Annotated in this window: 55 protein-coding genes and 1 other RNA gene; 27 read left to right on the top strand and 29 right to left on the bottom strand. The window is 55.9% G+C overall.

Features of this window, described 5'->3' with window-relative positions; genetic code table 11:
* Positions 1 to 157: 157 nt before the first annotated feature.
* Positions 158 to 691, bottom strand: a complete 534-nt coding sequence (locus tag CHR62_RS14900) for a 2,4'-dihydroxyacetophenone dioxygenase family protein (protein WP_093969641.1) — start codon at positions 689 to 691, stop codon at positions 158 to 160.
* A gap of 157 nt (positions 692 to 848) precedes the next feature.
* On the opposite strand from CHR62_RS14900, the gene CHR62_RS14895 reads away from it, so the two are divergent.
* Positions 849 to 1,817, top strand: coding sequence for a helix-turn-helix domain-containing protein (locus CHR62_RS14895; protein WP_158609138.1), 969 nt, complete (start codon positions 849 to 851; stop codon positions 1,815 to 1,817).
* Between the two features lie 25 nt (positions 1,818 to 1,842).
* Positions 1,843 to 2,775: a complex I NDUFA9 subunit family protein gene (locus tag CHR62_RS14890; protein ID WP_123661450.1), complete on the top strand. Its 933-nt coding sequence runs from the start codon at positions 1,843 to 1,845 to the stop codon at positions 2,773 to 2,775.
* 5 nt (positions 2,776 to 2,780) lie between these two features.
* Here the strand turns inward: CHR62_RS14890 and CHR62_RS14885 are convergent, their stop codons facing one another.
* Positions 2,781 to 4,058 (bottom strand): bifunctional O-acetylhomoserine aminocarboxypropyltransferase/cysteine synthase, encoded by a 1,278-nt coding sequence (locus tag CHR62_RS14885; protein ID WP_093969638.1) that lies wholly within the window; start codon positions 4,056 to 4,058, stop codon positions 2,781 to 2,783.
* Positions 4,059 to 4,259: 201 nt separating this feature from the next.
* Between CHR62_RS14885 and CHR62_RS14880 the strand changes: the two genes are divergently transcribed.
* Both CHR62_RS14880 and CHR62_RS14875 read left to right on the top strand, forming a co-directional pair.
* Positions 4,260 to 6,860, top strand: a complete 2,601-nt coding sequence (locus CHR62_RS14880) for an AsmA family protein (RefSeq protein WP_123661449.1) — start codon at positions 4,260 to 4,262, stop codon at positions 6,858 to 6,860.
* The gene (locus tag CHR62_RS14875; RefSeq protein ID WP_093969636.1) at positions 6,857 to 7,246 is read left to right on the top strand and encodes an MOSC N-terminal beta barrel domain-containing protein; all 390 of its coding nucleotides are present in this window, start codon (positions 6,857 to 6,859) and stop codon (positions 7,244 to 7,246) included. The genes CHR62_RS14880 and CHR62_RS14875 overlap by 4 nt, the downstream gene beginning before the upstream one ends.
* Positions 7,247 to 7,290: 44 nt before the next feature.
* Here CHR62_RS14875 and CHR62_RS14870 read toward each other — a convergent pair whose 3' ends face one another.
* The 3 genes from CHR62_RS14870 to rsmD all read right to left on the bottom strand — a co-directional run bounded on the left by CHR62_RS14870 (position 7,291) and on the right by rsmD (position 8,783).
* Complete coding sequence (locus CHR62_RS14870) at positions 7,291 to 7,653, bottom strand: YfhL family 4Fe-4S dicluster ferredoxin (protein ID WP_233575031.1); 363 nt, start codon at positions 7,651 to 7,653, stop codon at positions 7,291 to 7,293.
* Complete coding sequence (coaD, locus tag CHR62_RS14865) at positions 7,575 to 8,105, bottom strand: pantetheine-phosphate adenylyltransferase (protein ID WP_093969634.1); 531 nt, start codon at positions 8,103 to 8,105, stop codon at positions 7,575 to 7,577. Before coaD ends, CHR62_RS14870 begins: the two co-directional genes overlap by 79 nt.
* Before the next feature lie 96 nt (positions 8,106 to 8,201).
* Positions 8,202 to 8,783: a 16S rRNA (guanine(966)-N(2))-methyltransferase RsmD gene (rsmD, locus tag CHR62_RS14860; protein ID WP_123661448.1), complete on the bottom strand. Its 582-nt coding sequence runs from the start codon at positions 8,781 to 8,783 to the stop codon at positions 8,202 to 8,204.
* A 62-nt stretch (positions 8,784 to 8,845) separates the two neighbouring features.
* Between rsmD and ftsY the strand changes: the two genes are divergently transcribed.
* Complete coding sequence (gene ftsY, locus CHR62_RS14855) at positions 8,846 to 10,102, top strand: signal recognition particle-docking protein FtsY (protein ID WP_093969632.1); 1,257 nt, start codon at positions 8,846 to 8,848, stop codon at positions 10,100 to 10,102.
* 71 nt (positions 10,103 to 10,173) lie between these two features.
* On the opposite strand, the gene CHR62_RS14850 is transcribed toward ftsY, so the two are convergent.
* A complete protein-coding gene (locus tag CHR62_RS14850; RefSeq protein ID WP_123661447.1) occupies positions 10,174 to 11,721 on the bottom strand; it encodes a CYTH and CHAD domain-containing protein in 1,548 nt (515 codons plus the stop codon).
* Positions 11,722 to 11,888: 167 nt separating this feature from the next.
* On the opposite strand from CHR62_RS14850, the gene ribBA reads away from it, so the two are divergent.
* The 6 genes from ribBA to CHR62_RS14820 all read left to right on the top strand — a co-directional run bounded on the left by ribBA (position 11,889) and on the right by CHR62_RS14820 (position 16,202).
* Complete coding sequence (gene ribBA, locus CHR62_RS14845) at positions 11,889 to 13,049, top strand: bifunctional 3,4-dihydroxy-2-butanone-4-phosphate synthase/GTP cyclohydrolase II (RefSeq protein WP_123661446.1); 1,161 nt, start codon at positions 11,889 to 11,891, stop codon at positions 13,047 to 13,049.
* 13 nt (positions 13,050 to 13,062) lie between these two features.
* Positions 13,063 to 13,569, top strand: coding sequence for a 6,7-dimethyl-8-ribityllumazine synthase (gene ribH, locus CHR62_RS14840; protein ID WP_093969629.1), 507 nt, complete (start codon positions 13,063 to 13,065; stop codon positions 13,567 to 13,569).
* On the top strand, positions 13,547 to 14,053 hold the full coding sequence (nusB, locus tag CHR62_RS14835) for a transcription antitermination factor NusB (protein WP_123661445.1): 507 nt from the start codon (positions 13,547 to 13,549) through the stop codon (positions 14,051 to 14,053). The genes ribH and nusB overlap by 23 nt, the downstream gene beginning before the upstream one ends.
* 27 nt (positions 14,054 to 14,080) lie before the next feature.
* Entirely contained in the window at positions 14,081 to 15,049 is a 969-nt protein-coding gene (gene thiL / locus CHR62_RS14830; RefSeq protein WP_123661444.1) for a thiamine-phosphate kinase, read from the top strand.
* Between the two features lie 140 nt (positions 15,050 to 15,189).
* On the top strand, positions 15,190 to 15,660 hold the full coding sequence (locus CHR62_RS14825; protein WP_233575030.1) for a phosphatidylglycerophosphatase A: 471 nt from the start codon (positions 15,190 to 15,192) through the stop codon (positions 15,658 to 15,660).
* Positions 15,657 to 16,202, top strand: a complete 546-nt coding sequence (locus CHR62_RS14820) for a CinA family protein (protein ID WP_093969626.1) — start codon at positions 15,657 to 15,659, stop codon at positions 16,200 to 16,202. The genes CHR62_RS14825 and CHR62_RS14820 overlap by 4 nt, the downstream gene beginning before the upstream one ends.
* On the opposite strand, the gene pyrF is transcribed toward CHR62_RS14820, so the two are convergent.
* From pyrF to CHR62_RS14790, 6 genes are all read right to left on the bottom strand, one after another.
* A complete protein-coding gene (gene pyrF / locus CHR62_RS14815) occupies positions 16,186 to 17,001 on the bottom strand; it encodes an orotidine-5'-phosphate decarboxylase (protein ID WP_123661442.1) in 816 nt (271 codons plus the stop codon). The two genes, CHR62_RS14820 and pyrF, sit on opposite strands and share 17 nt — an antisense overlap.
* Positions 17,002 to 17,021: 20 nt before the next feature.
* Positions 17,022 to 17,411 carry a diacylglycerol kinase gene (locus CHR62_RS14810; RefSeq protein ID WP_093969624.1) on the bottom strand — a complete coding sequence of 130 codons (390 nt, stop codon included), beginning with the start codon at positions 17,409 to 17,411 and terminating at the stop codon, positions 17,022 to 17,024.
* Between the two features lie 88 nt (positions 17,412 to 17,499).
* Positions 17,500 to 19,146, bottom strand: a complete 1,647-nt coding sequence (groL, locus tag CHR62_RS14805; RefSeq protein ID WP_123661441.1) for a chaperonin GroEL — start codon at positions 19,144 to 19,146, stop codon at positions 17,500 to 17,502.
* A 34-nt stretch (positions 19,147 to 19,180) separates the two neighbouring features.
* Positions 19,181 to 19,468 (bottom strand): co-chaperone GroES, encoded by a 288-nt coding sequence (groES, locus tag CHR62_RS14800; protein ID WP_123661440.1) that lies wholly within the window; start codon positions 19,466 to 19,468, stop codon positions 19,181 to 19,183.
* A gap of 158 nt (positions 19,469 to 19,626) precedes the next feature.
* Complete coding sequence (locus CHR62_RS14795) at positions 19,627 to 20,940, bottom strand: ferric reductase-like transmembrane domain-containing protein (RefSeq protein ID WP_123661439.1); 1,314 nt, start codon at positions 20,938 to 20,940, stop codon at positions 19,627 to 19,629.
* 42 nt (positions 20,941 to 20,982) lie between these two features.
* Complete coding sequence (locus CHR62_RS14790) at positions 20,983 to 21,672, bottom strand: VIT family protein (protein ID WP_093969620.1); 690 nt, start codon at positions 21,670 to 21,672, stop codon at positions 20,983 to 20,985.
* A gap of 118 nt (positions 21,673 to 21,790) precedes the next feature.
* Here CHR62_RS14790 and CHR62_RS14785 point away from each other — a divergent pair, with 118 nt between their 5' ends.
* Positions 21,791 to 22,288 carry a DUF2165 family protein gene (locus CHR62_RS14785; RefSeq protein ID WP_123661438.1) on the top strand — a complete coding sequence of 166 codons (498 nt, stop codon included), beginning with the start codon at positions 21,791 to 21,793 and terminating at the stop codon, positions 22,286 to 22,288.
* Between the two features lie 60 nt (positions 22,289 to 22,348).
* On the opposite strand, the gene CHR62_RS14780 is transcribed toward CHR62_RS14785, so the two are convergent.
* Positions 22,349 to 22,732, bottom strand: coding sequence for an RNA-binding S4 domain-containing protein (locus CHR62_RS14780; RefSeq protein WP_093970047.1), 384 nt, complete (start codon positions 22,730 to 22,732; stop codon positions 22,349 to 22,351).
* A 249-nt stretch (positions 22,733 to 22,981) separates the two neighbouring features.
* Here CHR62_RS14780 and CHR62_RS14775 point away from each other — a divergent pair, with 249 nt between their 5' ends.
* The 3 genes from CHR62_RS14775 (at position 22,982) to CHR62_RS14765 (ending at position 29,085) form a co-directional block, all read left to right on the top strand.
* Positions 22,982 to 24,205, top strand: a complete 1,224-nt coding sequence (locus tag CHR62_RS14775; protein WP_123661437.1) for an MFS transporter — start codon at positions 22,982 to 22,984, stop codon at positions 24,203 to 24,205.
* Between the two features lie 213 nt (positions 24,206 to 24,418).
* Positions 24,419 to 26,587, top strand: coding sequence for a TonB-dependent receptor domain-containing protein (locus tag CHR62_RS14770; RefSeq protein ID WP_123661436.1), 2,169 nt, complete (start codon positions 24,419 to 24,421; stop codon positions 26,585 to 26,587).
* Between the two features lie 143 nt (positions 26,588 to 26,730).
* On the top strand, positions 26,731 to 29,085 hold the full coding sequence (locus CHR62_RS14765) for a transporter substrate-binding domain-containing protein (protein WP_123661435.1): 2,355 nt from the start codon (positions 26,731 to 26,733) through the stop codon (positions 29,083 to 29,085).
* A gap of 63 nt (positions 29,086 to 29,148) precedes the next feature.
* On the opposite strand, the gene CHR62_RS14760 is transcribed toward CHR62_RS14765, so the two are convergent.
* Entirely contained in the window at positions 29,149 to 30,300 is a 1,152-nt protein-coding gene (locus CHR62_RS14760) for a mechanosensitive ion channel family protein (protein ID WP_199722965.1), read from the bottom strand.
* Positions 30,301 to 30,369: 69 nt separating this feature from the next.
* Positions 30,370 to 31,575, bottom strand: a complete 1,206-nt coding sequence (gene purT, locus CHR62_RS14755; RefSeq protein WP_093969616.1) for a formate-dependent phosphoribosylglycinamide formyltransferase — start codon at positions 31,573 to 31,575, stop codon at positions 30,370 to 30,372.
* Between the two features lie 189 nt (positions 31,576 to 31,764).
* Between purT and CHR62_RS14750 the strand changes: the two genes are divergently transcribed.
* The 4 genes from CHR62_RS14750 to CHR62_RS14735 all read left to right on the top strand — a co-directional run bounded on the left by CHR62_RS14750 (position 31,765) and on the right by CHR62_RS14735 (position 35,205).
* Positions 31,765 to 32,217, top strand: coding sequence for an Rrf2 family transcriptional regulator (locus tag CHR62_RS14750; RefSeq protein WP_123661434.1), 453 nt, complete (start codon positions 31,765 to 31,767; stop codon positions 32,215 to 32,217).
* Positions 32,218 to 32,278: 61 nt separating this feature from the next.
* Complete coding sequence (gene hmpA / locus CHR62_RS14745) at positions 32,279 to 33,484, top strand: NO-inducible flavohemoprotein (protein ID WP_123661433.1); 1,206 nt, start codon at positions 32,279 to 32,281, stop codon at positions 33,482 to 33,484.
* Between the two features lie 134 nt (positions 33,485 to 33,618).
* The gene (gene alkB, locus CHR62_RS14740; protein ID WP_123661452.1) at positions 33,619 to 34,278 is read left to right on the top strand and encodes a DNA oxidative demethylase AlkB; all 660 of its coding nucleotides are present in this window, start codon (positions 33,619 to 33,621) and stop codon (positions 34,276 to 34,278) included.
* A 153-nt stretch (positions 34,279 to 34,431) separates the two neighbouring features.
* Positions 34,432 to 35,205 (top strand): TorF family putative porin, encoded by a 774-nt coding sequence (locus tag CHR62_RS14735; RefSeq protein ID WP_233575029.1) that lies wholly within the window; start codon positions 34,432 to 34,434, stop codon positions 35,203 to 35,205.
* Between the two features lie 95 nt (positions 35,206 to 35,300).
* On the opposite strand, the gene epsC is transcribed toward CHR62_RS14735, so the two are convergent.
* The 3 genes from epsC to CHR62_RS15960 all read right to left on the bottom strand — a co-directional run bounded on the left by epsC (position 35,301) and on the right by CHR62_RS15960 (position 38,692).
* Entirely contained in the window at positions 35,301 to 36,227 is a 927-nt protein-coding gene (gene epsC / locus CHR62_RS14730; RefSeq protein WP_093970042.1) for a serine O-acetyltransferase EpsC, read from the bottom strand.
* Positions 36,228 to 36,308: 81 nt separating this feature from the next.
* The gene (locus tag CHR62_RS14725; RefSeq protein WP_123661432.1) at positions 36,309 to 36,524 is read right to left on the bottom strand and encodes a DUF2061 domain-containing protein; all 216 of its coding nucleotides are present in this window, start codon (positions 36,522 to 36,524) and stop codon (positions 36,309 to 36,311) included.
* Positions 36,525 to 36,730: 206 nt separating this feature from the next.
* On the bottom strand, positions 36,731 to 38,692 hold the full coding sequence (locus CHR62_RS15960; RefSeq protein ID WP_123661431.1) for a methyl-accepting chemotaxis protein: 1,962 nt from the start codon (positions 38,690 to 38,692) through the stop codon (positions 36,731 to 36,733).
* 282 nt (positions 38,693 to 38,974) lie between these two features.
* On the opposite strand from CHR62_RS15960, the gene CHR62_RS14715 reads away from it, so the two are divergent.
* Positions 38,975 to 39,490 (top strand): copper chaperone PCu(A)C, encoded by a 516-nt coding sequence (locus CHR62_RS14715; RefSeq protein ID WP_158609137.1) that lies wholly within the window; start codon positions 38,975 to 38,977, stop codon positions 39,488 to 39,490.
* A gap of 15 nt (positions 39,491 to 39,505) precedes the next feature.
* On the opposite strand, the gene CHR62_RS14710 is transcribed toward CHR62_RS14715, so the two are convergent.
* The 9 genes from CHR62_RS14710 to CHR62_RS14670 all read right to left on the bottom strand — a co-directional run bounded on the left by CHR62_RS14710 (position 39,506) and on the right by CHR62_RS14670 (position 47,444).
* Complete coding sequence (locus CHR62_RS14710; protein WP_093969610.1) at positions 39,506 to 40,336, bottom strand: alpha/beta fold hydrolase; 831 nt, start codon at positions 40,334 to 40,336, stop codon at positions 39,506 to 39,508.
* Between the two features lie 13 nt (positions 40,337 to 40,349).
* The gene (gene ybgF / locus CHR62_RS14705) at positions 40,350 to 41,033 is read right to left on the bottom strand and encodes a tol-pal system protein YbgF (RefSeq protein WP_123661429.1); all 684 of its coding nucleotides are present in this window, start codon (positions 41,031 to 41,033) and stop codon (positions 40,350 to 40,352) included.
* A gap of 79 nt (positions 41,034 to 41,112) precedes the next feature.
* Positions 41,113 to 41,607 (bottom strand): peptidoglycan-associated lipoprotein Pal, encoded by a 495-nt coding sequence (pal, locus tag CHR62_RS14700; RefSeq protein ID WP_093969608.1) that lies wholly within the window; start codon positions 41,605 to 41,607, stop codon positions 41,113 to 41,115.
* Positions 41,608 to 41,641: 34 nt separating this feature from the next.
* Positions 41,642 to 42,949, bottom strand: a complete 1,308-nt coding sequence (gene tolB / locus CHR62_RS14695) for a Tol-Pal system beta propeller repeat protein TolB (protein WP_093969607.1) — start codon at positions 42,947 to 42,949, stop codon at positions 41,642 to 41,644.
* Between the two features lie 24 nt (positions 42,950 to 42,973).
* Entirely contained in the window at positions 42,974 to 44,140 is a 1,167-nt protein-coding gene (tolA, locus tag CHR62_RS14690; RefSeq protein WP_123661428.1) for a cell envelope integrity protein TolA, read from the bottom strand.
* Between the two features lie 14 nt (positions 44,141 to 44,154).
* Positions 44,155 to 44,604: a protein TolR gene (tolR, locus tag CHR62_RS14685; RefSeq protein WP_093969605.1), complete on the bottom strand. Its 450-nt coding sequence runs from the start codon at positions 44,602 to 44,604 to the stop codon at positions 44,155 to 44,157.
* Positions 44,604 to 45,278: a protein TolQ gene (gene tolQ, locus CHR62_RS14680; protein WP_093969604.1), complete on the bottom strand. Its 675-nt coding sequence runs from the start codon at positions 45,276 to 45,278 to the stop codon at positions 44,604 to 44,606. The genes tolR and tolQ overlap by 1 nt, the downstream gene beginning before the upstream one ends.
* Positions 45,279 to 45,280: 2 nt before the next feature.
* Positions 45,281 to 45,706, bottom strand: coding sequence for a tol-pal system-associated acyl-CoA thioesterase (ybgC, locus tag CHR62_RS14675; protein WP_123661427.1), 426 nt, complete (start codon positions 45,704 to 45,706; stop codon positions 45,281 to 45,283).
* Positions 45,696 to 47,444 carry a proline--tRNA ligase gene (locus tag CHR62_RS14670; RefSeq protein WP_093969602.1) on the bottom strand — a complete coding sequence of 583 codons (1,749 nt, stop codon included), beginning with the start codon at positions 47,442 to 47,444 and terminating at the stop codon, positions 45,696 to 45,698. Before CHR62_RS14670 ends, ybgC begins: the two co-directional genes overlap by 11 nt.
* Before the next feature lie 66 nt (positions 47,445 to 47,510).
* Between CHR62_RS14670 and CHR62_RS14665 the strand changes: the two genes are divergently transcribed.
* Entirely contained in the window at positions 47,511 to 48,089 is a 579-nt protein-coding gene (locus CHR62_RS14665) for an RNA pyrophosphohydrolase (RefSeq protein ID WP_093969601.1), read from the top strand.
* Here CHR62_RS14665 and CHR62_RS14660 read toward each other — a convergent pair.
* On the bottom strand, positions 48,086 to 49,009 hold the full coding sequence (locus tag CHR62_RS14660; RefSeq protein ID WP_123661426.1) for an NAD(P)-dependent oxidoreductase: 924 nt from the start codon (positions 49,007 to 49,009) through the stop codon (positions 48,086 to 48,088). The two genes, CHR62_RS14665 and CHR62_RS14660, sit on opposite strands and share 4 nt — an antisense overlap.
* Before the next feature lie 112 nt (positions 49,010 to 49,121).
* Between CHR62_RS14660 and CHR62_RS14655 the strand changes: the two genes are divergently transcribed.
* The 4 genes from CHR62_RS14655 (at position 49,122) to CHR62_RS14640 (ending at position 50,989) form a co-directional block, all read left to right on the top strand.
* A complete protein-coding gene (locus CHR62_RS14655; protein WP_123661425.1) occupies positions 49,122 to 49,592 on the top strand; it encodes a hypothetical protein in 471 nt (156 codons plus the stop codon).
* A gap of 6 nt (positions 49,593 to 49,598) precedes the next feature.
* Positions 49,599 to 49,913: a cell division protein ZapA gene (locus tag CHR62_RS14650; protein WP_093969598.1), complete on the top strand. Its 315-nt coding sequence runs from the start codon at positions 49,599 to 49,601 to the stop codon at positions 49,911 to 49,913.
* 88 nt (positions 49,914 to 50,001) lie between these two features.
* Positions 50,002 to 50,183: non-coding RNA, 6S RNA (gene ssrS / locus CHR62_RS14645), on the top strand.
* Positions 50,184 to 50,233: 50 nt separating this feature from the next.
* Positions 50,234 to 50,989, top strand: a complete 756-nt coding sequence (locus CHR62_RS14640; protein ID WP_093969597.1) for an SIMPL domain-containing protein — start codon at positions 50,234 to 50,236, stop codon at positions 50,987 to 50,989.
* On the opposite strand, the gene lgt is transcribed toward CHR62_RS14640, so the two are convergent.
* Positions 50,943 to 51,737 (bottom strand): prolipoprotein diacylglyceryl transferase, encoded by a 795-nt coding sequence (lgt, locus tag CHR62_RS14635; protein ID WP_093969596.1) that lies wholly within the window; start codon positions 51,735 to 51,737, stop codon positions 50,943 to 50,945. The two genes, CHR62_RS14640 and lgt, sit on opposite strands and share 47 nt — an antisense overlap.
* A gap of 107 nt (positions 51,738 to 51,844) precedes the next feature.
* On the opposite strand from lgt, the gene CHR62_RS14630 reads away from it, so the two are divergent.
* Both CHR62_RS14630 and msrA read left to right on the top strand, forming a co-directional pair.
* Positions 51,845 to 52,237: a c-type cytochrome gene (locus CHR62_RS14630; protein WP_093969595.1), complete on the top strand. Its 393-nt coding sequence runs from the start codon at positions 51,845 to 51,847 to the stop codon at positions 52,235 to 52,237.
* 109 nt (positions 52,238 to 52,346) lie between these two features.
* Entirely contained in the window at positions 52,347 to 52,925 is a 579-nt protein-coding gene (gene msrA, locus CHR62_RS14625) for a peptide-methionine (S)-S-oxide reductase MsrA (protein ID WP_123661424.1), read from the top strand.
* Positions 52,926 to 53,378: the final 453 nt, after the last annotated feature.

The raw sequence follows: 53,378 nt of genomic DNA, 5'->3' as shown, positions 1-53,378 counted from the left end.
CAGGCCCGAAAACGGGCCTGATCGGGGTGCAAACAACCCGAAAGTGGCGATGATTTGAGCAGTTTTTAACCATTTTTGAATACTTTGGTCATGAGGTCGATTTTTGGATGTTTGAAATCGAGTTCTTCAGACCTTCCCTAGGCAACCCGGCTGGGTTTTAACGGTACAGGCTTTCGACATAGTCGGCACCAATGCCGACTTTCTCGTAGTGGGCCTTACACATGGCAATGTAGTCGTGCACGTCAAAGTGCCCGGTCGAATTGCCTTCTTCATCCAGCCAAATCAGTGGCCCTTTCACAATAAAGAACACACGCATTGGGTCTTCGTGTTCGTGAGCAACCAGGGTATGGCTTTCGCCGGGGGTTTCGTATACAAAGTCGCCGGCACGGGCCACCCAGTCATGCTCCAGGTAGCTCCATTGCCCCGAAATGGTGTAGGCAAACACTTCGTGCGGATGGTAATGGCGGTTAATCAGCCCCGGTGCGTCGGCACGTAATATATCTGCCCACTTGTTTTCCGAGGGTGAAATCCAGAGCGGGCGCGAAGACACTGTTTCGCTGAACGGGACGTAATAGCGCATGTCGTCTGTCGGGGCGTTCTGGATGTACGCTTCGGGTTTTGCATCTGGCTTGAAAACGTCTTTGATGGGGGGGATGGAGCGCCAGAATTCGTTGCCGCCGAGTTTGCTCATAAAAGTCTCCTGAGTTGTAAGTTATGGATAAAGGTCCAAAGACATTCTAGTCATGGGTGTCCCGCTTTGGCTTTCGTCATTGCGACGAGGTGTTTTCTTGTGCCGGACAACAAGGTATGCTGATGTCCAGTTCGCGATATTTTTTCAGGCAGATGCCATGGATACCGCTTTTGTTCCTGTTTCTCATGCCAGTACCGAAGCCGTTCCGCCCGATCAACGCATTGAGTACTGGGAAGCCCACAACGCGGCCGAATTAGTGGGGTTGCGTTGCTCCGACTACAGCCCGGATGGCTTGTTTGTGGGCGAACGCAATTTCGATTTGGGCGTCTTGCGCCTTAGTGATATTCGTGGCGCCGAGCACGTCATCGAGCGCCCGCGTCAAATGATTAAAACGCATCCTAAAGATGCCCTGTTTGCCAGTGTATTGCTCGATGGCGCCGCATTCTTTTATCAGTCGGGCGCCTGTATTACGTTAAAGCCGGGCGATGTCGTGGTGTATCCCACGGTTAGTCCGTATTTGTTCGGGTTTTCGCAGCCTGGTACACGGCAAATTCTGGTCGATATCAGCTTCGATGAAGGTGGCGCAGCTGGGCTGTTTAAACGCCCCGCCGAGCCGCTCAAAATCGACGCGCAACGTTCGCGATTGTCCGGGGTCAGTCAGTCATTGCGCACTACCCTGGCGGGTTTTGTGCAGCAGCCCCTGGCCGGGCAGGCGCAGCAAGTGGCGCAACGCATTCAGTTCTTGTTGGGCCAGTTAATGGGGGTGTCGCCGTGCGATGCGCAGGTTGATTCATCCGCAGCGCGTTTCCACAAAGCCGAAGCCTTCATATTGCAGAATCTATGTGATCCGCAACTGGATGCGGCAGCGGTTGCCGCACATTTGCATATGTCGGTGCGTACACTCAACCGCGTTTTTTTGGCGCACGACACTACCGTTGCCCAATTGATCTGGTCGTTACGGTTGCAACTGGCGTGTACGCAATTGCAGGCTAATCCGGCCGCCGGCATTGGGCAGGTGGCGTTGGGCTGCGGGTTCAGCACCCAGGCGCATTTCGCCAGCAGCTTTAAGTCGGCATTTGGCATGACGCCCTCCGAGTATCGGCGTCAGTTTTCGGTTGAATCGTAATTTTTAAACGGCGAGGGCCTTTTGTATGCGTGTCTTGGTGACTGGGGGTACAGGTTTCATTGGGCAGCATCTGGTGGCGCGGCTGGTTGCCGAAGGGCACGAGGTCGTTGTCCCCACGCGTCGTTATGCGCATGGCCGTGACTTACTGCCCATGCCAACCGTCAATGTGCTGCAGGCCGACATCTACGATGATGCCGTTCTGGGGCGTCTGGTGTCTGGTTGCGACGCTGCGGTTAATTTGGTGGGTATCTTGCACAGCCGCCGCGGTCAGCCTTATGGCCCCGACTTTCGTCGTGCGCATGTCGATTTGCCTGAAAAAATTGCAAAGGCTTGCGTGGCCGCTCGCGTGCGCCATTTTGTGCACGTCAGCGCGCTCGGAGCCAGTTCCTCTGGCACCAGCGGGTACGCCCGCTCGAAAGCAGATGGCGAAAAGGTCATCCGTGACGCTTATACAGGTCAGTCTGATCTTTATTTCAGTATCTTGCAGCCTTCGGTCGTGTTTGGTCCCGAAGACCAGTTCATGAATTTGTTTGCACGGTTGGCGCGTTGTATGCCGGTGTTGGCATTGGCTGGGGCGCATGCCAGGCTTCAACCGGTGTATGTCGGTGATGTCGTCAAAGCGGTTTTGGCTTGCCTTACCCACCCCAAGTGTCGTAACAATACATACGAGCTGGGTGGGCCGCAGGCCTACACCCTGGCCGAACTGGTGGGTTTTGCCGCGCGTTGGTCGGGGCATCCCAGGCCGGTGGTTTCGCTGCCTTGGGCTGTGGGCTATTTGCAGGCAAGTCTGTTCGAGTGTTTGCCCGGGCAGCCCATCATGTCGCGCGACAACCTCGATTCGCTTAAAGCCGACAATGTACTTCGGGCGCCATTGGCGCCCGAGCTGGGGGTTGTGCCTACGCCGCTCGAAGCTGTGGTGCCCGGTTACCTGGGCACACAGCGGCGACGTTGGGCGTAACGGGTTTAGGCCTTGCTGGCGTCAAGGGCCTGAGCAATGTCGGCCAAAATGTCGTCGATGTGTTCGATACCAATCGACAACCTGATCATGTCGGTGCTGACGCCCGCCGACTTCAGCTCTTGCTCGTTCAATTGACGATGCGTTGTCGAGGCCGGGTGGCAGGCCAACGATTTGGCGTCGCCAATGTTGACCAAGCGCAGCACCAGTTTAAGGGCGTCAATAAACCGCGCGCCAGCTTCGCTGCCGCCCTTGATGCCAAACGACATAATGCTGGCGGGTTTGCCGCCAAAATATTTTTTGGCCAGGTCGTGCTCGGGGTGGTCGGGCAGGCCGCCGTACTGCACCCAAGATACCTGCGGATGATTTTTCAAGAACTCCGCAACCTTCTGGGCGTTCTCGACGTGGCGCTCCATGCGCAACGTTAGTGTTTCGATGCCTTGCAGAATCAGGAAGGCGTTAAAGGGCGAGAGCGCTGCGCCGGTGTTTCGTAGAGGCACAACCCGGCAGCGGCCAATAAACGCGGCGGGGCCGAAGGCTTCGGTGTAAACCACGCCGTGATACGACGGATCTGGCTCGTTCAGCATCGGGAAGCGGTCTTTGTGTTCGGCCCATGGGAACTTGCCCGAGTCGACAACGCACCCTGCAATGGTGGTGCCGTGCCCACCCATGTATTTGGTTAGCGCATGGACAACAATGTCGGCGCCGTACTCGATAGGCCGGCATAGCGCCGGCGAGGCCACTGTATTGTCAACAATAAGCGGCACGCCGTGGCGGTGCGCCGCATCGGCTAAAGCCTGAAGGTCGACGATGTTACCAGCGGGGTTACCGATGGTTTCACAAAATACCGCCTTGGTCTTATCGTCGATTAATGCTTCGAGTGCGGCAATATCGTTGTGCGGCGCAAACTTTACCGTAATGCCCTGGCGCGGGAATGTATGCGCAAACAGGTTGTATGTACCGCCATACAGCTTGCTGACCGAAACGATGTTGTCGCCTGCTTGGGCAATGGTTTGTATGGCATAGGTTACCGCGGCCATACCCGACGCCAGCGCCAAGGCAGCGACGCCGCCTTCCATGGCCGCAACGCGCTCTTCGAGGACCGCGTTGGTGGGATTCATGATGCGGGTGTAAATGTTGCCGGGCACCTTCAGGTCGAACAGGTCGGCACCGTGTTGGGTGCTGTCAAAGGCGTAAGACGTGGTCTGATAGATAGGGACGGCGACCGATTTTGTGGTTGGGTCGGGGCTGTAGCCAGCGTGAATGGCCAGAGTTTCAAGTTTCATGGGTGCTTGTCTCGTGGTTGGATGTTGAAAATAGTTCTTTTAGACGGCCAAGCATATCAAAACATTGGTAATGCTTGGGCCTACGCGGCAAAATTCCGCCATTGAGCTGGCCTAGCGTGAAATACGGTTGGACTTGGGTTAGCATTGAGCGTATTTGTCTATTTGCAGTGTCGGGCCATGCCCGGGTTCCGAAGGCCTTAAATGAAAGTCTGGTTCAAACGTATTGTGGTTGGCGCTGTGGCAGTGTTTATTCTGGCACTGTTAGGGCTGGCTATTTTCCTGCTCACGTTCGACCCCAACGCATACAAAAGCAAAGTTCAGGAACTGGTCTCAGAGCGCTACCAACGCACGCTCGTGATCAATGGCGACATTTCTTTGTCGTTGTTTCCGCGTATTGGGCTCACGGTTCAAGACGTTTCGGTTTCCGATCGCAATAGCACCACCGTTTTCGCTTCGGTTCAGCAGGCCCGCGTTGCCGTCGCTATCTGGCCGTTGTTGTCCAATAATCTCGTGGTCGACCACATCACCGTCGAGGGTTTTCGTGCCTGGGTAACGCGCTCGCCGCAGGGCATATTTAATTTTCAGGATCTTATCGACGGGGTCGACAACGCCGCCCCGGCTCTGGCAGTGGTGCCCGCCGTGGCCACCGTCGGGGTGTCGACGCCCTCGGCGACCGACGGCCGTAAAGTTGCCCTCGACCCCCGACTCACGCCCGAAAGTGCGCAATTGCAAATCGATATTGCCGGGCTCGACCTGAAAGACGGCGAAGTCCATTTCAATGATGCCCAAAAAGGCTATATGGGTCGGTTGTCAGGTGTTCAACTCAGCACCGGTCGGGTCACGTTCGATCAACCCTTCGATGTTACGTTGCGCGGGAAACTGGTCGGTGACAATCCGGTCGCCGATGCCAATATTCAGGGTCAGGCATTGCTGCGCCTCGATCCATTAAAAAAACAATATTCGGCACAGAAGCTTAATGTTCAAGTGACGGGCTTACTTGCCAAGCTCCAGGCCCAGTCCATTACATTGCAGGGTAATGTGGCCTACAGTGCCGTCAACAAGCATTTCGACGCCACGGGTTTGTCGGTGGCGTTGCAGGGCAAAGTGCAAGGCATGACCCCCGAACAGCCTGCGGTCGACGGGTTGCAGGTGTCTCTGACAGCACCGCAACTAAGAGTTGATCCCAGCCGTTCGTTATTGCAGGTTCAACGTCTTGCGGTCAGGGCTTCTGGCAAAATGCCAGCCGAATCCTTCGAAGTTGCTTTCGACGCGCCCGATCTGTCTGTTTCGCCCGAAGCCGCAACCGGCGAGACCGTTGCGGGCACATTAAAGTTGTCCGGCGAATCCGTGGCAGGGCTGGCCTTCGAGATGTCCGGTTTGGGCGGTAACTCGCAAGACCTCAATCTAAAAGAGCTGAAAGTTGACGGCACGGTCAAAAAGGCCGACCGCCTGATTCGTGTCAATTTGTCTTCGCCTGTGCGGTGGCGCGCTGCCGAGCAACTGCTGGGGCTCACAGCCATCAAGGGTGATGTGAAAATCAATGCCGAGGCGTTGGGTGCGGCCGGTTTCGAGTTTCCGCTTATTGGCAGCCTTCAGGCCAACCTTCAGAAGCAAGAAATCAACAGCGACCTGAATGCTGTCTTGAACGGCAACCCGCTAAGTTTTTCGACGCGTGTGGCGGGTTTCGACGCCCCTTCGGTACGACTCAATTTGCAGGCTGACGAACTCGATTTCGACAAGCTTTTCCCTGTGGTGCAGGCCGCGCCAAAAGCAGCGCCAGATGCGGCTGAAACGACAGAGAAGCCGGCATCTGATACTGCAGCGTCACCTGCGGCCGATGCGGCCGCACCGGCCGCTTCCCCCAAGCTGGACTTAAGCGTGCTCGACGCGATCGATCTTGTGGCCAATGCCAAAGTGGGTAAGTTGGTAGGGCGCGGCATCGAAGCCGACAATGTTGTCCTCGATGCCAAAGCACAAAAAGGCCGTCTCGACATCAGCCAGATGTCGGCCAACTTATATGGCGGCACCGCCACCGGCAAATTCAGTGTGACATCAAAAAATGTGTTTGGCGCGCAGCTGAATCTGGCTGGGGTGTCGGTAGGGCCATTGGTGGCGGCTGCCACGGGCCAAGATCGCCTGACCGGCACAGGCACGCTTAAACTCAACCTGACAACCCGCGGCGATACCGTCGATGACCTGCCAGCCGGCCTGGGGGGCTCGGTGCAACTGGCGTTACGCGATGGCGCCGTCAAGGGCTTTAACGTTCAGCAAACACTGGTGCAAATTTCCGAGGCATTAAGCCGTATCAGCAGTGGTCAAATCCCCGATTTAGGTGCGCAGTACGATCTTTCTCGTGAAACTCAGTTCACTTCGCTTGAAGCTAACCTTAATTTTGATAAAGGGGTGGGTACGCTGCGTAAACTGGCCGTCGAGGCCCCGTTGTTGCGCGTTTCGCAAGGGTCGCCTGCGACCATCAACCTAGTTACAAAAACGCTTGATGTCGTCTCGAACGTACGGGTGGTCAACACCGCGCGTGGGCAGGGTGGGCCTGATCTCAGTCAATTGCAGGGGGTCACCGTTCCCGTGCGTGTTCATGGGCCGTTTACCGACATGAAATACGCGGTCGAATGGAAAGAAATTGGTGGCCGCGTTGCCAAGCAATTGCTCGAACGCGGGCTAATGAATCTGCTCGATAAAAAAGCACCGGCCCCGTCAGGGGGCGCTGCGGCGTCATCGGCGCCCAAGCCCGCCGATACGGTCAAAGATCTGGGGAACACACTGAAGGGGTTGTTGGGCCGATGAGCACCATCAATGAATATTATCCGGTGGCCGGATGCGCGCCACTGAACGATGTCGATGCCGCTCCGTATCATTTACGGTGGGCAATTACCGATGATGCCGGCCAAATTTTGCTGGCTGACCAGTGCAAGCTGCTGACCGACATTTCGGTCACGCTCAGTTTCGGATACCTGGTAATGCGCGCGCCCGGCATGCTACGTATGGATATCCCGCTCGATGTCATTGAAGATGACGACAGTGTTGTTCGTCAGGCCCATTTAGGGCAACAGCCAGTCAAGGTTGTCGACGAGGGCGATCTGGCCGCAGCCTGGGTATCTAATTTTTTGGGGCAAAAATCGCGTTTGGTGAAAATTCACCCCGATGCGCTTGCATTGCGCTGGCCCGAATAAGCGTACGTACCCGGTAATTTCTGTATTGAACGACCTGAATCTGGTCAGGCCGGGTCGGCGCTACCCGTCAGTAAACGATAACGGGCCATCAGCTCGTCGTGCGTTTCGTTTTTTTCGGGGTGGATTTCAATGCATTCAACCGGGCACACCACCACGCATTGCGGCTCATCGAAGTGACCGACACATTCGGTGCACTTCGATGGGTCGATTTCGTAGATGTGCTCGCCCATGTAAATGGCCTGGTTAGGGCACTGGGGTTCGCACACATCGCAATTGATGCATTCGTCGGTGATATGCAATGCCATAGCTGCGGCGCTTGGTTGCTGGCTTAAGCCTGTTTTTGTTGTTCGAGTTGCGCTGCGGCTTGTGCCGCTTCGCGATGAGCCGCCGCTTTGGTATGCAGCCAGCGCTCGACAGACGGAAACACAAATTTGCTGACGTCACCGCCCAAAATGGCAATTTCACGCACAATCGTGCCCGAAATAAACTGGTATTGGTCTGAAGGCGTCATGAACAGCGTCTCGACTTCGGGCAGCAAGTGACGATTCATCCCGGCCATCTGAAATTCGTACTCGAAGTCTGAAACGGCGCGTAAGCCCCGCACAATAACTCGGGCATTTTGTTCGCGAACAAAATCTTTGAGCAGACCAGCAAAGCTTTTGACTTCGACGTTTGGATAGTGTCCAAGTACTTCCTGGGCAATTTCAAGGCGTTCGTCGATAGTAAAGAACGGTTTTTTTGCCTGGCTGTGGGCAACGCCAACAACCAGATGGTCGAACAGGCTGGCAGCACGCCGGACCAGATCCTCGTGACCGCGGGTCAGTGGGTCGAATGTTCCGGGGTAGACGGCAGTAATCATAGGGTTCCCGAGAGAGTCAGAAGCGTAGTTTTTAAATGACTGCGACGGTTATTGTATGCATGGCGGGCCGCGATAAGGCCCGATGTCCGGGTTAGTTTAACTCAGTGGTTGTGGTTTTTCTTGCGCCGCAACAATTTTAAGTAGCAGGTAGTGTACAAGGCCGGCCTTTCCTTCGCGCAGTACTTCAAAGGCGGGCGGTGGGGTAACGGGGCCCTCGGCCTCGACATAGACATAACCGTCGGGTGATAGCACTAAAGGAAGCAGCGGCCAGATTTTTTCAAGCCAGCCCTGGTTAAACGGTGGATCGAGTAAAACCAGATCGAATGGGTTGGCCGTGCGCTCGAGTACATGCATGGCATCGCCCGGAAAGACGCGTACGCAGTCGGCTTTGAGTTTGGTGCGCAGGGCGCGAAGGGCGGCAACCGCCTTGGGGTTTTGCTCAACCATTTGCACGTGAGCGGCGCCCCGAGATGCGGCCTCGAAGCCCAGGGCGCCTGTGCCCGCAAAAAGGTCTAGTACGTTTTTGTCTGTGAACTGGCCGGCCCACAAGTGGGTAAGCCAATTAAAAAGCGTTTCGCGAACACGGTCAGGGGTGGGGCGAAGGCCGGGGGCGTCGATGACGGGGATTGGAGTCCGCCGGTATTCACCGCCTACAATACGGACATTGTGTTTTTTCATACTGTGCTGTTTGCTGTTGGCCAGAGCTCGTCTGGCAATTGATATAGGTTAGTGTAAAGCGTATGTTCAGTTTCTTTAAACGAAAAAAATCATCCGACGCCGTAGATCAGGTGACGGCCCCCGAGGCTACTGACGTCGCCGGGCAGACGGGTACGCCCGAGGCAGAGCAGGCGCAGCAAGAGACACGCTTGGTAAGCACCGAGCAGGCGTTGGCCGACGGCGATGCGTTGGCGTCATCATCCCCGACGACTGATGCAACGTCTCAAAGCCTCGGGGCCAGTTCTGACTCATCAAGCGCGAACCCAGCGTCTCAGGCCGGCGTAGAAACGATCGCGGCCCAGCCGGTTACGCTTGAATCAGCCGATGCCCCAAGTCCTGCGTCCCCGCCTGCGGCACCCGCGGCACCCGCCAAAATGTCCTGGATGGCCCGTCTCAAGCAGGGATTGTCGAAAACAGGGCAATCGTTGGGCGGGTTGTTTGTGGGTGTTAAGGTTGATGAGAACCTTTTCGAAGAGCTTGAAACCGCGCTTATTATGGCCGACGCGGGTGTCGAGGCCACTAACAAGTTGTTGACTGCATTGCGCGCCAAAGTGCGAAAAGACCGCTTGACCGATGCCGAGCAGGTTAAAACCGCGTTGCGCGATATATTGGCCGATCATTTGCGCCCGCTCGAAAAGCATTTTCCAATCGATGCCGCCAAGCCTTTGGTGGTGATGATTGCCGGCGTCAATGGCGCGGGTAAAACAACGTCGATTGGCAAGTTGGCGAATACCTTTCAACAACAGGGCAAGAGTGTTTTGCTGGCGGCCGGAGATACCTTTCGCGCGGCCGCACGCGAGCAACTGATTGCCTGGGGTGCGCGCAATAATGTGACTGTCATTTCGCAAGAGGGGGGCGACCCTGCTGCTGTAGCTTTTGATGCCGTCAATGCCGGTCGCGCCCGAGGTGTAGACGTGGTGATGGTCGATACGGCTGGCCGTTTGCCCACCCAATTGCATTTAATGGAAGAGCTCAAGAAGATTCGTCGCGTTATCGGCAAGGCCGATGGCAATGCGCCGCACGAGGTATTGTTGGTGGTTGATGGCAACACGGGTCAAAATGCGATTGCGCAAATTCGTGCCTTTGACGCGGCCGTTAACCTCACAGGCCTGGTCGTGACCAAGCTTGATGGCACCGCCAAGGGCGGCACCTTGGCGGCGGTAGCCGCTGGCAGTCAGGGCGTGCGCCCGGTCCCTGTTTACTGGATTGGGGTTGGCGAAGGGATTGAAGATTTGCAGCCCTTCGTGGCCGCAGAGTTTGCCGCGGCGCTACTCGACTAGCAACGGGCCGATGGGCCCAGACGGGCCTGCTTGCATTTTCGCTAGAGCCGCTGGCGCTGACGGCCTGGCCCCTAGCGGGTTTTAATCGCGCCGGCTTTGGCCAACTGTTTGAATAGGGCCTGGGCGAGCAAACGTTTTTGTGCTTGCGCGCCCCGCAGCCAACCGATGGCAAACCACGCCTGGGGCTGTTTTTCTGTCATGGGCTCGTAAAAAATTTCGGCGGTGTATAGGTCGTTCAGGTCACCCAGTTCTTCTTGTACGAGTTCCAGCAGCTTGCGCAGGCCGCTTACATTGCTTTTTGCAAGCAGGTCATTCGAAAAATCCAGACAATAGCGCAGGCTTTTAACTTCTTTACGCAGGTCGTGTTGGGCTTCTATGGGCAGGTCATTAAATTTGCTGCCCTTTTTGCCTATTTTCTTCAGCCATTCATTGAGCCGCTTGACCAACATGGGCCTGATGGGTTGAGCGGCTGATTCGAGGTTGGCTTTTTGCCATTGGTCGCCCAGTTGCACCACATGACTCATCAGGTCGATCAGGGTGGTCTGAAGCTCGGGGTTGGCGGCAACAACCGATGGCTTGGGCCCGCGTGCAGATTGCCGCGGCATGCGCAAGTCGGGCAGGCCGGCCAGCTTTAACTGGGGGTGAACAACAAGGGCGACAACATCACCGTCGCGTGCCATGCCTAACTGGTCGAATGCGGCCCTTAGCACTTTAAGGTTGGCTTCCGGCAATGGGGGTAGCCAGTCGTTGAACAGTTTCAGGCACGACCGAAGCCGGCGTATGCCCACCCGTAACTGATGGGTGTATTCGATGTGCAACCCCTGATTGGCATGCTGGGTATCAACGCCCGCAGCAAACGCGGTGTTCTGGATAATTTGTGCCAGACATTCGTTAATGCACGCCAGATAAGCCTGGGTGGCGTCGACTTTGGGCTTGAGTGTTACCGCACCGGCTTTGCGGGCCCGGAACAACTGCCCTGCATTGGGATTGGCGACGGTTGACACGACGGTTTGACCGCTGGCATCGGTGGTGGTCGTGAGAGCCAGGCCAGCCAGGGCGTCGCCCCGTTCGGCCTTGGACCTGATATCGAGAATCAGGTTGTGCTTTTCGGCCCATTCGCGCGCGAGCAAGAACATGTGCTGGATGTCCCCTGATACATGTTCAAATTCGACTTCGCTGATGGGCAGTTCGAGTTCGCCGGCAAAAAGTGCGCCCTGGTCGTACGCGATTTCGACGCTGCCGGTCGGCCCTTCTTGCAGCAATACGAGCCGCGTGACGCGCGTTTCGTAGCGCAGACACAGCGGGCTTTGCAAGTTGGCGAACAGGGTTTCGAGTGCTGTCCCGGTATACAGTGAAAGGTCTAGCTCGGGTGCGCTGCGCAGATGATTCAGCTCGATGCGCGACAGTGGGTCTGCGCCGGGTGCCTTGATGGTTTGAACCCAGCGACGGCCCTCTTTGCGTAGTCGAAGGGCGATGCCTGCGCCAGCTAGTTCGCGCGATGGCGTATCGAAATAACGGGCCTGCAAAGTCACCCGTTTCGCTTTTGCGGCGCGTAGTTGACGTGCAATGCCTGCCTTGGCCTGATCAGGAACATGCAATTTGATTTCGCGTTCAGTCATGATGGGGTGAGGGCAGCCGTTATTTCATTTAAACGTCGATCATACCTGCCGTATGCGCTTGTTTGTATGACAAGAATCAACAAAGCGACCGTTCTGCTGCACTGCACGATCGAATCGCGCGCGCGTACGCGCTAAAATGGGCGTCAACTACAACTGAGCATGATGTCATGACCGAAACGATTTCAGCCGGCCAAACCCTCCAGCCGGCCGGTATTTCCCCTGTTACAGAAATCATCGCCGAATTGCGCGAAGGCCGTATGGTCATTCTGGTCGATGAAGAAGATCGCGAAAACGAAGGCGACCTCGTACTTGCGGCCGACTTCGTCACTCCCGAAGCCATTAATTTCATGGTTACGCATGCGCGCGGGCTCGTATGCCTGACGCTTACCGAAGAGCGTTGCCGGCAACTCGATCTGCCGCTTATGGCGTCCCGAAACGGGGCGCGATTTGGTACGAATTTCACCATGTCCATCGAAGCCGCTGAAGGCGTCGAAACGGGTATTTCGGCAGCCGATCGTGCGCGCACCATTCAGGTGGCTGTTGCCAAAGATGCCCGCCCGTCTGACGTTGTGCAGCCCGGCCATATCTTCCCGGTGCAGGCAGTGCGTGGGGGCGTGCTGGTGCGTGCGGGGCACACCGAAGCGGGTTGCGACCTGACCGCGCTGGCCGGTTTAACCCCGGCTGCGGTCATCTGCGAAATCCTCAAACCCGATGGCACCATGGCGCGTTTGCCCGACCTGCAAATTTTTGCCGCGCAACACAATCTTAAAATCGGCACCATCGAAGACCTCATTCAGTATCGTTCCGAGCACGAATCCATGATCGAGCGCGTGGGCGAACGCAACATGAGCACGCCTTGGGGCGAATTCCATGCGGTGGCGTACCGCGACAAGGCCTCGGGTGCCGCGCACCTGGCGTTAACTCATGGCACGATTTCCCACGACATCGAAACGCTGGTGCGCGTCCACGAACCCACCACGCTCATCGATATCTTGTCCGAAGATGCGTCTGCTCACAGCTGGACAGTCGCTCGCGCCCTGCGCACCATTCAGGCGGCACCCAGCGGGGTCATGGTGTTTTTAAATTGCGAAGGCTCGGTCAACCATCTTTTCGAACAGGCGCAGGCCTGGGGCAAGCCGCCGGCGCCACGTAAAAGTGCCGAGGGCAGTCGCTTCGATCTGCTCACGTATGGCATTGGCGCGCAAATTTTGCGCGACCTCAACGTGGGTAAAGCCAAATTGTTGGCCCGGCCCCGAAAAATGCCCAGCATGGCGGGCTTTTCCTTGACCATTACCGGTTACCATACCGAACCCGATTCCAACGCCTGAAAGGATCCTGCACATGACTCCCTACACACTGTTTCCCGATATGAACGGGGAAGGTTTACACATTGGTATCGTCCGAGCCCGCTTTAACGAAAACATCGGTATGACCGAGCTCGACGCCTGCCTGGCCGAACTGGCCGAACTGGGCGTTGACGAGCGCGACGTCATGGTGGTTACCGTGCCCGGCGCCCTCGAACTGGGCATCACGCTGGCCAAAATGGCCGAAACTTACGAATTCGACGCCCTGATTGCTCTGGGCGCCGTGATTCGCGGCGAAACCTATCACTTCGAGCTGGTCAGCAACGAAAGCGGCACGGCTATCACGCGCGTGGCTCTCGAAACCGGTATCCCCGTCATCAACGGTGTGTTGACCACCGAAACCGACGAGCAGGCCGAAGTTCGCGCCGCCGAAAAAGGTCGCGATTGCGCCCGTGCTGCGGTCGAAATGGCCAACCTGGTTGCCGCCCTCGAGCCCGAAGCCGACGATGACGACTACGAGGATGAAGATCTTGACGAAGAGTAAAGCGTCCAACAACGCGGGCGCTGCCCGCGCCAACGCGCGTAGCGCGCGCCGCCGTGCGCGCGAATTTGCGCTGCAGGGCGTTTACGCCTGGTTGCTGCGTGGCGACGAAAGTCTGCAAGACGCAGGCGCCATCGACGCCCACATCCGCGACAACGATGAATTCCCCGAAGCAGATGCGGCGTGGTTTAAAACATTGCTGCATGGCGTGTTGCGCGAGGCCCCGGCATTGCGTGAAGGCTTTACGCCTTTCATCGACCGTCCCCTCGAAGAGCTTTCGCCCATCGAACACGGCATTTTGCTCATCGGTAGTTACGAACTCGTTCATCACGTCGAAGTGCCTTACAAGGTGGCCATCAACGAAGCTGTTGAACTGGCGAAATCGTTTGGCGGTACCGATGGCTTCAAGTTCGTTAATGGGGTGCTCGACAAGCTCGCCGCGCAAGTGCGCACCACCGAGGTTCAGGCTGCGGCGCAGCGCGCCTGACGCGTCGGTCGTCGTCAACCCGGCATCATGGGTCGCGAATTCGATTTAATCGACCGCTACTTTTCCCGTAAAGTGCCAGCGGGTTATCTGGGCGGCGGTGACGACTGCGCCTTGTTGCCTGTTGCCTCAGGCATGCAAATGGCGGTCAGCACCGACCTGCTCATCGAAGGCCGGCATTTCTTCCCCGACGTATCCCCTCGCACCTTAGGTCATAAGGCACTGGCAGTTAATTTGTCCGATCTGGCGGCCATGGGGGCCAAACCCTTGGGTTGTGTGTTGGGCATTGCCATGCCGGCAATCGATGAATCCTGGTTGGCAGCGTTTGCCGACGGCTTTTACGCGCTGGCCGATGCGGCTGGTTGCCCTTTGGTTGGGGGCGACACCACCGCAGCCGACAAAATAACGTTGTGTGTGACTGTGTTTGGTCAGGTTGACCCAGCCTTGGCGCTGCGTCGCAGCTCGGCGCACGCAGGTGACGACATCTGGGTTACGGGGCTTTTGGGCGGCCCGCATGTGGCGTTGCGATTGTTGCAAGGCCATGTGCCGCCAGGCTGCAATAACACGGCGGCCTTGCTGGCCCAAGTGCGCTCTTCGCTCGAACAGCCGTTACCCCCCGTCGCGTTTTCGCAAGGGCTCCCAGGCCTCGCCCACGCCGCGCTCGACATTTCCGACGGCCTCCTTCAAGATCTGGGGCATATTCTTAAGGCTAGCCGCTGCGGCGCGCAGTTGTTTTACGATAACTTGCCCATCGACCCGGCCCTGGCCGGGTTGTCGCAGGCGTGGCAAGAAGAGGCTGTATTAGGCGGCGGCGATGTCTACCAGCTATGTTTTACGGCGCCTGTGACGTCACGTAGCGCTATTCAGGCGCTTGCCCATCAGCACGGTGTTCTGGCGACGCATATTGGCACTATTGTGCCGCAGGCCGGTCAACTGCACGTTATGCGCAATAATGGGCAGGTCGTGTCGGTGGCGCATCATGGCTTTCAACATTTTTAACGCCGGCGCCAATGGCTGTCGCAGCTTTCAAGGTTGTCATGTCAAATCAAAATAACAACGAACCTCCCATTTCTACGGGTCAAGTATCCGATGCTTCCGGCGTTTCGGGCGAGGCGGCAATCCAGCCTTCTGTTAGCTGGATGCTGCGCTCACCGGCGCGAATGGTCGCCTTTGGACTGGGCAGTGGTTTGATACGGCCGGCACCGGGCACGTGGGGCACGCTGGCCGGTTGGCTTGTATGGGTTGTCGTCTTGTCCCGGTTGTCCGATACCGGCGTGGCCGTTGCGCTGGCGGTGTCCTTCGCCTATGGCTGCCTGGTTTGCCATCGGGTCGGCAAAGATCTAGGGCGCCCCGATCACGGGGGGATGGTCTGGGATGAAATGGTCGCGTTTTGGCTGGTGCTCTGGTTTACGCCAGACACTTTATGGGCGCAAGCCATTGCATTTGGCTTGTTTCGTTTGTTCGATATCGTCAAACCTCCACCCATCCGCTATTTTGATGCTCGACTCAAGAACGGCTTCGGCGTAATGTGGGACGATATCGTTGCTGCGTTATATGCGCTCTTGGTGTTGGCTGTATTGCAACGCATAGGTTTGTTGGGGGTTTTATGAGCATTCGGTACACAGAAATACACGAGACCATTGTCGGGTTGGGCGATGGCGCCCAAAATAATGCCCGTTTGCTGGGCGAATGCTTGCAGGCGCAAGGCTGGATGTTAGCCTGCGCCGAGTCGTGCACCGGTGGCCTGCTGGCGGCAACCATCACCGATATTGCCGGTTCCAGCCAGTGGTTCGAGCGCGGGTTTGTTACCTACAGCAACGATGCCAAAGTGGCTCACCTTGGCGTGGCGCCCGACACCCTCGATCGCTTTGGCGCTGTTAGCGAAGAGACCGCCATGGAAATGGCTGCTGGCGTGTTGGCTTCAGTTCCGACGGCCCATTTTGCGGTGTCGACGACAGGTATTGCCGGCCCGGGGGGCGGTACGGCCGGTAAGCCGGTGGGCATGGTGTGCTTTGGTTTCGCACATCGCGTTAAAGACGGCGTTTCAACCCAGGCTGTTACCCGGGTTTTCGAGGGTGATCGTCGTCAGGTCAGGCAAGCGGCGGTTCAGTTTGCCCTTGCGACCAGTATCCAGCTTATTTTGCCGCGTTAATCGCGTTGCGGGTGTCAAGCGCCGCCTTGGCGGCAGCTTCGCGCCAGTCATCGCCGTTGCTGGCGTACAAAATAGCCCGCGACGAATTGATCATCATGCCTGAGCCCGAGCTGCTTTTGCCGGCCGCTACTGTGCCTTGAATGTCGCCACCCTGGGCGCCAATGCCTGGAATCAGTAAGGGCATGTCGCCAACACGCTCGCGCACTTTGGCAATTTCGTTCGGGAAAGTGGCCCCTACCACCAAAGCACACTGACCATTTTTGTTCCATCGGTTAGCGACCAGGCTAGCCACATGAAGATAAAGTGGTTCGCCGTTGCCGACATCAAGAAACTGCAGATCAGACCCGCCCTTGTTCGAGGTTCGGCACAAAATAATCACGCCTTTTTCTTCCCAGGCCAGATAGGGTTCGACCGAATCAAAACCCATATAGGGGTTGACGGTCACCGCATCGGCACGATAGCGCTCGAAGGCTTCAGCGGCGTACTGTTCGGCCGTTGAACCGATATCACCGCGTTTTGCATCGAGAACCAACGGTAAATGCGGATACGTGGTGCGCAGGTAATCGCACAAGGCTTCGAGCTGGTCTTCGGCCCGCTGGGCTGCAAAGTAGGCAATTTGTGGCTTTATACCGCAGACATGCGGCGCAGTGGCGTCGATCACCCCTTTGCAAAATTCATAGATGGCATCGGGCCTGCCTTTGAGTTCGGCCGGAAAGCGTTGGGGGTCGGGGTCAAGACCAACCATCAGCATTGAGTCGGCGTGCGCCCAGGCGTAGTCCAGTTTTTCAGTGAATTTCATGACGGCAATAAGAGTATGGGTTACGGTAGCAGGTGACTGATGATGACCATGAGCCAAATCAGGGTGGCGAGTGTGATAGACAGCAAGACAGCCGCGCTGGCGAGGTCTTTGGCTCGGCCGATAAGCGGGTGGTGATCGAGCGTGATGGTGTCGGCAAGCGCTTCGATTGCCGAGTTCAGCAGCTCGATAATGAGTACAAAAAACAGGGCGCCGATAAGCAGGGCACGTTCGGCCAGCGTGTCACCAAGCCAGATGGCGATGGGCACCAGCAAAATAAATGCAAACAATTCTTGGCGGAAGGCGGCCTCGTGTACCAGTGCGGCACGGAACCCTTGTGCAGAGTAGCGCAGGGCGTTAACCAGGCGCCGCATGCCGCCTTTGCTTTTGTAGGGGGAGTTTGCGTGATTCATACCGTATTGTAGTCAAGTCTGCTCACGAAAAAGCCCCCGCATTGCTGCGGGGGCTTTACTGGAAAGACCAGGTACTACAGGGGCTTGATTAGAAGCCGCCCATACCACCCATGCCGCCCATGCCGCCCATATCGGGCATAGCAGGTGCGGGTTTGTCTTCAGGCAGTTCTGCAACAGCAGCTTCTGTGGTCAGCAACAGCGATGCAACCGAAGCAGCGTTTTGCAGGGCAGTGCGGGTGACCTTGGTGGGGTCAAGAACGCCTTGCTCTACCAGGTCGCCGTACTCGCCAGTGGCAGCGTTGTAACCGTAGTTGCCCGAACCGGCAGCAACGTTGTTGACAACGACGCTAGGCTCGTCGCCTGCGTTAGCAACGATAGTGCGCAGAGGCGCTTCGATGGCGCGCAGGATCAGCTTGATGCCGGCTTCCTGGTCGATGTTGTCGCCTTTAACAGCAGCAACAGCAGCTTTGGCACGGATCAGGGCAACACCGCCGCCAGGAACGATACCTTCTTCGACGGCAGCGCGAGTGGCGTGCAGCGCGTCTTCAACGCGTGCTTTCTTCTCTTTCATTTCGACTTCGGTGGCAGCGCCTACGCGAATAACGGCAACACCGCCAGCCAGCTTGGCAACGCGCTCTTGCAGTTTTTCACGGTCGTAGTCGGAAGTAGCTTCTTCGATTTGAACGCGGATTTGCTTGACGCGGGCCTCGATCGATTTGCTGTCGCCAGCGCCGTCGATGATGGTGGTGTTTTCTTTGGCCACTTCGATACGCTTGGCTTGACCCAGATCTTCGAGGGTAGCGTTTTCGAGCGAACCGCCGGTTTCTTCAGAGATAACAGTACCACCGGTCAGGATGGCGATGTCTTCGAGCATAGCTTTACGACGGTCGCCGAAGCCAGGGGCCTTGACGGCTGTTGTCTTGAGGATGCCGCGAATGTTGTTGACCACCAAAGTAGCCAGTGCTTCGCCTTCGACGTCTTCGGCGATGATCAGCAGAGGACGGCTGGACTTGGCAACCTGTTCGAGAACGGGCAGCAGATCGCGGATGTTGCTGATTTTCTTGTCGTAGATCAGGACAAACGGATCTTCAAGAACAGCAGCTTGCTTTTCTTGGGTGTTGATGAAGTAGGGCGACAGGTAGCCGCGGTCGAATTGCATACCTTCGACGACGTCCAGTTCGTTTTCAAGCGATTTGCCGTCTTCGACGGTAATAACGCCTTCTTTGCCTACTTTGTCCATTGCGTCGGCGATGATCTGGCCGATGGAAGTGTCGCTGTTAGCCGAAATCGAGCCAACCTGGGCGATTTCTTTGCTGGTGGTGCAGGGCTTTGAAAGCTTCTGCAGCTCGGCAATGGCGGCTGTGACGGCTTTGTCGATACCGCGCTTCAGGTCCATTGGGTTGATGCCGGCGGTAACGTACTTGATGCCTTCTTCAACGATAGACTGAGCCAGAACTGTTGCAGTAGTGGTACCGTCACCGGCGTTGTCGGAAGTTTTGGAAGCAACTTCTTTAACCAGTTGTGCACCAATGTTTTCGAACTTGTCTTTCAGTTCGATTTCTTTAGCAACCGACACACCGTCTTTGGTAACGGTGGGGGCGCCGAAAGAGCGCTCGAGTACAACGTTGCGGCCTTTCGGGCCCAGAGTTGTTTTAACGGCGTTGGCCAGAACGTTTACGCCGCGCACAATGCGCGAACGGGCGTCGTCGCCGAATTGAACTTGTTTAGCTGCCATGGTTTGATTCCTTGCTTGTTCTGTTCGTTGCTGATTACTGGATCACGGCGAGGATTTCGTCCTCGCGGATGACGAGCAGTTCTTCGCCATCGACCTTGACGGTTTGGCCGGCATATTTGCCGAAAAGGACCTTGTCGCCTGCCTTGACATCAACGGGAAGAATCTTGCCGTCTTCTGTTTTCTTGCCGGGGCCGACTGCAATAACTTCGCCTTGATCAGGCTTTTCAGCGGCGCTTTCGGGGATAACGATGCCGGAGGCGGTTTTACGCTCGTTGTCCAGGCGTTTGACGATCACGCGATCGTGCAAAGGACGCAGTGCCATGAAGGTACTCCTCAGAAAATAATGAATGTAATCAATAATCGGGGGTGTTGTTAGCACTCTACCCCGTCGAGTGCTAATTATAAGGACGAACCTTAAGACTTCAAGAGGCAGGGTGCGTTTTGTTACATTTTTGCTGGTTGCGGAGGGATGGCGTAGGGTCAACGAAACTCGAAGTGTTCATTGTGCAAATGCCAGGAGCCAGGGGGTAATGACTTCTTAAGTGCGTGCTCTAATTGCTTGCCCATAGCTGCCGGACCGCAAAACCACACCTGCAGTGGTTTGCCGGCCTGATACTGTTGCAGGACTTGTTCTGGCGTCCAGCGACGGCCATCAGCAAAAATATCCAGATGTACATCGGGGTGAAGGGCCGCAGCTTCTTTCAGTGCTTTGGCCAAAGGGTCGTTTGCATGCTGACAGGCATACTGCAACCAAGCTTGTGGCGCATGGCCGTCTTGGTGATGCTGGCCTAGCCAAGATAAAAAGGGTGTTGCCCCCACGCCGGCACCGACCCAGACATGTACGGCGCCATCGTCATGATCAGGGGGCACGAAGCGGCCATATGGGCCGTCCAGCTCTATACTAAGACCGGGTTGAAGGCGTTCGGATAGCCCGCGTGTCCAATCGCCTAATTGTTTGATGTGAAAGCGTACGACATGGTTCTTCTGGTCTGCATCAGACAGCGTGAACGGGTGAGCCTCTTGTTCTCCGGCCACGCGCAAAAAGGCGAATTGCCCTGCCTTATGGCCCTGCCACGAATCGCCCAGGCGGCATTGCACTTCCAGTACGTCGCCCAGCCGGGTGCACGATACTACGGTACCCTTGTGCGGGTAAGCTGGTTTCAGATCACGAATCAATTGCATCACGGCGGCAATCACGCCGATGGTCATCGTTGCCGCCAGCAGCCAGCCCCCGACACCGCCCCAATAACCATAAGGGGTCAGCACGATGCCGTGAAATACCAGCAGCAGGTAGGCCAATGGCATGAATCGATGCAGCCAATACCAGCGTTTGTAGGGCACGGTGCGGCGGGCCAACGTGATGATCAGCATCAGGATCAGCGCGTAGAAAGTCCATTCGCCCATGGTTTTGGCATAGGGCTTAAGAACGCTGACCCATTCGGGTACTGGCATCTTGGCCAGCCGGCCCGCGTTGCCAATGGCTGTAGTAATGAGCGGCTTTGACTCTTTAGCCAGCCAGTGCGCAAAGCTCAGGGCAACGGCAATGATGCCTAACCATTTGTGTAGTCGGTAGGCTTTATCCATGCCGCCCAAAGGCGACTCTAGCCAGCGGGGGCGCAAGGCCAGCACCATAATGGCTGTCATGGCACCCAAGGCCAAAATGCCAGTCAGCAGCATACCTTCTTGGCGCATGACCCACAGCAAATCACCGGGTGGCGATGGCGACAGCCAGAAGGCTTCGACAGCCCAGATCACAAAGAAACAAGCCAGGATTAGAACAATGCCACGGCGCAAGAGAACACTCCGATTTGGTTGGTGACGTTAAAACGGTGAGTGTTAAGCTGCGACACCAAACAGCGCACCGACGCCTGCAGTCAGCCCCATTGCCAGGGCGCCCCAGAAGGTTACGCGCGCAGTCGAGATCAGTAAAGGGGAGCCGCCTGCTTTTGCGGCGATCAAGCCTAGAAGCGCAAGAAAGAAAAGTGAGCTGCCTGCAACATATCCCATGAGCGCCGACGTAGGAAACAGCAGAACCACTAATAAAGGAAGGAGTGCACCCGCAGCAAAAGTTGCCGCCGAGGCCAGAGCGGCTTGTACCGGTTTAGCGGCCAATGTGTCCGAGATTCCCAGCTCGTCGCGTGCATGTGCCGCGATGGCATCGTGGGCCATCAGTTGGGTCGCTACACTCGAGGCCAAGTGTTCATCAAGGCCTCGATTGACGTAAATGGCTGTAAGCTCGGCGTGCTCTTGTTCGGGGTTTTCAGCTAACTCTGCCTTTTCGCGGGCCAGGTCTGCATTCTCGGTATCGGCTTGTGAGCTGACTGACACATACTCACCTGCAGCCATGGACATGGCGCCGGCAACCAGGCTGGCGACGCCGGCAACAAGGATACTTTGGGTACCCGCGCCCGTAGCGGCCACGCCCAAGACCAGACTTGACGTAGAGACAATCCCGTCATTGGCGCCAAGAACCGCAGCCCTAAGCCAGCCCGTGCGGTGGGTTTTATGTCTTTCGCTATGCCTCATTGATCGTGCCGGTTTGGTTGGTCGGGTACTGCACAGATGGTGACATAATGTTGAAAATTCTACACTTGGCGCCGGGTGAGTTCCAGGCTCAGAGCAGGCATTGATAAATTAAAAGCGTATGGCGATCCGTTACTCAAAAATTTTGTTTGTGGCTGCTATAGCCTTATTCGCGACGCTGGTGGCGTTCGGCAATATTACCGATTACGGCAGCAATTTTGCTTTTGTACGGCATGTGCTGCTTATGGACACGATTTTTCCCGACGCGGCCATCGGGTATCGAGCCATAGACGCACCCTGGTTTCATCACTTGGCTTACGTCATCATCATCGGGCTCGAGGCATTGACGGCGGTGCTTTGCTGGTTGGGAGCCTGGCGTTTGCTGCGACAGGTCAAGGCGCCTGCGCGTGACTTCAATCGCGCCAAAAGCACGGCTGTGTGGGGGCTCTCACTGGGGTTTTTGGTGTGGCAGGTGGGGTTTATGTCTATCGGCGGCGAGTGGTTCGGGATGTGGATGTCGTCCCAATGGAATGGGGTGCCGTCGGCTTTCCGATTCTTGGTCACCATTATTCTGGTGCTTATTTACGTGGCCGTCCCCGATGCCGAACTCGATGACTAAAAGACAAGGTGCAATTTGGCGCCATTAGCGCCCCTGAGCATCTGTTTCGTCCCGGCGCGATCACCCCTTGCCTCTAATCAAATCAATTTGACGTCTGTCGCGCTTGGTCGGGCGCCCGACGCTTATGGTTTGTGCGGGTTCCGGCGCCAATCGGCGCAGTTCGGCGGCTTTTTCGCGCTTTTCGCGGCTTTCGGTTGTTTCTTCGTAGAGCAATTGGGCGACGGGCGCAGGGCCGCGCACTGCACTGATTTGTTTGATAATTACGGTAATGGCTGGTTCGTCTTTGCGCACGTTCACGCTATCGCCAACTGCAACTTCGCGCGCCGGTTTGGCGGGTTGGCCGTTCACCAAGACGCGCCCTTTAGTGATTTCTTGCGATGCCAGGCTACGGGTCTTGTAAAACCGCGCAGCCCATAGCCATTTATCTATTCTGATCTTTTCCATTGTTTCTGCGTACTTGCTGCGCCGCTCAGGGCACAGGTGTTTTTGCTCGACGTCGGTATGCATTATTGCGCCGTTTTGCAAGGCACACCACCCTCGATCATAAGTCTTCGAGAGCCCACTTAGCGATAGCGTTGAGCAGCGAAGGCGACGTCTGCGCGGTTGATGCCTTCAGAGGTCACAGGATTAATATGGCAAAATGGCCCCGCGCCCGAGCGCATTTGTGGTCTGTGTATTGGCAACGAGGTCATTATGTTCTATTCCCTGCGTCATCCGGGTGCGATGGCGGTTACGCTGGCTGCAGCCGGCATCCTGATGGTCACCATGGGCATACGTCAAACGTTTGGCCTGTTCATCAGCCCTATCAATGCCACCACCGGCATGAGCATTGCCACCATCAGTTTTGCGCTGGCCATTGGCCAGTTTACGTGGGGGTTGATCCAACCCATTGCCGGGGCGGTGGCCGACAGGCACGGGCCTAGGGTTGTGCTTATTGCGGCGCTGGTAATTGTGGCGGCGGGTTGTGCCATGACGCCGTTTATGGGCAACGGGTTTGGTTTGATCGTCTCACTGGGGTTGCTGGCCTCTATTGGCTCAGGCGCGGGTAGTTTTTCAGTGCTTATCGGCGCCGCCGCGCAGCGCTTGCCGCTCGAGTCGCGGGGCACGGCATCAGGCATCATCAATGCCGGCGGCTCGTTCGGGCAATTTGTTTTTGCGCCTGTCTTCCAGAAGTTAATTCAGTCGTTTGGCTGGATGGGCGCCATGTGGGCCATGGCGCTTACCGCGCTTGCTGCGCTTCCCCTTATTGGCAAGCTTGTGGGCGCCGACTACAAACCGCGCCCGCATGTTGAAGGCGAGCAGAAGCTGCGCACGGCGGTGGCTCAGGCCGTCAAAGACCGGAATTACATTTTGCTTAACCTCGGGTTTTTTACCTGTGGCTTCCATATTGCATTTTTGGTCACCCATTTGCCTGGCGAAGTCGACTTATGCGGCTTGCCGCCGTCAGTTGCCAGTTGGTCGTTGGCCATTATCGGTTTGTCGAATATTTTTGGCAGTATCTACGCGGGCTCTTGTGTGGCGCGTTATCGCAGCAAATACATCCTGGCAACTATGTATGCTTCGCGGGCAGTGCTTATTGCCTGGTATTTAGTCATGCCGCGCGACCCCTGGGTGTTTTACGTGTTTGCGGCGGGCCTTGGCTTTACTTGGCTGGCCACCGTACCGCCAACAGCTGCCATTGTCGGCAAATTGTTTGGTACGCGTTATTTGGCCACATTGTTTGGTTTGACCTTGTTGTCTCACCAGGTAGGGGGCTTTCTTGGCGCGTGGCTAGGGGGTTTGGCCATTACCGAGTTCGGTGACTTTACCTGGATGTGGTACGCCGACATGGTGCTGGCGTTGTTGGCTGCGTTGGTTAATTTGCCCATCAAAGAGGCCCGGGTCGTGCCCCCGGCCGCACAGGGTAATACCGCGTAAAGCGGTTACCCGTCTTCGCTCTATCGGCAAATTTGTCTGGTTGCCGGTAGCGCGTTTGTCTTCAAGTCATCCCCATTAAATAGCCGCATTGACCTTGGTCACGCGGCTAAAAGTGTTTCCGCTTGATCTTGTTTCTTACAAAATTCTGATAGAATCCTGAAAATCAAATTAATAACCGTTCTCATTTAGGTTTCTATTCAGAAGGGAAGTGTGATGCATCATAAGAAACGTGTGACAGGGCGACTGGCCTATGCGGCAATCTTGGTGGCTTCGACTCAAGCTGCTTTTGCTCAGCAGGCCGACAGCGTTAAACAGCTAGATTCGGTTGTAGTGACGGCTAGCGGGTTCGAGCAAATGATTAAAGACGCACCGGCGTCGATTTCTGTGATTACCCGCGAAGAGCTCGAGAAAAAGCCATTTAACAATGTGGCTGATGCGGTTGCCGATATTGAAGGGGTGTCGGTAGAGCGTGGTGGCAAGACAGGCGGCATGAACATCAGTATCCGAGGGATGGGGTCTGACTACACGCTGATTCTGGTTGACGGCAAGCGGCTTAACCGAAACAGTTCGGGCGCACGTCCCAACGGCTTTGGCGACGTCGACACCAGTTTCATTCCCCCGGTGTCGGCTATCGAGCGTATTGAGGTTGTACGCGGCCCGATGTCGACTTTGTACGGTTCCGACGCCATGGGCGGTGTGATCAACATCATCACTCGAAAGGTGGCTAAAGAGTGGGGGGGCAGCATCACTGCCGATGGAACCGTGCAACTTAACGATACGTTCGGTAATGGCTACGGTTCGTCGTTTTATTTAAGTGGTCCCATCAAAGAAGACATGCTGGGTATTTCGATTTATGGCCGCTATGATCGAAAAATGGCCGCGCACGAAATGTACCCGGCAAATGCCGCTGAAGCGGCAAGCGGTAAATACACAGGCAACGTTGCCGGAGATGGCTATACCGGGTCAAAAATGCATAATCTGGGCGTACGCTTTGCACTGACGCCTAACGAAAACCACGATATTTTGCTAGACCTTGAGCAAGGACGGCAGCGCTATGACAACAGCACGGGCCAGTTGGGAACGTTGAATAGTGATGTTGCGCCCAATACGGCCGGAGGCGGCTACGAGCCCGAGCAACGTTACGATCGTAACCGATACGTTTTGACCCACCTTGGGCGCTACGGCAACTTGAGTTCCGATTCCAGTGTTCTTTACGAGACGACCGAGACCTTTGGCCGAACCAATCCCATGAGCCGTCCTCGCAAGTCAACCGATGGCGCGCCGCGTACACTTGAATACGATAACTTGGTATTGGACAGCAAATGGAATTTGTCGTTGCTGGACGACACCAACAACTTGACCTTTGGCGGTCAATGGCGCGAGCAAAAATTTGTCAACAGTTTGGCCGAGGCGCCACTCGATTTGAAGCAATGGCAATGGGCGTTGTTTGTTGAGAACGAATGGCGTGTTGTTGATGACTTTGCCATTACCTTGGGCGCGCGCTACGACCGAAACGAACAGTTTGGCGGTAACTGGAGCCCTAGGGCCTACGCCGTATGGAACGCCAGCCCAAACTGGACCGTCAAGGGCGGGGTTTCGCGCGGTTATAAAACGCCCGACCTGAATGTCATGACCGATGGCATTATTGGTTTACGCGGGCAGGGGACAATTCCTGAAGTGGGTAGTGCTACCCTGGTGCCCGAAAAGAGCGTGTCATCAGAAATTGGCGTTTATTTTGATGATTTGCAGGGTTTAAAAGCCAACGCGACTCTTTTCCATACCGCCTTCAAAGATAAGCTCAATACAAAAAATGTGCCAAATTGTCGAGCCAACAACGTACCCGGTTGTCTTGACTTAGGCGATTGGCGCCGTAGCGGCGCTCCGGTAGATAACTTTGTCGCGTGGGAAAACGTAGATGAAGCGACCATACGCGGTATTGAACTGGGTGGGGCGTTGCCGTTGACAGAAGTATTAACCTTGTCGGGCAATTACACGTTTACCGATGCAAAACGTGATGGCGGCGCCAACGCGGGCGAACCGTTGAACAGCGAAGCGCGTCACCGTTTGAACATGCGTCTTGACTGGCGTATTAACACGCAGGCATCGGCATGGGTGAGGGCCGAGTATCGCGCCAAGCAGTACGCCCGCATCAACGCCGAGGGTAAGCAAGACTTTTACAGCCCTTATTGGCTATTCGGTGTCGGCGGCTCTTACCAATTGACCAAAAGCATCTCAATTAATGCATCGGTTGAAAACCTGTTGAACAAAAAGTTTGTCGACTACGGCAGCTACACAACGACCGGTAACCCAGGTTGGGGCAACGCCTATTACAAGAACCTCGAAGGCCGTCGCCTTTGGGTTTCGGCGAACATGACGTTTTAATCCGGGTTAACCCTTTTGGGTTTGTCGTAAACGCCCCGCATCTCCAACGATGCCGGGGCGTTCGTATATTTATTTATACGAATTTCATTGCTGTTCTGCTAATCTTGACGCCAATTTAAAAAAATAAAGGCAAAAGAGTTTCGATGCTTGGGGTGGCACGGCGGCTGGCAGCCTTTCTGGTTTTTGTATTGGCGTCGGCATTCATTGCTCAGGCCAATGCCCGGCCCGTCGTCATTCAGCTTAAATGGCTGCATCAGTTTCAGTCCGCTGGTTTGTATGCTGCTCTTGAACAGGGCTATTTTGCCGAAGAGGATCTCGACGTCGTTTTGCGCGAGCGCGATCCAGCTAAAAATATTGTCACTGAAGTGCTCGAAGGCCATGCCGATTATGGCGTAGCCGACTCCATCTTGCTCATGCATTACGCTGCGGGCGACCCTGTCGTGCTGGTGGCGGCATTCTTGCAGCACTCGGCCGGTACACTCATGACGATGACCAGCTCGGGTTTGACTGCGCCTGCAGACCTGGTGGGGAAGCGAGTCGCCTTTTACGACAACGATTCTGACGGCATCGACGTATTAGCCTTGCTCGTCGAGCAGCGCGCGCTGAACGAGGGTCCGATCCGTGTTGCGTGGGATGAACGTCTGCGACGTTTGGCAGCGGGCGAAATCGATGCCGTAGCGGTTTACCTCACCAACGAGCCCTACGTCATGAACGAGCAGGGCCATCAAGTCAACCTGATCAGCCCCCGGCATTTTGGTATCGACCTGTACGGCGATATGTTGTTTACGTCGCGCGCCGAGGCCCAAGGCAACCCGGAGCGGGTTGAAGCTATCCGGCGAGCCGTCATTCGTGGCTGGCATTACGCGCTTGATCACAAAGAAGAAATGGTCGAGCTGATTTACCGTCGCTACAACACGCAAAATAAATCCCGCGACGCGCTCATGAACGAGGCGCGTGGCATCGAAACCCTGATCGATCGATACACAACCCCGTTGGGCCAAATCAATCCCAAGCGCGTTGCCTTTCTTTACGACAAGCTGCGTTCGCTTGAGCTGGTCAGTGCCCAGGGCAGTGCACCGCTAGGGTTGGTGTACAAGGCGGGAACAGAGAGCGGTGTTATAGACCTGACCACCGAAGAGCGCCAGTTTTTGGCCAGCCTTGAAACTATCCGGTTTGCGGTTGACGAAGTGGGTTGGCCGCCGTTCGAGTTTTATGGCGCGCAGGGTCAATTGCAGGGCATTGTGTCAGACTACCTCGATGTGCTGTCAAAGCGCCTGGGCGTCAGGTTCGAGCGCATCAGTACGCCAAGCTGGAGCGAGGTGCTTGAAGGCGTCAAGGCTCGCACCATCGATATGTTGCCGTCGGCTGCGTCTACGCCCGACCGTCGCAATTACATGGGCTTTACCGATACCTACTTAATCTCGCCCATGGTGATTGTCACCCGCGACGACGTCGATTACATATCCAGCTTGTCGCAGCTCGAAGGGCAGCGCGTGGGCGTGGTGAGAGGGTATGCGTCTGATGAAACTTTGTCGCGTTACCACCCTGGTATTGTTTTGACCCGATACGACAGTTCGCTCGATGGCTTGCGCCGTCTGGCGGCCGGCGAAGTCGATGCGTTTATCGATAATTTGGCCGCGTCCACTCACATCATCAAAATGCAAGGGTTGGCCAACCTTAAAATTTCTGGACAAACGCCTTATACGTTTGATCTGGCTATGGGGGTAAGGTCAGATTGGCCGTTGCTGCGTAATGCCATTGACAAAGCCCTTGCAGGCATGACGCCACAAGAGCACGCAGCCATCTACGATCGTTGGGTCAAGCTGTCGGTGGCCAGCCCGTTTCCGTGGGGGCGGATTCTGCCCTGGGCTGGGGCGTTGGCGCTGGCCTTGTTGGTCATGCTGGTGTATTCGATGCGCATGCGGGTACTTAACCGGCGTATTCGCCTGACTAACGCCAGTTTGCTTGAGGCCGAACAGGCGCTGCGCGAAAAGAACCGACAATTGCAAGAAGCCTCGGTGCGTGACAAATTAACGGGTGTATTTAACCGTTATCACCTCGATGCCGTCTTGTTTAAAGAGTTCGAACGGTACCAGCGCTATCACAGGCCATTTTCAATTGTCATGTTCGACCTTGATCACTTCAAACAGGTCAATGATCAGTTCGGGCATCAGGCCGGCGATGAGGTCTTGCGTCGGTTCTGCGAAATCGTGCTTAAAAATATACGCCAAAGCGATACGTTCGGGCGTTGGGGCGGTGAAGAGTTCATGCTGATTTGCCCCGACACCCTTGCCAAGGATGCATTTGTTGTGGCCGATAAAGTCAGGGCTGCCCTGGCTGGGGCAACCCTTTACCATGGCCTGGTGCAGACTGTAAGCGGGGGTATTTGTGATTCGATTGGGTGCGGCTCTATCGACCAGCAAATTTCCGGGGCTGACGACAACTTGTACCAAGCCAAAAGCGCAGGTCGTAACCGTATCGTATTTGATCTCGGTTAACGCCGGCCATTGCCTGTGTAATGTGTGCGGGGCCGGCGGCAGAAACCCACCGGCGCTGCCTACTTACGACGCCTGACCTGCAGGTCGACCTTCGACGGGTTCCGTATTGGGGTTTGCCTCGTTGTTGAATACGTGCAACGTCTGCGTCGGGAAGGCCACCTGGCCGCCATGCGAAGCAATGATATCGCCCATTTTCAGCAAGACATCTTGCTTGATTTCGTGAAACTTGACCCACGCGGTGGTCTTGGTAAAAGTGTAGACCATGATGTCCAGGGACGATGGGCCGTACTGGTTGAAATTAACAATCAGTGTTTGGTTCTGGTCAATTTCGGGGTGATTGCGCAGCATGGTCTTGATATCACTGACGATATTGCCGATGCTGGCAATATCGTCGTAGCGTACGCCGATCGTTTCAGAGATACGGCGGTTCGTCATCCGCGACGGGTTCTCTACCGCAATTTGTGTGAATATGGCGTTGGGCACATAAAGGGGGCGTTGGTCGAACGTCCGAATACGCGTAAGACGCCAGCCAATGTCTTCTACCGTACCTTCAATATTGCGATCGTTCGAACGGATCCAGTCGCCCACGGCAAAGGGGCGATCCATGTAAATCATGAGCCCACCGAAGAAGTTGGCCAGCAAGTCCTTGGCAGCGAAACTGACTGCCAGGCCACCAATACCGCCAAACGCCAGTACCCCAGAAATCGAGAAGCCCAAGCTTTGCAGCGTAACCAGTGTGGCTGTAATAAGCACCGAAATGCGTAGCAGCTTGCCGACGGCATCAACCGTGGTGATGTCGACGGGTTCGTTGTTGGCATGTCGCTTGGCAATAATTCCTTTTTGAACATTGCCAATAAAGCGGATCACGAACCAGGTAATACAACCAATAACGCCAATGACGCGGATGGGTTCGATGAGGTCGAGCAGCGTCACTTCAGTTTCAACCTGCAGGATCTCGGCGGCAAACGACAGGCCGATAATCCAGGCAAGAATGGTTGCCGGCTTGCGAACGGCCTCAATCAGGGCGTTATCCCAGAAACTGGTCGTGTGGTGTGTTTTTTCTTCTAGTTTGGCCAGAAAACGGCGCAAGAAAAAGTTGAAGACAACAACGGCAAATACAACCAGAAAGACCTGGATCGTCAGGCCGATCATGTGGTTTCCGCCGGTATATTCGGTGATCTTGTCAGCAAGATCGGAAAAAATCGGTTCTTCCATGTAATCGCTTTCCCTGTTTGCAAAGCGACCTAGTGTAACAAGACAGGGAAAGCGCGGCCAATAGGCCCTTTATTTTGCGGGTCGAGGTTTGACCTTGCCGGCAGCTTCACGTGCCCTTGCACGGGCGCGTTCTGCATCATCGTCGTAAGCCAGCGCCACACCCATACGGCGTCGAGCAAAGCTTTCTGGTTTCCCGAACAGGCGGATCTCAGTTTGAGGGACGCGCATGGCGACGTCAACGTCGTCAAAGACAATGCCGGTCGCGTCGACGCCACCGTATATGACGGCGCTGGCACCGGGGTTGCGCAGCCGGGTGTCTACGGGCAGGCCCAGAATGGCGCGGGCATGAAGTTCGAACTCGTTTTGCCATTGGGTAATCATGGTGACCATGCCGGTATCGTGTGGCCGGGGGCTGACTTCGCTAAACCACACCTGATCGCCCTTAACGAAGAGCTCGACGCCGAACAAGCCCTGGCCGCCCAAGTTTTGTGTAATAGCGTCGCCGATATCTTTGGCTTTTTGCAGTGCCGCCGGGCTCATGGGATGGGGCTGCCAACTTTCGATGTAGTCACCTTTGTCTTGCAGGTGGCCGATGGGGTCGCAGAAATAGGTTTGTGTCTGACCTTCGGCGTCTTTCGCGCGTACCGTCAGCAAGGTGATTTCGTAGTCAAAGTCTATAAAGCCCTCGACAATAATGCGTCCATGGCTGACGCGGCCGCCGGCCATGGCGTAGTCCCAAGCCTTCGCTACGTCTTGCGGGCCGTCAATTTTGCTTTGGCCCTTACCTGAACTGCTCATGACGGGCTTCACAACGCAAGGGTAGCCAATACCGTTGTCGATCGCGTCTTGCAGCTCCCGCAGCGAGTCGCAGAAACGATACGGGCTGGTGGGCAGGCCCAGTGTTTCGGCGGCCAGCCGCCGAATGCCTTCGCGATCCATGGTCAGGCGCGCCGCACGCGCCGTAGGGATGACTTTGACCTTGCCTTCTGCTTCCAGTGTTTCAAGGGCTGGAGTGGCAATGGCTTCGATTTCGGGAACGACCAGGTCAGGTTGTTCAGATTCGATCAGCGCGCGTAGTTGTTCCGGGTCGGTCATGACCAGCGTGCGGGCATGATGCGCCACCTGGTGACCTGGGGCATCGGGATAGCGGTCAACGGCTATTGTTTCAACGCCTAGACGTTGCAATGCAATAATGACCTCTTTGCCAAGTTCGCCCGAACCCAGCAGTAAAACTTTGGTAGCAGAAGGTGAAAGCGGGGTGCCAAGCGTTGTCATGGTGGTTCTGTCCAGCATCAAAAACAGTCATTTTAGCGGTTATGTTTGTCAGACAGTAGCGGTCTTCAAGGCGCCTTCACCTCTACAATAAAGTCATGTTTCGTTCGCTCAGGCTCGTGTTGGTTTTTGGTTTTATAAGTTGCATATGAAATACATCTTTGTTAATATTCCAGTCCAGTGGAGTTGGCAATGCGTCTGACACGATTTTCAGATATTGGGCTGCGTGTGCTCATGTACTTGGCGCAGCAGGCTCGCGAACAACCCGTTACCGTGGCCGAAATTTCCAGCCAGTTCGGGGTACCGCACAATCATCTGGTTAAGGTGGTGGGGGCAATGGCCAAGCAAGGGTGGATTCACGCTACGCGCGGTCGTCACGGCGGTGTGCGTTTGGCGGTATCGCCCGGGCAACTGCCTATTGGCAGCGTTCTGCGTACCCTCGAAGGCGATCGTGAAGCCATCGATTGCGAGGGGTTGGCCTGTCGTCTTGCTACGCAGTGTTTTTTACGCAATGCGTTGCAAGAAGGTTTGAATGCGTTTTACAGCGCGATGGATCGCTACACTTTGGCCGATGTGGTCGGTACCGAAACTGGCGAAAAAATCGTACAAATGCATCGCAGTTTTTTAAAGCAAAGCGCGGGTTGAACGCTTGCGTTTTTTTTAACTTAAATGTTGCATATTAAAAGCAACAATTGGAGTGAGTCGTATGTTGTCGCAGGAAGCCCGTCCGTATATCGATGCCAGTGTCCCTGTTTTGCGCGAGCATGGCGTCACCATCACACGCACGTTCTACCAGAACATGTTTGCCGAACACCCTGAGCTGACCAATATCTTTAATATGGGGAATCAGGCCAGCGGTGCTCAGCAGCAGTCATTGGCGGCGGCCGTATTTGCTTACGCGGCCAACATCGACAACCCAGATGCCTTGGCCCCGGTCGTCAGTCGTATTGTTCATAAGCACGCGTCGGTGGGTATTACGGCTGAGCACTACCCCATTGTTGGCCGTCATTTGCTGGGGGCGATTCAGCAAACATTGGGCGACGCGGCAACGCCCGATTTGCTGGCTGCTTGGGGCGAAGCCTACGGATTGCTGGCTCAAGCCTTTATTGACGAAGAACGGAAGTTGTATGAAGCCGCCGGGGTTGAGCCAGGTCAATTGCGTGAAATGACGGTGGCCCAGGTGGTCGAGCAAAGCGCCAATGTGCGTTCATTTATCTTGATGCCGACTGACGGCCAGCCGCTGGCTGACTTCAAACCCGGTCAGTACATCAGTGTCGAAGCCAATTTACCTAACAGCCGCCGCCAACTGCGACAGTACAGCATGTCAGATGCGCCGGGCGCACCGTACTATCGTATTTCGGTCAAGCGCGAAGCGGCGGGCACCGAAACACCTGCCGGCACAGTGTCGAACTGGTTGCACGATAATCTGAAGCAGGGCGGTACATTGCGCATCAGCCCGCCGTTCGGCGATTTCACCCCCAATGTCACGTCCCAGACGCCCATCGTACTCATGTCGGCTGGTATTGGTATAACGCCCATGATTTCGGCCCTGAATGCCATCGCGACGCGCCATCCTGAGCGTCAGGTTGTTTTCGCACATGCTGCACGTGATGCAGCGCATCACGCTCATCAAGACGATATTGCACATGCCCGGGCTGTCATGCCGAATCTGCAGGTCGTTACGTTCTATGAAACGATGGATGCCGGGCACGAGGGCAAGCCGGGCTACCACGCAGGTTTTATGCGTGTAGGTCAGTTGCCTGCCTGGGCGTATGCTGATGTGCCTGTGTATATGTGCGGTCCGCTTAAATTCATGCAGCAGCAGTGGCGCGATCTCGTTGCACAGGGTGTGCCGCCCACCAAAATTCATCAAGAGGTATTTGGCCCCGACCTGCTGGATCACCTGCGTTAATTCCGGTCAGCAGGGCGCGCATTGCCCCGCTTCGGCGGCGTTGGCGCGCAAACTGCCGGGGTCGACTGAAAGGCATGACCTATACTTGGGGTCATGCCTTTTTTATTCATTTGAGCGCCGACAAGCCGATGCCCATGCAACAGCTGAATTTACTCGGGGGAATCCGCACCCAAGGGTCTTCGTCTGAGCAAATCGGGCCGCAGGCTTTTATCTTCAGGGGCTTTTTGCTTGATGACGCTGCGCAGTTTCTTGCTGACCTGAACGGTGTTTTGCAAGTTTCCCCCTGGCGCCGGATGCCTACGGTACGGGGATGGATGTCGGTTGATCAATCTAATTGTGGCCCTTACGGATGGATATCCGACAAAACGGGCTATCGCTATTCGTCCACCGACCCGCTTTCAGGTCAACCCTGGCCCGACATGCCTGAGTTGTGGCAACAGCGAGCGTTCGAGGCCGTCGACGCCGCAGGGTTTAAGTGCTTCGAACCACAGGCTTGCTTGCTAAATCGTTACCGTCCGAAAAGCAAAATGGGTTTGCATCAAGACCGTGACGAAGAAGATCTGGCAGCGCCCATTGTTTCAGTGTCCTTGGGGTTGCCGGCAGTTTTCCTATTTGGCGGGCTGCGACGAACAGACCCGGTAGAAAAGTATTTGCTTGAGCACGGCGATGTGTTGGTTTGGGGCGGGGTCGACCGTATGCGGTTTCATGGAGTTATGCCGGTTCGACAGGAAAATCATGAGTTACTGGGCGAGCAGCGCCTGAACCTGACATTTCGGCGCGTGCAGCGCCGATGAGCGCAAACGTTTAAATCTGTTTCGTTTTGGTGCAGGGCGCGCGCCCCATGGGTATTTTGCGACAAGCGACATAGCGCGTTTGTCTTGGCATGCAAATTGCTTAAGTAAGTTTGGCACATCTTGTTTGCTGTCAAACTTCAAAAGGAGCTCGTCATGCCCTCAATTTCTGTAGCAAAAGCTATGTGCGGTGCTGTCTTGGCCGCTGTGATTGTCACGCCGGTTGCGGCGCAATCCACCGAACCGGTCTCGCCGGCTTCAGACTTTTCGTTCAGTGCCAATATGACGCTGGCTAGCCAGTACCGCTACCGGGGGCTGATGCAGACCAATAACAAGCCAGCCATTCAGGGTGGCTTCGACTTGAGTCATAGTAGTGGTCTTTACATCGGCAACTGGAACTCGAGCATCAGTTGGCTGGGTGATTCTGACGACAATGTTTCTGCACCCCTCGAGATGGATTTTTACGCTGGCTACACCGCACCGATCTGGGGCGATCTGACCATTGATGTGGGGGTCTTGCAGTATTACTACCCGGGTAGTTACCCGCGGGGTTTTGTCAGCCCCGACACTACCGAGCTTTACCTGGGGCTGGGTTATGGCCCGGTGTCATTCAAGTATTCGCATGCGGTCACCAATTTGTTTGGCTGGGCCGACAGTAAAAATAGCCAATACTACGATTTATCTGCCAGTGTGCCGACGGGCTTTTGGGGTTTGAATGTCGATGGTCATGTGGGCTACCAGCGCGTGCGCAACCTGGCAGATGGCAACTATACCGACTGGTCGTTGGGCTTGAGCAAAACCTGGGGTAATGTCACGGCCTCGCTGGCTTATGTCGACACCAACGCTGACAAGGGCGTATACACCAGCGCAGCCACAGGTCGATACCAGGGGAAAGCTGCTGCAGTTTTTTCATTAACCGCAGCGTTCTGATCGGTACGATTCGAGGCGAATGTGAAAGCGGGGTCTTCAGCTCGAAGACCCCGCTTTTTTCTATAGGGCGATGGCGCGGATGAGTCGAGTTTGGGTCAAATGATCGAATCGGGACATTTGGAGCGAGGCGTGTCTTGAGAGCGTGCCTGAGTGACGACACACCCGGCTGGCACGTCCTGGGTCAGCCAGACATTGCCGCCAATGACGCAGCCTTTGCCCAAAATCACGCGCCCCAGAATGGTGGCGCCGGCATAAATGACGACATCGTCTTCCACTACAGGGTGACGCGGTAGGCCTTTTTGAAGTGAGCCGTCTTCGTCTGTCGGGAAGCTTTTTGCGCCGAGGGTGACGGCTTGGTAAATACGTACGCGTTCGCCGATCACGGTGGTTTCGCCAATAACGACGCCGGTGCCGTGATCAATGAAGAAACTTCGGCCAATTTGTGCGCCCGGGTGGATGTCGATACCCGTCTCGGCATGTGCCATTTCGGCTGCAATCCGGGCCAGCAATGGCAACTTGTTGGTGTACAGCTCGTGCGCTATGCGGTGGTAAATCATGGCCTGTACACCGGGGTAGCACAGCAAGACTTCATCGACACTTTGCGCTGCGGGGTCGCCCTGATAGGCCGCCAGCACGTCGCTGTCGAGCATGTTGCGGATGTGCGGTAATTTGTTGGCCAGGTTCGAGACGGCTTTGAAAGCACGAGCCTCAAGCTCGTTGTCGTCTAGTGGGGCGTGCCTGTTCTGGTAACGGATTTCCAGGCGAGCTTGCCCTAGCAGTGTATGCAGGGCCGTGTCGATGGTGTGGCCCACATAATGGTTTTCGCTGTCGTGTCGTAAGTCGGTAGGCCCCAGACGCATCGGGAATAGTGCGCCTTTCAGGGCGTCCATGACGTCGGCCAGTGCCTGGCGCGATGGAAACTCACGACTGCCAGGTTCGCGAGAACGCCCTTGAGCGGTACGCCACTCGCTGCGGATATCGGCCAGTGATTGAACGATTGAGTCGATGTTGAAAGACGCCATGTCAGCAATTACGCCAAGAATAAAAGACAAAATCTTACCACCTGGTACAAGCTCTGGCGGTGGTGACTTTATGTTGTCAGGTCAGCACGCGCGAGACCACTGCGGAAGGGAGGGGCGCCACTTCGTCTTGATGTGGCGCCAGGCGCGCTCATGCAAGGGGAGCAAGGCCACATTACAAATCGGCTCGACCAGGGCGGCCAGGCCACCCGTCATCACCGATCCTGTCATCGCGTAGGTAACGCCAAAGGCGACGCCCATGTGCAAGAGAACCTGGCTGGTTTTTTCAAGGACAATCATGATGTCGCTCCGTTTTCTAAGTTGAGTTAATGATAATCAATCTCAATAGAGCGGGATATTTGATTGTTTCAATCTCTGCGATAGGGGCGTGCTATTGGGGGCGTGTGGATGATATGCCGATGATGGAATCGTTCAAAAAATAAACCCCACTATGAACAACAGTGGGGTTTATCAACAGATTGCCGGCTTTTAATACTGAAATTTCTTCAGAACTCTTCCCAGTCGTCTTCTTTGTCGGTTCTTGTTGTCGACGATTGATTATTAAGGTCGGGTCGTCGTAGCTGGGCGTCGTTGCGCGCTGCGCCAGACCCCGAGCTGTCGTGCCCCGAGGTTGATGCGCCCGCGCGTCGGACTGAGCGTGTTGCGTCGTTTGAAAGTGCATTATGACGCTGCGCCGAATCGCGGGGGGATTCACCCGAGGCTGGTGCGGCGTAGCCTTGGTGATCATGTGATGCATGCGTCTCGTCCGTGTGTGCATCTCGGGCGCGCGTCTTCTTGGCAGAGTGGCCTGTCGGCAACTGTGCGGCTGCAGCCACCGGGATGGCCCGGGCGTTGGCTTCGGGTGCCGGGTTCTTGACTTCGCGTGCGGAGACGTCGATATAGTCACGCCCAATATCAAACAGGTTAACGACTTCTACTAGCGTGGCCGCCTGTGCTTTAAGGCTGTCGGACGCCGCGGCAGACTCTTGTACCAGCGCAGCGTTTTGCTGGGTTACATCGCTAAGCTGCAAGACGGCATCATTGACCTGACCGATACCCGACGTTTGCTCGTCGGTGGCCGCACTGATTTCATTAATGAGGTCGGTAACGCGCTGAACGTGGGTAACAATGCCCTGCATCGCTTCGCCGGCTTCGTCCACTAGCCTGGATCCGGCATCGACCTTCTGTACGCTGTTATCAATAAGATTCTTGATGTCTTTGGCGGCGGAGGCACTTTTTTGTGCCAGGCTGCGCACTTCGCTGGCTACGACTGCGAAGCCACGGCCTTGCTCGCCTGCGCGTGCAGCTTCGACGGCGGCGTTAAGCGCCAAAATATTGGTCTGAAACGCAATGCTGTCGATAACCGAAATGATGTCAACAATCTTGCGCGATGACGCGTTGATTTCTTGCATGGTGTCAACAACGTTGTTGACCACCTCACCGCCTTGAACGGCCGCGCCACTGGCCGCAGAAGCCATGTGTGCAGCCTGCTTGGCGACATCGGCATTGCTTTTGACGGTGCTGGCCAGTTGCTCCATGGCTGCCGCAGTTTCTGTCAGGTTGGCGGCTTGCTCTTCGGTGCGACGAGCCAGGTCGACGTTGCCCGTTGCGATTTCAGCCGAGCCGGTTGCAATATGATCGCTGCTGTTGCGCACTGCCAGAACGACCTTGCGCAACGAGTCTTGCATCTGGTTCATGGCGTTCATGATGCTTTGCTTCGCATTGCGTGGCACAACGATTTTGTTGTTCAGGTTGCCTTTGGCAATAGCGGCTGCTATTTGTGCCACCTCGTGGGGTTCGCCGCCCAACTGCCGCGTAAAGCCCCGGGTGATTAACAAGCCCAGAATAATGGCAATCAGCGCACCGCCGGCTGTCAGGCCGATCATCAATGTAAAAGCTTGTAGGTAAATTGCCTTGATTTCTTCGGTGGCTGTCAGCGCATTGTCTTGCTGGTCGTAAACAATGCGCTTGATCAGGCTTTCGGCTTCGTCGCCCAGGGGGCGCATTTCTTTAAATACGCGCTCGGTCGTGTCCAATCGGCCCAGTGTTTCGGCAGGTTGTTCGCGAACGATATCTTTTGCCGTTTTTTCGAATGCATTGACCGCCTCGCGTGCCTTCTCGACGGCGCGTTTGCCTTCGTCGCTTTTCACGGTACGTGCCAGGTCATCTAGGGCCATCTTGGCCGAGATGAAGTGGTTATCGATAGAAAAGTATTCGGAACGGTATTCGTCTTCGGTGGAGGTGAGCAGGGTATTGCTCAGGGCGCGCCCGGCGGCAACCAACTGACGATCGGCTTCGGTGGCATGGCGCATACCGATAAACTCGTTTTCGTACAGGCGGTCCGTCATCTGGCTGATGCGCTGCATGGACTGGATGCCCACAAACCCGATAATGGCGGCGATGGCTGCGACAATCAGGAAGCCGCCAATCAGTTTGGTTCGGACCCTCAGGGTTTTAATTCTGCTCATTCTGTCTCCGGGAAAGCGCAAATAGTTACCAAATTAACGTAACGGCAATATTTGGTGAAACTTTACCGATACTACCGTGGGTGTTTACCCTGCAGTAAGCAGAAATAGATAGAAGAAAACTGCTTGATTGAACCTTAAGGATTGCCTGGGTGAGGCCTGGCGCCTTGATCAAGGTCTGATGAGCATCAAGGCGCATTGGAAGATTCAGCGCTACACTTTGTGCAGTTTATTTGTGAGGAAGTTATGTTACGTACGCTTTTAAATACTTCTGTTGTGATGTTGATGTCATCAGGTGTTGCATTGGCCGCTCATCATGGTGACCATGGGCAGTCGCCTGCTCATGGTGGTCAATCCCATGCTATGGCGCATGCGGCGCCACAAGTCGACACCGCTAACTTAGCTGTGGCCCAGGGCGTTGTCGCCGAAGCGTGTTGGGTAAGGTTGTTGCCGGCTCCGGCGCCATCGGCAGGTTACTTTGTGGTTAAAAACAGCACTGGCGCGCCGGTTAGCGTTGTGGGAGCGGCTGCCCCTAAAGACTATGGTCTGTTAATGGTGCATCAAACGCGCCACGAAAATGGCATGAGTCGCATGGGCATGGTCGATGAGGTTGCCGTCCCGGCCGGGGGGCAGCTCGAATTCAAGCCAGGCGGCTATCACATCATGCTCGAGCAGCCTCGTCGTGATGTTGCTGTGGGCGACACCATTCAGGTTGATCTAGTGTTGAAGTCGGGTCAAAAAGTCGTGGCCAGCTGCGAAGTCAAGCCGGCTGGCACGATGCCCGGGAAGATGTCGCACTAACGAACCAAACCGGGGTTATGCCGGCAGTGCGGTTTGCTCGCCGGCAAAAAAAGTAAGTACTTTCCGGTTGAAGCTTTTAGGGTTGGCCAGGTTCATGCCATGCGAGGCGAGGGGCACCGTGTCTCGGCTTGCGCCGGCTAGCCTGGGCGCCAAAGCATCGATAATCTGGCGATAGCGCTGCGGGCTATTGCTTCCCCCAAGCAATAAAACCGGACAGCTGACCCGACTTGCGGTGTCTAGGTCGTACAGCGTATCGGCCTCTAGCGCCTGTGAAAGCAGCGTGCCCGCGTTGTCGCGCACCATAGTTTTGAACCAGCCGGTCATTCGGCGCCAGGTGTCGGGGCCGCTAACCGTGTCAATAAAGGTTTCTAGGCCTGCTTCGGTCAACCCTTGAGCAACCGATTGTGCTGCATTGTTGATAAAGCCGCTGTTGCGCGAGACGCCCGGGACGTTCATGCCAGGGTCGGCTAAAACCATGCTGCGCACAAGTTCAGGCGCTTGTATGGCCATTTCGAGGGCGACGTGGGCACCCCGTGAATGCCCGACAATATCGACAGGCTCATCCGGGGTGGTCGCGCGTATCAGCGCGACCAGGTCGGCCGCATGTTGTTGTACCGAGAACCGAGGGTCGGGGACTGTGCTGGTATGGGGCCAGAACCCCCGCAAGCTGGGCGCGATAACACGCCCGTACTCGGCAAAGGGCGCCATTTGCCAGCGCCAGTATCGGTAGTCGCACAACGAGCCGTGAATCAGCAGCGTGGTTCGCCCATAGCCCAGTTCGACGAACGTCAACGGGGCATGATCTGCGAGTGCGAATACTTTCTCGGGTAGCTCGAGTGCTGGCATAAGGCCCGTCGGATTACTGCAAAAGTTTGAGACGGTCTTGGGCAGTGCGCGCTGCATTGCTGCCCGGGTAATCGGCCACGATACGTTTCAGGCTTGCGGTGGCGCCGCCCAGGTCGTTCAGTTCGATTTGCGCAGCGGCCACAATCAGCAAGGCATCTGCGGCCCGGTTGCTGTCTGGGTGACCTTGAACCAGCGCCCCTAGGGCTTGGACTGCACCTTTGAAATCTTTGGCGGCATAGAGGCTGCTGCCTTGGTAAAACTGTGCATCAACCACCAATTGGCTGTTGGGGTATTGCGTTAAAAAAGTCTTGAACCCGTCGGCGGCGTCTTTGTATTTCCCTTCGCGGAACTGCGCCATGGGCGTATTGAAAGCAGCTTGCTCTTGTGGGTTGCTGACTTGCGCTGCAGGGCCATTGCCCAGACCATTGCCGTTTTTAATATCCAGTTCGAAGCGGATGCGTTCGATCTGGCCGCGCAGGCTGGTGACTTCCTGGCGAAGCGTTTCGAGCTGATCGGCCAGTAACAAACGGGCCTGGCGGTTCTGCTCGGTCAGAACACGGACTTGTTCGCGCAATTCCAGAATGGCACGGCGTGCGTCGTCGTCGGCAAAGGCATGTGCAACGCTGGTTGATAGCGCTAGCGCACTAAAAGATGCGGTCAGGGCGATGCGGCGAAGCGTAAACAAAGAGTTCGTCATAAGGTGTGTCCCATTCAAGTGAAAACGCCGCGGCGGGAAGCCGCCACGGCGCTTTGTTGATGCAGATTATGCCAAAAAATCAACGTTGGTAGTTGATGTCTGCGCGACGGTTCTCTGCGTAATCGGCCTCGGTGTTACCCATGGCTTTCGGGCGCTCTTTACCGAAACTGATGGTTTCGATTTGGTCGGCACGTACACCCATCAGCGTCATCATGCGGGCAACAGCTTCGGAACGGCGCTGGCCCAGTGCCAGGTTGTATTCCGAACCACCGCGCGCGTCAGCGTGGCCCTCGACGCGAACGCGTTGCTGGCTGTTTGCGGTGAGGTAAGACGAATGCATTTCTACAACGTTGCGATACTGTTCAGGCACGACGTAGCTGTCGAACTCGAAGTAAACGGAGCGTTGTTGCGCCAGCGGGCTTTGCGGGTTGAAGGGATCCATGACCATACCGGTCGAGGACCCAGCACCCGAACCCGAGCCGGATCCGGCCTGGTCAAGCGGTACAGAGCTGCAAGCTGCCAGAGCGGCAGTTAAAGCAGCAACACTTAGCGTTTTTGTAATGCGCGAGCTCATTTAAGTTCCTTTAGAAAAAGAGTCACACTAGAAATTAATTGGTAAAAGGGCCCCAGGTCGGTTCACGGACCTTGCCATCGAGTGTCGACAGCGTTTGCCGGACACGGCCATCGACCGAAACCACGGCCAGCACACTGCGGCCGTTTTGGACGGCGCTATGAAGCACTTGCATACCGTTGGGTGCAAAACTTGGTGACTGGTCGTCGGGGCCTGCTGTTAACAGCTGTTCCGAACCCGTGTTCATGTTTTGCAATGCAATACGGAAAGCACCGTCTCTACGTGTAACGTACACCAAACTGTTACCGTCGGGCGAGAGTGCTGGTGAGATGTTGTAACTTCCGTTAAAAGTTATACGTCGTGCTTCGCCGCCAGTTACCGGCACGCGGTAGATTTGCGGGCTGCCGCTTCGGTCGCTGGTAAACACAATCGATGCACCGTCGGGCGAGAATTGCGGCTCGGTGTCGATAAGCGGCGAACGCATGATTCGACGCAGGTCTGAGCCATCGTTGCGGATCGTATAAATTTGCGAAATGCCGTCTCGCGAAAGCACCACGGCAAGCAGGCTGCCGTCTGGGGACCATGCGGGCGCACTGTTGTTACCCTTGAAGTTGGCCAAGGGCAGACGTTGGCCGGTCGCCAGCGTTTGTACATACACTACAGGCTTGCCCAGTTCGAAGCTGACGTAAGCCAGTTGTTTGCCATCGGGCGACCACGCGGGCGAAATAATCGAGTGTTTCGAGCGCAGCATGACCTGCGGGTTCTGGCCGTCGGCGTCTGCAATTTGTAACTCATAGACGTCGCCTTTTTGTACCACATAAGCCAGACGTGTTGAAAAAACGCCACGCACACCTGTAATTTTTTCGTAGATCCGGTCGGCGATCCGGTGCGCAACGCGGCGAAGCTCACGTTCGTTGCCGGCAAAAGCAATCCCATCAAGTTCGGTTTTGCGTACGGTGTCCGACAGGCGGTAGGTAATGGTGTACTGGCCGCCGGCTTCGGTAATTGAACCATAGGCAATGTAGTCGGCACCTCGACCTCGCCAATCGTCGTGGGCGACTGGGGTTTCGGCACTTAGTGTTGCCCCTGTGGCGTTTACAAGGCGGAACTGCCCTGATCGGGTCAGGTCGGCACGAATGACTTCGGCCAGGTTTGCGCCTTGCGGATTGCCCTGAAAGTCGGCGATGGCAATGGGGTACTGGGTGGCGCCTACGCCTGAAATATCGACGCGTAATTGCGCCGAGGCCGGTGTGGTGAGCGCCACACTGGCGATTACCGCAAGGCCCCAGGCCTGCAGTCGCCCGAGCGTTCGGGCGACGGTTTTTGCGAAGGTGACACGGGTCATTTCGACAATCTCCTGTTGGTCGTGCTATTGATCGTACATATAGTAGTACCCATCGATGTACGGCGGGTACTTGCCGGATGGCGGTGCCGGGAAGGGGTTGCAGCCGCGCACGCCGTTTTCTACGGCGCGGTCGAAACCGGAAATGCCCGACGAGCGGCGGATCTCGACGTCTTGTACACGTCCTTGAGCATTGAGCATAACGCGGAACTGCACGGTTGGGTTTGCGCCCGCGCGCGGCGGAATAGGGTAAGTGACTCGCGGCTTGATGCAGGCCCTGACTTGTGCGGCATATCCGTTATCGTTGCCACCGCCACCGGCCTGGTTGCGGTCGGCCGTGCCACCCGGAATACCGGCAGCACCTAGTGCATCACCTCGCATGGCTTGTTTAATGGCTTCACGCTTAGCCGCTTCTTCTTTGGCCTTTTTCTCGGCTGCGGCCTTGCGTGCGGCTTCTTCTTTGGCTTTCTTTTCGGCAGCTGCTTTTTTGGCGGCTTCTTCTTTGGCCTTGCGTTCAGCCTCGGCTTTCGCCTTCTGCTCCGCCTCGGTCTTAGCTTTTTGCTCGGCCGCTTCTTTGGCTTTACGCTCTGCCTCAGCCTTGCGTTCGGATTCTTCCTTGGCTTTGCGCTCGGCTTCAGCCTTCGCTTTACGATCAGCCTCTTCCTTGGCTTTACGCTCAGCCTCTTGTTTGGCTTTTAATTCGGCCGCCTTGCGGTCTGCCTCTTCGCGCGCCTTGCGCTCGCGCTCTTGTTGGGCAAGGCGCTCTTTGCGTTCCTGCTCGGCTTTTTCCTGGCGTGCTTTTTCGAGCGCAATCTCGGGATCAACCTGAGGCGGCTCGGGGATGGGCTCGGGGCGCACTTGCGGTGCAGGCTCTGGTTCTGGCGCAGGTGCCGGTGCCGGAGGTTCAGGCGTAGGTTCAGGAGCAGGGACGGGCTCTGGCTCGGGCTGCGGCTCAGGTTCTGGAGTGTCTTCGGTGGCCGTTTCTTCCTGGGGCTCTTGAACGGCGTTTGGCGATACGCCGTCGGCCCAGAGTTCGACCTGAACCGGAGCGGGCGTTTGAGGCGCCGATGTCAAGACCCCCAACAGCAATATCAGACCCAGTGCAACGTGTGCCGAAATGGCATACACGAAGCCGCGACGATCATCGAGCTGTTCGGGAGATTGACCAGAGGGTTCAGACCAAAGCCACTTCATGCATCAAGCCTATGTTATTTCTGGTCGGGGTTGCCAGCGCTTTGATCAACCAGCAAGCCGAGGCGCGACACGCCATTACTGCGCAACTTGTCCATTACTTCCATTACTTTTTCGTACGGTACTTTGCCGTCGGCAGCAATCACGACAGGCGTGTCGGCGGTGATGCGCGAGCGCACCTCGTCGACCAAGGCTTCGTTGGCAATTGATTCGAATTCGGCACCGGCGATGCGTTTACGCAAAGAGACGGTGCCGTTTTCCTCTATCTGTACTTCGAGCGGCTCGGTGGGGACTTCAGCAGCGCGACCGACCGATGGTAGCTCGATAATGCCGGGCGTGATCATGGGGGCGGTCACCATGAAAATGATCAGCAAAACCAGCATGACGTCGATATAGGGGACGACGTTGATCTCGTTTTTGAGCCGGCGGCCTGATGAGCGCCCCATGCTACTGCGGTTAGAGGACATCAGCGCACCTGACGTTGCAGAATATTGAGGAATTCGTCGATGAAGCTGTCAAAGCGAATCGACAGGCGATCGATTTCGTTTGTGTAACGGTTGTAGGCAACGACAGCTGGAATTGCCGCAAACAAGCCGATGGCGGTTGCAATCAGGGCTTCGGCAATACCCGGCGCTACTGCGGCCAGCGTCGCCTGTTGCACGGTGGATAAGCCCAGGAACGCGTGCATGATGCCCCATACCGTACCCAATAGCCCAATGTATGGGCTAACGGATCCAGCCGATGCCAAAAAGTTCAGGTGTGATTCCAGATTGTCCATTTCGCGCTGGTACGAAGCGCGCATGGCGCGTCGTGGGCCGTCGAGCAGGGCGTCGGTATTACCGTTGGCCCGACGGGCCTTGATGAATTCGGTCATGCCGGCATCGAAAATACGTGCCAGGGCCCCGTAATCGGCAGGGCTGGTTGATACGGATTGCTGCAGGGCAGTCAGGTCACCGCCGGCCCAGAAGTCGTCTTCAAAGAGCTTGGTTTGTTCGTGTGCACGTTTCAGGGCGGTGCGTTTGCTGAAAATGTACGTCCAGGACAGCACGGAAATACCAACCAGAATCAGCATCACGAGCTGTACCGGAATACTGGCGTCAAGAATTAGCGAGACGATAGACAAGTCGCTGGTGGGCTGCATGTTTATACCTGAACCTTTTCCAATAATGTTTTGAGTTCGTCGGGCAGTGCTGCCGGACGCAAGGTGTTTGCGTCAACGCAGCAAATTTGTATATTTCCTTCACACAGGCGTTGGCCATCGAGCTCTGCACATTGGAAAAAGTCGATGGACGCCCGCCCCACCCGGGTGATCTGGCTGTTGATGGTCAGCAGATCATCAAGCTTTGCCGGCTTGATATACCGGGTGTCGAGTTGCTTCACCACGAAAATTCGCTGTTCGGTAACAGCCAGTTCTGACTGGTTGACACCCAGTCTGCGCAACCATTCGGTGCGACCTCGTTCGAAGAACTTGAGGTAATTGGCGTAGAAAACGACGCCGCCGGCGTCGGTATCTTCGTAGTAAACACGAACAGCTAACGTTGATTGCACGTTGTTTGAATCAGGTGGCATGGGCGCGCAATTTTAACTGTTCCAGAACGAAATCAGTGGCTTGTGCAACAGTTATTTTTTCGGCCTCGGACTGTCGCCGATGCTGGATCTCGACAACCCCTTCTTTCAGGCCGCGGTCGCCAACCGTGACACGAACGGGAACGCCGATAAGCTCCCACTCGGCAAACATCACACCGGGGCGAATATCGCGATCGTCGATGATGACGTCAGCGCCGTTTGAAATCAAGTCTTGATACAGTTGCTCAGCAGTGTTTCGAACGGTTTCACTTTTGTGCGCATTCAGCGGGCAGATAACCACCTGGAAGGGGGCGATGGCTTCGGGCCAGATCATGCCGCGATCATCGTGGTTTTGTTCAATGGCTGCCGCAGCGATGCGACTGATGCCAATACCGTAGCAGCCCATTTGCATGATTGCCGGCTTGCCATCGGTATCCAGGAAGGTTGCGTTCAGGGCTTTGGAGTATTTGTCGCCCAAGAAGAAGATATGACCCACCTCGATACCGCGCTGGATGTTCAGCGTGCCACCGTTAGGGTCGGCGTCGCCGGCCACAACGTTGCGCAAGTCTGCGACAAGGTTGGGTTCGGGCAAGTCGCGACCCCAATTCACGCCATCAAGGTGGAAGCCGTCTTCGTTGGCGCCGCAGATGAAGTCGCTCATATTGGCAACGGTTTTGTCGGCAATGATGGTGACTGGCTCTGCTGGAGCTACCGGCCCTAAGGATCCGGGGCTGCACCCGAAAGCACGTTTGATTTCTTCGTCGGTGGCAAAACGGAACCCTTGATTCAGCCCGGGCAGTTTGCCTACCTTGACTTCGTTTAGCTCATGATCACCGCGGATCAGCAGTGCAAAAATCTGTGTGGTCTTGATCTCTTCGGTGGGCTCGACGGCCAGAACGACGGTTTTGACCGTATCTGAAAGCTGGCGCTTCAATAATGCAGCAACCTCTTCGCATTTGGTCATGCTGGGTGTGGCTACTTTTTCCATGGCTTTGCCGGCCGGTGCCCGTGTGGCAAGTAAGGCGGGGGCGTCGGCAAGTTCGATATTGGCGGCGTACTGCGACTGGGGGTTATACACAATCAGGTCTTCACCCGTGTTGGCAATGACCTGGAATTCGTGACTACGCGACCCCCCGATTGACCCTGTATCGGCCGCAACCGCCCTGAACTCAAGCCCGAGACGCGTGAAAATTTTCATGTAAGCGTCGTACATATTGTCGTAGCTGGCCTGTGCGGCTTCTTCGTTGCGATCAAACGAATACGCATCTTTCATGGTGAATTCGCGGCCGCGCATCAGCCCGAAACGGGGGCGGCGTTCGTCGCGGAACTTGGTCTGGATGTGGTAGAAGTTGACCGGAAGCTGACGCCAGCTCTGAATTTCGTTACGGGCAATGTCTGTGACGACCTCTTCAGAGGTGGGCTGGAGGACGAAGTCGCGCTGATGGCGGTCTTTGATCCGGAGTAATTCGGGGCCATAGGCGGTCCAGCGCCCTGACTCTTCCCATAGCTCGGCGGGCTGTACCAATGGCATCAGCAGTTCAACTGCGCCCGCCCGGTCCATTTCTTCGCGCACAATGGCTTCAATTTTCTTCAGTACCCGCAAGCCCAGCGGCATGTAGGTGTAAATGCCGCCCGCAATTTTGCGGATCATGCCGGCTCTTGTCATCAGCTGGTGGCTGGTGACTTCCGCTTCGGCTGGGGCTTCTTTCAGGGTGTTGATGTGATACTTGGATGCGCGCATGGTGAGGATCTCTGCAGATACGTATAATCGGGTGTAATTGTATTAAATTCGTTATAGAGGTGGCCTATGTTAGACCGTGAAGGCTACCGTCCTAATGTCGGCATTATCCTCGTTAATCATAAAAACGAGGTGTTTTGGGGTAAACGCATTCGGGAGCATTCCTGGCAGTTTCCGCAGGGTGGTATCAAATACGGCGAAAGCCCGGTGCAGGCCATGTACCGTGAGCTGCGCGAAGAAGTGGGTTTGCTACCAGAACATGTCCGAATTTTAGGGCGTACACGCAATTGGTTACGTTACAACGTACCCAATGATTTTATCCGTCGCGACTCAAGGGGTATTTACAAAGGGCAAAAGCAAATCTGGTTTCTGTTGCGGATGGTGGGGCGCGATTCCGATGTCAGTTTGCGTGCGACCAGGCATCCCGAATTCGACGCCTGGCGTTGGAGTCATTATTGGGTGCCACTTGATGCAGTTATCGAGTTCAAGCGCGATGTCTATACGCAAGCCCTGAATGAACTCGCCGGTATTTTGTTTCGACGCGTTAACGAACGTCGTTATTTGCGTCAGCGGCCGCAGGCCGCTAAGGGCGACGCGGCAAAGCCCGTTGCAGCTAAATTTGCGGCCGCCCCGGAAGGGTCACCCTAAAGGGGCTGTTTAGGCTGGGGTAGGCGGGTAATCAGGCTCGACGTATCCCAGCGGCCACCGCCTGTTTTCTGTACCTCGGCATAAAACTGGTCTATCAGGGCTGTGCCGGGTACGCTGGCTCCGTTTCGCCGGGCTTCGTCCAACACCAACCCTAGGTCTTTGCGCATCCAGTCAACTGCAAAACCGAAGTCAAACTGGTTGCTAACCATGGTGCGACCGCGGTTTTCCATTTGCCAGCTTTGCGCAGCGCCTTTGCTGATCACCGACAAGACCTTTTCCATATCCAACCCGGCAGTCTTGCCAAAAGCGATGGCCTCAGAAAGGCCCTGCAGTACGCCGGCCACGCAAATCTGGTTCACCATTTTGCACAACTGACCTGCGCCAGAGGCGCCCATGTGCGTGGTCGCCTGAGCGTAGGCCTGCATGATGGGCTTGGCTCGGGCAAAGTCGGTCACGTCTCCGCCGCACATCACGGTGAGTATGCCTTGTACGGCACCGTTCTGCCCCCCTGAGACCGGCGCGTCCAAAAAATGCAGCCCGACGTTTCGTGCCGCGTCGTAAAGTTCACGTGCCACGTCGGCAGATGCCGTGGTGTGATCAACGCAGAGGGCGCCAGGCTTCATGCCGGAAAACGCACCGTCTTTACCGGTTAGTACGCTGCGCAGGTCGTTGTCGTTGCCTACGCAGCAAAAAACGACGTCTGCGCCTGCTGCTGCCTGGGCGGGTGTGGGTGCTGTAACGCCGTCAAACTCCGCTGCCCAGCGGCTGGCCTTTTCGGGTGAGCGGTTGTAAACGCAAACTTGATGGCCGGCCTTGGCCAGATGACCGGCCATGGGGTAGCCCATCGCGCCCAGCCCGATAAACGCCACTTTTAAGGGCGAGATGTTTTCGTAGCTTCGGGGTGCGATTGATGCTGACATGACAAGGCTCCGTGATGTCGTAGAAAGTTAGGCAATTTCGGTTATTCTAACGGCTCCATAGACTTGATCGCGGGGCTTTTCTTCGAAAGCGCCTGTGGTTTACCATATCGCCATGTTGCAAGATCTAGAATCTCTGGCCGCTCGTGTTGGCCAACTGGTTGAGCTTTCCCGTCGGCTTCAGTCGCAAAACGAAACGCTTGTTCAGCGCGCTACCCGTGCTGAACAAGAGCGTGATGCGCTGCGTGACCAGCTTAGCCAGCAAGCCATCGAATATAAAGACGTTGCCGCTCAGGCTGCGCGTCATCAGGCCGAAATGGATGCCCTGCGGGCGCAGGCCGATGCCGAGGTTCACAGCCTGCGTCAGCAGGCCGCTCAAATCGAATCCAGCCTGCGCGCACAAGCCGACAGCGCTGTGGCCCAGCTCAAAGAGCAGCTCGAACGCCAGCAAGCCGAGCAGGCTGCAGTCCGGCAAAACCTGCAAGCCAGCCAGTCCGAAACCTCCAGCCTGCGTCAAGCCGTCGAGTCCGCTCGGCAGCGTATCGACGCCGTACTTATGCGCCTGCCCGGCGCGCCTCAGGAGTAACCCCGCATGGAACGCGTCGATGTTTCAATTTTGGGCCGCGATTATTCCCTGGCATGCTCGCCCTCCGAAAAAGATGATTTGCTCTCTGCCGTCCGATTTGTTGATCAGCGCATGCTGGCCATCAAAGGGTCTGGTAAAATCTCAAGCAATGAACGCATTGCCGTTATGGCAGCCATTCAAATTGCTGCCGAACTTTTAGCCATGCGGGCCCCAGACGGGCCATTGGGTGAAGTCGCCGTTGGCGACTTTAAACGTCGCCTCGAAGATATGCATCGCCAGCTCGATCTGGTTTTGCCCCAACAGGCGGCCCCCAGTAATTAGTTAGCACCAAATTTCAAGCCAGGCCCGGTATTTACATACGGTTTCGGTAAACAGCCGTTTTATCTACTAAGCTGTGGCTTGTACAAGTTAGTCCCTGCAGTGTTCGTGACTTGACCTTACATTTCTTGAACCAATGCTTATGGCATTAGGTTGCCGGATTGACAAGTAGGAGTGAACGTCTTAACTGACGATCCCGAAACTTGACTGAAGGCGACCACCTTGAACCCTCGGTTCCAGGATGCCGGTCTTGACGGCACAGGCGGGGCATTTTTGAAGACAGGCCCGCATTAATGCGGGCCTGTCTATTTCGGAGCTAACGCATGTCTTACTTGTTTACCTTGGCTAAGCCTTTTTCAATTGCCCCGTTGGTATTAAGCGCCGCCCTTGCGGTCGTGGGTGCGCCCGCCGCGGTCGCCCAAAACATAATGCCCGAGGCGCCTGCGCAGGTTCGCAGCGGCCAATTGCCAATGGCAACCCTTAACGCCTCGGCCTCGTCGCAGGTCAGCCAAGACACCATAAAAATCACCCTCGCAGCGCAAGTAGCAGACGCCAGTCATCAGGCGGTCAGCAGTCAGTTAACCCAAGCGCTCGACAGTGTCGTCAAACAGGCCAAAGCCGTCAGCTCGGTTAAAACTTATTCGGGCAATTACCGTGTTTGGCCGCTCACCAACGACGAAGGGAAAATCACCGGTTGGCAGGGGCGTGCTGAAGTCATTCTTGAATCAACCGACTTCGGCGCGGCTTCGGGTTTGGCCGGCAAGCTCTCCGAGCTTATGCCTATTGCCAACTTGCAGTTCTCTGTTTCCCCGCAATTAAGGGCGAAAGCGGAAGCCGACTTGCTCAATGACGCTGCTCAGGCGTTTAAGGGGCGTGCCCAAGCCGTCTCGCAGGCGTTTGGTTATCAGGGGTTTCGTATTAAAACTTTGTCGCTCGATGGCGGCGGCGCCGAATACACGCCCATGCCGCGCATGATGATGGCAGCTAGCGCCGATAAAATGGCTGTGCCGCTCGAGGCTGGTGTGGAGACTGTTACGGTGTCTGTTCGGGGTGAGGTTTACTTGCTCGAAAATAAATAAGCAAGCCCAGGGCGATCATGGGCAGGCAAAGTAGCTGTCCCATGGTTAGCGACCCGAGTACTGGGCCCAAAAATGCATCGGGCTCTCGGGTGTATTCGGCTAAAAATCTGAATACACCGTAGCCCATCAAAAACAGGGCGCTCACTTGACCTGTAGCTCGGGGCTTGCGGGCAAACCACCAAAGCACGGCAAATAGCAGTATGCCCTCTAGCGCCATTTCGTAAAGTTGTGAGGGGTGGCGAGTTAGGTTGTCACCCAGTTGCGGGAACACCATGCCCCAAGGGACGTCGGTGGGGCGGCCCCACAGTTCGCCATTAATGAAATTGCCCAGTCGCCCCGTGGCTAGGCCCAAGGGTATTAAAGGGGCAATGAAGTCGCCTAATTCCAAAAAGGTTCGCCCCTTTTGGCGCGCCAATATAAACAGTACAACCAATACGCCGATCAGCCCGCCATGAAAAGACATGCCGCCTTGCCAGAGATAAAAAATTTCGATGGGGTTTTGCAGGTATTCGGCAGGCTTGTAGAACAGGATGTAGCCCAGCCTTCCGCCCGCGATGACGCCAATAACCCCGTAAAAAATGATGTCTTCCAGGTCGCGCAGGCTCAGGTCGGTTTTTCCGTGGTTGATTCTCCAACGGCCGGCCAGCCAAACCAAGCCAAAGCCAATAAGGTACATCAGGCCGTACCAGTGAATAGCGATGGGGCCAAGCTGCAGGGCGACGGGGTCAAATTGGGGGTGAACAAGCATGGAAAAGGGCCTTTAATCTTAGCGTCCGGCGCTGATAATTTGTTGGATGATAACGCGTTATCGTAGGCCGTTTCGGCGGCCTCGAAACTGTTTATGGCAGGTAGATTATGTATTTTCGCTTCGCAGTATTAAGCATAGGTTTAAGTTTGGCGGTGTATGCACCCGCGGGCGCTGCCCAAACGGTGGGCATTGGCCTTGCGCAAGCCAATAATTGCGTTGCGTGCCATCGTGTTGACGAGACCGAGGGTCGCAAGCGTCTGGGCCCCGATTTCGAAGTGGTGGCCAAGCGGTATCAGGGCAATGCTGCTGCCATCCCGCATCTGGCTACCAAAATTCGAAATGGTTCGCGTGGTGCCTGGGGGGCGGTGCCCATGCCTGCACAGTCTCACGTTAGCCAAGAAAATGCCGAACTGCTAGCCGCCTGGGTGTTGTCTTTGACGGGCGATGCCAGTGTCGGTTCAGGCCCGCATCTTGGCGACTCGGCCTCGTTGCCACGTTAACTAGTCGTGCATCGGCGCCCTTGTTACAGTAGTCTTTGCTGTAATTAATTAGAGCCGTGGTCGGCGAATCCCGTGGGCCACGTCCATTTCATTAAACGGAATCGCGTTCATGAGTTCATCCAAGACAACCGATGCTACACATGCCGGCGCTACGGCCAGCCTCGAAGAGGCCGTATTGGGCGGCGGTTGCTTCTGGTGTACAGAGTCGGTTTTTCAGTCGCTTCGTGGCGTTGTCGAGGTTAAGCCAGGCTATACCGGTGGCCATGTAGATAACCCCACATACGAGCAGGTGTGCGACAAGACGACAGGTCACATCGAAGTCGTGAAAGTGGTGTTCGACCCAGCCCAGATTTCTTTTGCTACATTGTTGCGCGTATTTTTTGCAACGCACGACCCAACAACACCCGATCAACAAGGCGCCGATATCGGCCCCCAATATGCCTCGGCCATTTTTTATCAGTCCGACGCGCAAAAAGAAACGGCGGCGCAAGTTATAGAAGAGGTGCAGACGCTATTGGGTCAGCCGGTCGTTACGCATCTTTTGCCGGCAGCGCGCTTTTGGGAGGCAGAGGTCTACCACCATAGTTACTACGCGCGTAATCCGTACCAGGGGTATTGTCAGTTTGTTATTGCCCCTAAGCTCGCCAAGCTGCGCCAATATTACGCCGATCTGCTGGCTGCGCCATAAGGTATTAGGCAAAGTGCCACTTTGCGGTGGTTGTGTAGCTATATAGTTGTGTGGGTTGTTTGGGTGGGTCGAGTCACAATTCCTTTCAAGCGGTTGCCCCCGCAAGGGTTCAGGCTTAATACAATAGGTTGTCGCAGGCGGAATTGCAGTAGTTTTTAAGTGGTGCTACAGCCAAATAATTGTCAGCCCAGTCGTAAACCGGCAGTTTTTGAACTATTTTGAATATTTTTCGCGGTTGACTTGCACACTTTAAAATAACCGTGCTATAGTTCGCCTCCTTTGCAGCACAGCCAATTCGGGTTTACCCGAATAGGCGGTAAAGCAAAGGGCGAGGCAGCAACTTTTTTTAAGCCGCGCAGTTGGGGTCCAGGTTCTGGGTTTCGGTTGTGGGGTTGGCCTGAATAAGGCGAGTTGTTCAAGTCGTGGTGGTGGTTTTAAGGAGTTGATTAAAAA

It is taken from the genome of Pusillimonas sp. NJUB218, from assembly GCF_003788685.1.
Taxonomy (GTDB): Bacteria; Pseudomonadota; Gammaproteobacteria; order Burkholderiales; family Burkholderiaceae_B; genus Neopusillimonas.
The sequence above is the reverse complement of the archived record's forward strand: the minus strand, read 5'-3'. Positions and strand labels throughout refer to the sequence as shown.

Coding starts and splice junctions, on each gene's coding strand:
- CHR62_RS14900 (WP_093969641.1), bottom strand. CDS start 691: ATGAGCAAACTCGGCGGCAACGAATTCTGGCGCTCCATCCCCCCCATC.
- CHR62_RS14895 (WP_158609138.1), top strand. CDS start 849: ATGGATACCGCTTTTGTTCCTGTTTCTCATGCCAGTACCGAAGCCGTT.
- CHR62_RS14890 (WP_123661450.1), top strand. CDS start 1,843: ATGCGTGTCTTGGTGACTGGGGGTACAGGTTTCATTGGGCAGCATCTG.
- CHR62_RS14885 (WP_093969638.1), bottom strand. CDS start 4,058: ATGAAACTTGAAACTCTGGCCATTCACGCTGGCTACAGCCCCGACCCA.
- CHR62_RS14880 (WP_123661449.1), top strand. CDS start 4,260: ATGAAAGTCTGGTTCAAACGTATTGTGGTTGGCGCTGTGGCAGTGTTT.
- CHR62_RS14875 (WP_093969636.1), top strand. CDS start 6,857: ATGAGCACCATCAATGAATATTATCCGGTGGCCGGATGCGCGCCACTG.
- coaD (WP_093969634.1), bottom strand. CDS start 8,105: ATGATTACTGCCGTCTACCCCGGAACATTCGACCCACTGACCCGCGGT.
- rsmD (WP_123661448.1), bottom strand. CDS start 8,783: ATGAAAAAACACAATGTCCGTATTGTAGGCGGTGAATACCGGCGGACT.
- ftsY (WP_093969632.1), top strand. CDS start 8,846: ATGTTCAGTTTCTTTAAACGAAAAAAATCATCCGACGCCGTAGATCAG.
- CHR62_RS14850 (WP_123661447.1), bottom strand. CDS start 11,721: ATGACTGAACGCGAAATCAAATTGCATGTTCCTGATCAGGCCAAGGCA.
- ribBA (WP_123661446.1), top strand. CDS start 11,889: ATGACCGAAACGATTTCAGCCGGCCAAACCCTCCAGCCGGCCGGTATT.
- ribH (WP_093969629.1), top strand. CDS start 13,063: ATGACTCCCTACACACTGTTTCCCGATATGAACGGGGAAGGTTTACAC.
- nusB (WP_123661445.1), top strand. CDS start 13,547: ATGAAGATCTTGACGAAGAGTAAAGCGTCCAACAACGCGGGCGCTGCC.
- thiL (WP_123661444.1), top strand. CDS start 14,081: ATGGGTCGCGAATTCGATTTAATCGACCGCTACTTTTCCCGTAAAGTG.
- CHR62_RS14825 (WP_233575030.1), top strand. CDS start 15,190: ATGCTGCGCTCACCGGCGCGAATGGTCGCCTTTGGACTGGGCAGTGGT.
- CHR62_RS14820 (WP_093969626.1), top strand. CDS start 15,657: ATGAGCATTCGGTACACAGAAATACACGAGACCATTGTCGGGTTGGGC.
- pyrF (WP_123661442.1), bottom strand. CDS start 17,001: ATGAAATTCACTGAAAAACTGGACTACGCCTGGGCGCACGCCGACTCA.
- CHR62_RS14810 (WP_093969624.1), bottom strand. CDS start 17,411: ATGAATCACGCAAACTCCCCCTACAAAAGCAAAGGCGGCATGCGGCGC.
- groL (WP_123661441.1), bottom strand. CDS start 19,146: ATGGCAGCTAAACAAGTTCAATTCGGCGACGACGCCCGTTCGCGCATT.
- groES (WP_123661440.1), bottom strand. CDS start 19,468: ATGGCACTGCGTCCTTTGCACGATCGCGTGATCGTCAAACGCCTGGAC.
- CHR62_RS14790 (WP_093969620.1), bottom strand. CDS start 21,672: ATGAGGCATAGCGAAAGACATAAAACCCACCGCACGGGCTGGCTTAGG.
- CHR62_RS14785 (WP_123661438.1), top strand. CDS start 21,791: ATGGCGATCCGTTACTCAAAAATTTTGTTTGTGGCTGCTATAGCCTTA.
- CHR62_RS14780 (WP_093970047.1), bottom strand. CDS start 22,732: ATGGAAAAGATCAGAATAGATAAATGGCTATGGGCTGCGCGGTTTTAC.
- CHR62_RS14775 (WP_123661437.1), top strand. CDS start 22,982: ATGTTCTATTCCCTGCGTCATCCGGGTGCGATGGCGGTTACGCTGGCT.
- CHR62_RS14770 (WP_123661436.1), top strand. CDS start 24,419: ATGCATCATAAGAAACGTGTGACAGGGCGACTGGCCTATGCGGCAATC.
- CHR62_RS14765 (WP_123661435.1), top strand. CDS start 26,731: ATGCTTGGGGTGGCACGGCGGCTGGCAGCCTTTCTGGTTTTTGTATTG.
- CHR62_RS14760 (WP_199722965.1), bottom strand. CDS start 30,300: ATGGAAGAACCGATTTTTTCCGATCTTGCTGACAAGATCACCGAATAT.
- purT (WP_093969616.1), bottom strand. CDS start 31,575: ATGACAACGCTTGGCACCCCGCTTTCACCTTCTGCTACCAAAGTTTTA.
- CHR62_RS14750 (WP_123661434.1), top strand. CDS start 31,765: ATGCGTCTGACACGATTTTCAGATATTGGGCTGCGTGTGCTCATGTAC.
- hmpA (WP_123661433.1), top strand. CDS start 32,279: ATGTTGTCGCAGGAAGCCCGTCCGTATATCGATGCCAGTGTCCCTGTT.
- alkB (WP_123661452.1), top strand. CDS start 33,619: ATGCAACAGCTGAATTTACTCGGGGGAATCCGCACCCAAGGGTCTTCG.
- CHR62_RS14735 (WP_233575029.1), top strand. CDS start 34,432: ATGCCCTCAATTTCTGTAGCAAAAGCTATGTGCGGTGCTGTCTTGGCC.
- epsC (WP_093970042.1), bottom strand. CDS start 36,227: ATGGCGTCTTTCAACATCGACTCAATCGTTCAATCACTGGCCGATATC.
- CHR62_RS14725 (WP_123661432.1), bottom strand. CDS start 36,524: ATGATTGTCCTTGAAAAAACCAGCCAGGTTCTCTTGCACATGGGCGTC.
- CHR62_RS15960 (WP_123661431.1), bottom strand. CDS start 38,692: ATGAGCAGAATTAAAACCCTGAGGGTCCGAACCAAACTGATTGGCGGC.
- CHR62_RS14715 (WP_158609137.1), top strand. CDS start 38,975: ATGTCATCAGGTGTTGCATTGGCCGCTCATCATGGTGACCATGGGCAG.
- CHR62_RS14710 (WP_093969610.1), bottom strand. CDS start 40,336: ATGCCAGCACTCGAGCTACCCGAGAAAGTATTCGCACTCGCAGATCAT.
- ybgF (WP_123661429.1), bottom strand. CDS start 41,033: ATGACGAACTCTTTGTTTACGCTTCGCCGCATCGCCCTGACCGCATCT.
- pal (WP_093969608.1), bottom strand. CDS start 41,607: ATGAGCTCGCGCATTACAAAAACGCTAAGTGTTGCTGCTTTAACTGCC.
- tolB (WP_093969607.1), bottom strand. CDS start 42,949: ATGACCCGTGTCACCTTCGCAAAAACCGTCGCCCGAACGCTCGGGCGA.
- tolA (WP_123661428.1), bottom strand. CDS start 44,140: ATGAAGTGGCTTTGGTCTGAACCCTCTGGTCAATCTCCCGAACAGCTC.
- tolR (WP_093969605.1), bottom strand. CDS start 44,604: ATGTCCTCTAACCGCAGTAGCATGGGGCGCTCATCAGGCCGCCGGCTC.
- tolQ (WP_093969604.1), bottom strand. CDS start 45,278: ATGCAGCCCACCAGCGACTTGTCTATCGTCTCGCTAATTCTTGACGCC.
- ybgC (WP_123661427.1), bottom strand. CDS start 45,706: ATGCCACCTGATTCAAACAACGTGCAATCAACGTTAGCTGTTCGTGTT.
- CHR62_RS14670 (WP_093969602.1), bottom strand. CDS start 47,444: ATGCGCGCATCCAAGTATCACATCAACACCCTGAAAGAAGCCCCAGCC.
- CHR62_RS14665 (WP_093969601.1), top strand. CDS start 47,511: ATGTTAGACCGTGAAGGCTACCGTCCTAATGTCGGCATTATCCTCGTT.
- CHR62_RS14660 (WP_123661426.1), bottom strand. CDS start 49,009: ATGTCAGCATCAATCGCACCCCGAAGCTACGAAAACATCTCGCCCTTA.
- CHR62_RS14655 (WP_123661425.1), top strand. CDS start 49,122: ATGTTGCAAGATCTAGAATCTCTGGCCGCTCGTGTTGGCCAACTGGTT.
- CHR62_RS14650 (WP_093969598.1), top strand. CDS start 49,599: ATGGAACGCGTCGATGTTTCAATTTTGGGCCGCGATTATTCCCTGGCA.
- CHR62_RS14640 (WP_093969597.1), top strand. CDS start 50,234: ATGTCTTACTTGTTTACCTTGGCTAAGCCTTTTTCAATTGCCCCGTTG.
- lgt (WP_093969596.1), bottom strand. CDS start 51,737: ATGCTTGTTCACCCCCAATTTGACCCCGTCGCCCTGCAGCTTGGCCCC.
- CHR62_RS14630 (WP_093969595.1), top strand. CDS start 51,845: ATGTATTTTCGCTTCGCAGTATTAAGCATAGGTTTAAGTTTGGCGGTG.
- msrA (WP_123661424.1), top strand. CDS start 52,347: ATGAGTTCATCCAAGACAACCGATGCTACACATGCCGGCGCTACGGCC.